Source organism: Microbacterium sp. zg.B48, assembly GCF_024623505.1.
In the GTDB taxonomy this organism is placed as follows: Bacteria; Actinomycetota; Actinomycetes; order Actinomycetales; family Microbacteriaceae; genus Microbacterium.
This window is the reverse complement of sequence record NZ_JANJFE010000002.1, coordinates 1-57,107: the sequence shown is the minus strand read 5'-3', so window position 1 is coordinate 57,107 and position 57,107 is coordinate 1. Positions and strand designations below refer to the sequence as shown.

The following is a 57,107-nucleotide window of genomic DNA, read 5'->3' as shown; positions in this document are numbered from 1 at the left end:
GTCGCCGCCGTCCACTCCGTCAGAGCCGGCGCGCCGTCGGCGGGGTCGCCGAAGAACAGGACCTCATCGCCCCGGCGAACCCGCGCCGACCCGACATCCACCACGCAGACATCCATCGCCACCCGACCGACGATCGGATGCCGCTCTCCGGCGATCACAACCGAGGCGGCATTGCCGAGGGCGCGCACGATCCCCTGCGCGTAGCCGCCGGTGACCAGCGCGACCGTGGTGTCCGCGATCGCACGATGGGTGAAGCCGTAGGAGACACCCTCGCCCGCGCGGAGGCGCTTCAGGCTCAGCACCCACCCGCTCAGGCTCAGCACCGGTGTGAAGCCGGGAGTCAGCCCGTACACCGCCTCCGGAGCGGTGGCCACGCCGCTGTCAAGCCGGCGCGCAGCGTCGATGAGGCCGTCCAGGTCCGGCGCGGCGACGTCGTCGACCAGAAGAGCGGCGGCGCCCGCTCGCAGTGCGATCGGCGCGACCACGTCCACGCCGTGGCCCCACGCATCCGCCCGCACGTCGATGACGCCGCCACGCCCACTGGCCAAGATCGCGCGCAGATTCCGCTCCACCGCGCCGCGGGATATCCGCGCCACCGGGGCGGTGCGCGCACCCGCGTCCGCGTCGGACGACGCGCGTCCAGGGATGCCGAAGGTCACGCCATCTAGACTATCCGGGGTCCTGTCCCCCACCCCGGAGCACGCATGCCCTCTCCAGGCCTCGGCCTCGCGCCCCGCCTTCGCTATCTCGCCGGCCGCGCACGCCGCATCGACGTCGGCTCCGTTCTGGACCGTGCGAAGGAGGCCTCCGCCCAGCACGGCAAATGGACCCCCGCGATCGTCGTCGACATGCTCTGGCAGGCTGGCCTGCGCAACGTGGGGTTCCAGGACTACATCGACTACGACTTCGCCGACCTCAGCCGCGCGGAGCGCGCGACATACATGACGCACCCGGTGTCCAACCAGCTCTCGCAGAAGTACGACGATCCGGCGTTCCGGCACATCTTCCAGGACAAGATCGAATTCGACCGTGTCTTCAGCGAGTACCTGCATCGGGAGTGGATGGTCGTCGAGGAGGATAACTCCGAACGGGTCCGCGCGTTCACGGAGCGTCTGGGCACCATCGTGACGAAGGAGCCGGTCGGACAGGCCGGGACCGGTGTGCACCGCTACCACGCCGCCGAGATCGAGGACTGGGCGGCTTTCCACCGTGGCCTGCTCGCGCGCGGCGAGCTGCTGGTCGAAGAGGTGATCCAGCAGCATGCCGCCCTGGCCGCGGTGTGTCCTGGGACGGTCAACACGACCCGCATCACCGCGTTCTTCGACGGCGAGAAGACGCACATCCTGGCGATGGCGCAGAAGTTCGGGCGCGGTGCCGTGAGTGATCAGATGACCTTCGGCGGCTTCTACACGATGCTCGACGACGACGGCCGCGCGGTCGGGCCGGGATACGACTCCCATGGACACGTCTACGCCGCCCACCCCGACTCCGGGTTCATCATCGATCAGTTCCAGCTGCCCATGATGGAACAGGTGCGCGCGTTCATCGACCGCGTGGCCCGCGTGGTGCCTCAGGTGCAGTACGTCGGCTGGGACGTCGTGGTCACACCCGAAGGACCCGTGCTCGTGGAGGGCAACTGGGGCGCCGGTGTCTACGAGAACAAGCCCAGTGTCACCGGCATCCGCACCGGCCACAAGCCGCGGTATCGCGCCGCGATCGGCTTCTAGGCGGCGCGGACCACACCCAGCGGCGTGGACTGGTGGCCCTGACCGAGCGGGTTGTCCTTCAGGATCTCGACCAGGCGCCGTTCGCCGGCCCTGTCCAGCGTGGAGCCGAGGATGTTGCCGCCGAGGTCGTTGATGTCCACGACCGCGACCTCGGGGACGCCGCCGAGGAGATCCTTCAGATGCTGGGCGACCGCGCGCGGACGCTCGGGACCCAGCACGACCGCCCTGTTGTACGGGGGGATGGTGCCGCTGGTGGGACCGTCGATCGCGCGGGCCTTGTCCCCGGCGATGCGGTAGAAGTCGCCCTTGCGCCCGAGCGCCTTGGTGATGGCAGAGACGGCCGCGGCGAACAGAATGCGCGGGGTTCCGCACTCGCGGAGGGCCATCTCCATCGTCTCGGGCATGCCGAGACCGATGCCGTAGGGCGTGCGCGTGACGTACTTCGACAGGAACAGCGCCAGACGCCGCGGCTGGATGTCCTCGAGCGGGTAGGAGCGTCCCTGCGTGATGGCCACGATCTTCTCCGTCACGAAGAACAGATCACCGGGCTGCACGATGTCGGCCGCGTACTCGCGGATGAAGGCGTCCAAGTCGTCTCCCGGCATGACCACGCGCGTCCGGATGGGGATGCGCGCGTAGGAGGTGCCGTCGATCTCGACGCTGAGCGCCTTTCCCGCGTTGGCCTCTGCCATCACTCGAGGTAGTCCCGCAGGGACTGAGAACGAGACGGGTGCCGCAGCTTGGCCATCGTCTTGGACTCGATCTGGCGGATCCGCTCGCGGGTCACCCCGAACGTGTCGCCGATCTGATCGAGGGTCTTGGGCTGACCATCGCCGAGCCCGAAGCGCATGCGGATCACGCCCGCCTCGCGCTCGCTCAAGGAATCCAGCAGCGACTCGAGCTGGCGCTGCAGCATCGTGAAGCCGACGGCGTCCGCCGGAACGACCGCTTCGGTGTCCTCGATCAGGTCGCCGAATTCGCTGTCGCCGTCCTCGCCGAGGGGGGTGTGCAGCGAGATCGGCTCGCGACCGTACTTCTGCACCTCGATGACCTTTTCGGGGGTCATGTCCAGTTCGCGGCTGAGCTCCTCGGGAGTGGGCTCGCGGCCCAGATCCTGCAGCATCTGGCGCTGCACACGGGCGAGCTTGTTGATGACCTCGACCATGTGCACGGGGATGCGGATCGTGCGGGCCTGGTCGGCCATGGCGCGCGTGATCGCCTGGCGGATCCACCACGTGGCATACGTGGAGAATTTGAAGCCCTTGGTGTAGTCGAACTTCTCCACCGCGCGGATCAGACCGAGGTTGCCCTCCTGGATCAGGTCCAGGAACTGCATGCCGCGGCCGGTGTAGCGCTTGGCGAGCGACACGACCAGGCGGAGGTTCGCGCCGAGCAGGTGCGACTTCGCACGCTGACCGTCGCGAGCGACCCACTGCAGGTCGAGTCCGACCTGATTGGACTTCTCGGCGGCCGTCATGTGCGACAGCTTCTCTTCGGCGAACAGACCCGCCTCGATCCGCATCGCGAGCTCGACCTCTTCGGCCGCGTTCAGCAGCGGGACCTTGCCGATCTGCTTCAGGTAGTCCTTGACCGGGTCGGCCGTGGCTCCCGTGATCATCGTCGAGTAGACGGGCACATCCTCGTCGTCCGACGAGGAGATGACGATCGCGCCGGTGGGCAGCGGCTCGGTGAAAGCCGGCTTCGTGGTCTCTTCGTCCTCGTCGTCCTCTTCCGCCTCCGCCGTCTCGGCTTCGGGCTCAGCGGCGGCTTTGGCCTTGGCCTTGCCACGCGGCGCGGCGCGAGGCTTCTCGTCCTCGTCCACGACGTCATCGAGCGCGACGACGTCGTCTTCGATGTCGACCACGTCGTCGATCTCGACGTCATCGACGAGCTCATCGACGGGCTCGTCGTCGGTCGCCTTGGCGGCGCGGGACTTCGCTGCGGTCTTGGTCGCTGCGGTCTTGGTAGCGGCCTTCGCCGGAGCCTTGGCGGCACCGGTCTTCGTGGCGGCCGTCTTGGCTGCCGCGGTCTTGGCGGCGACCGGCTTGGCCGCGGCCTTCGTGGTCGTCGTGGTGGACTCGTCCGCGGGAGCGACCGCCGCGGGGTCCTTCGCGCTGCTTGCGCGCGTTGTGGTCTTCGTGCCTGAGGTCACGGTTCGCCTTTCACCAGCGGGAACGTGTGTCGTCGGTCCCCCGGTAGATTTCGGACACTAGTAAGACCCTTGTCAAGTCCCAACTCTGCAGAGATTGCCTCACGGAGCTGGTTGACAACGGGCCAGGTCATCTATTGTCGCACATCCCTCGAACACATCCGACGATGCGACCGACACTGCGGATACAACGCGCTGGGCGCCGTGCGCATTCCGCGCGGCTCAGGCTCCGCGCTTCTCGTCGTCACCGGAAGGCCGGGTCGCGAGGAACCTCTCCAGCTCTGCCGCCAATTCGTCGGCGCTGGGCAGATCGCCGGTGTGGATCATCGGCGATGCGAGCGTCGAGCCGGCCATGTACGAGTCGTAGCGCTCCTCGAGTCCCTGCACCATGCGCGAGAGCTCATCGCTGCCGGCGACCTGCTCGTCCACCTTGGTCAGGTAGTCCCGGTTCTCTTCACGCAGGTCGTCGCCGGCGAAGACGAGCCCCGTCGCGACGGTGAGGCTGTCCAGTCCAGCGAGGGCGGCCGCCGGGTACTCGGTGTCGCCGAGATAGTGGGGCACCAGCAGCACGAAGCCGGCGACCAGGGCGCCCGCCTCCGCGAATCGGTACTCGAGGAGATGCCCCGCCGTGGCCGGCACCTGGGTGTGCGGCTGCCAGACCGAATGCGCTTCGGTGAGCTCGCTGCGGGTTCCGCTGACGGTGGTCCCGATCGGCCGGGTGTGCGGGACGGGCATGGGGATCGCGTGCACCCATGTCACGGATTTCACGTCGTACGCCGCGGCGAAGTCGAGCACGGCGTCGGTGAACGAGTCCCACGCGAAGTCGGGTTCGTAGCCGGCGAGGGTCAGGAAGGGCTGACCGAGCGAGTCGTGTGCGAACGAGAGCTCCAGCCGCGGCGGCCGGTAATCGGTGAGGTGGTCCTGGTCGAAGGAGATCAGCGGGCGTCGCGCACGGTAGTCCAGGAGCACGTCATTGGAGAAGACGGCCAACGGCGTGGGCTCCAGGTCGTCGCGGAAGTAATCGACCATGCGGCTGACCGCGCTGCCGGCGTCGGTGAAACCCGTGAGCGCGATCACGAGCGGCAGCCCTCGTGGAATCGGCGGAGCGGATGCCACGCGCTCGTAGAGCGGAGCGGATTGAGCCATGCACCCATGCTACGAGCCACGCCCCGTCGCGCGGGCCACGCGCATCCCGCTCAGAGCGAACAGAGCGACGGAGGCCGAACCTAGGATGGAGTCCATGTCGTTCCCTGACCTCGAATTCAGCACCGATCCGATCCGAGAGTCCCCGGCGGACGCCATCCTGCTGGCGCTTCCTGCCCTGGACTCCGACGCAGGCCCACAGCTGGAGGACTGGCCCGGGCTCGCAGCGGCACTGGCCGCGGTCGGCTTCACCGGCGCGGCATCCTCCTACCAGCGCGTCTACGCGCCGGAGAGCACAGCACTTCCGCTTTCCGTGGTCGGGATCGGCGCGAAGCCGGACGCGGCGGCGGTCCGGGACGCCGTGGGCACCGGCATCCGCACCCTCACCGGCTTCGACACGGTCAGCGTCGCCGTCCTCGCCGACGGTGCGGACCTCTGGCGCGCAGCGGCCGAGGGCGCCTCGCTCGGCGGCTACCGGTTCGAGGGCTACAAGTCCGAGGCGCCCAAACCGCGCGCGGCACGCGTCGTGATACACGGTGCGACAGCCGCGGCAGATGGCGAACTGGCTGCGATCGCGGCGGCCGCCGATGCGGTGGCGCTGGTGAAGGACCTCGTCTCCATCCCGGCCGAATGGCTCGGACCCGCCGACTTCGCCGAACGCGCGACCGCGGCAGTGGCGGATCTGCCGGTCAGCGTGGAGGTTCTCGACGAGACGGCGCTGCGCGACGGCGGCTACGGCGGCATTCTGGGTGTCGGACAGGGATCGGACCGCCCGCCGCGTCTGGTGCGGCTGGACTACGCGCCGGCCGGCGCGTCGCGGCATGTCGCTCTCGTCGGCAAGGGCATCACGTTCGACACCGGCGGGCTGTCGCTGAAGCCGGCGGCGTCCATGGTGGGTATGAAATACGACATGTGCGGCGCCGCCACGGCTTTGGGCGTCCTGCGGGCCGTGGCCACTCTGGGGCTGCCGGTACACGTCACCGCATGGCTGTGCATCGCGGACAACATGCCCTCCGGCCGGGCCACCCGCCCGGGCGATGTTCTGCGGATGCTGGACGGCACAACCGTCGAGGTGCTCAACACCGACGCGGAGGGCCGTCTCGTCCTCGCCGACGGGCTCGCCGCCGCCAGCCGCGAGCACCCCGACGTCATCGTCGACGTCGCCACCCTCACCGGTGCGATCACGACCGCCCTCGGCACCCGGCACACCGGCGTGATGGGCGAGGATGCCGCTGTCGCGGCCTACCTCTCGGCAGCCGAGCAGGCCGGCGAGCTGGCTTGGCAGCTGCCGCTCCCGGCGCACATGGTCGATGAGCTGGACTCCCCCATCGCGGATCTGCAGAACGCCAAGATCGGAGACCCAGCGGGCGGATCGCTGTTCGCCGGACTGTTCCTGAGACATTTCGTCGGCCGCGTCTCGGACGACGCGGATGCCGCGCGCATCCCCTGGGTGCATCTGGACATCGCCGGTGTCGGGATGAACAAGGGCAGCGGTTACGGCTTCACCGACAAGGGACCGACCGGAGCGACCGTGCGCTCGCTGATCCGCTTCATCGCCGGTGAGGAGGCGCGATGACCGAGCACCGCTTCGACATCGTCGTCCTCGGTGGCGGCAGCGGCGGCTACGCGGCTGCGCTGCGTGCCGCCGAGCTGGGCAAGTCGGTCGCGCTCGTCGAGAAGGACAAAGTGGGCGGCACCTGCCTGCATCGCGGCTGCATCCCGACGAAGGCTCTGCTTCACGCGGCTGAGGTCGCCGACGTGACCCGCGATGCCTGGAGCATGGGCATCCGCGCCACTTTGGAGGGCATCGACGCCGACGGAGTGCGGGCCTACCGGGAAGGGATCGTCGCGAAGAAGTACAAGGGGCTGCAGGGTCTGGTCACGGCGCGCGGCATCACCGTCGTGGCCGGTGAGGGGCACCTCGAGCCCGGACCCGCCGTCCGGGTCGGAGACGACCTCTACCGCGGCACCGATGTGGTGCTCGCCACCGGGTCCTACAGCCGCACGCTGCCCGGCCTGCAGATCGGCGGCCGGATCCTCGCGAGTGAGCAGGCGCTGGAGCTGCGCGAGATCCCCGAGCGCGTCATCATCCTCGGTGGTGGCGTCATCGGCGTCGAATTCGCCAGCGTCTGGCGCTCGTTCGGTGCCGAGGTGACGATCGTCGAGGCGCTGGATCACCTCGTCCCGAACGAGGACGTCGCAATGAGCAAGGCGCTGGAGCGCGCCTTCCGCAAGCGCGGCATCGCCTCCTCGCTGGGCGTGCGCTTCGCCGGCGCGATGCAGACCGAGGATGCCGTGACCGTGACGCTCGAGGACGGCACGTCCTTCGACGCGGACTATCTGCTCGTCGCCGTCGGCCGCGGGCCGGTGACGGCCGGGCTCGGCTACGAGGAAAGCGGCGTCGTGCTCGATCGCGGCTACGTCACGACCGATGAGCGACTCCGCACCGGCGCCGAGCACGTGTGGGCCGTCGGCGACATCGTCCCCGGGCTGCAACTGGCCCATCGCGGATTCCAGCAGGGCATCTTCGTGGCCGAAGAGATCGCGGGGCTGCACCCGGTCCTGGTTCCGGACACACAGATCCCCAAGGTCACCTACAGCCACCCCGAAGTCGCCTCGGTCGGCCTCACCGAGGCTCAGGCCGTGGCCGCCGACGGCGCGGAGGGGATCGTCTCCTACGAGTACAACCTGGCCGGCAACGGCAAGAGCGAGATCCTCGGCACGGCCGGGCTGGTCAAGGTGGTCCGGCGCAAGGACGGGCCCGTGATCGGCGTCCACCTGGTGGGCGACCGGGTCGGCGAGCTCATCACCGAGGGGCAGTTGGCCGTCGGCTGGGAGGCGCACCCCGAAGACATCGCGCCGTTCATCCACGCGCATCCGACCCAGAGCGAGGCCCTCGGCGAGGCGTTCCTCGCCCTGGCCGGCAAGCCCCTGCACGCGCTCTGACCGCTCGCGGCGCGAGCACACCACCGCATCACTAAGCTAGGAACGACATCGGCATTCTGAAGGAGTCCTGCACATGAGCACTTCCGTCGTCCTCCCCGCGCTCGGCGAGAGCGTCACCGAGGGAACGGTCACCCGCTGGCTCAAGAACGTCGGCGACACCGTCGAGGCGGACGAGGGACTGCTGGAGATCTCGACCGACAAGGTCGACACCGAGATCCCCTCCCCGGTCAGCGGTGTGATCGAAGAGATCCTGGTGCAGGAGGACGAGACCGTCGAGGTCGGCGCCATCCTGGCCAAGATCGGCGAGCCCGGGTCCGCGCCCGCACCGGATGCCACCCCGGCGGACGCCGAACAGCCTGCCGAGCCGGCTGCTGCACCCGCGGCCGCTCCGGCCGCCGACGCCCCCGCTCCCGCTGCCGCTGCCGCTGCCGATGCCGAAGCTCCCTCCGCGGCCCCCGCGGCCGCAGCAGCCGCGCCTGCGGCGGGAGGCAAGGACGTGGTACTGCCCGAGCTCGGCGAAAGCGTGACCGAAGGCACCGTGACGCGGTGGCTGAAGAACGTCGGTGACAGTGTCGCGGTGGACGAGGCTCTTCTGGAGATCTCCACCGACAAGGTCGACACCGAGATCCCCTCACCGTACGCCGGAGTCCTCCAGGAGATCCTGGTGCAGGAGGACGAGACGGTGGCCGTCGGTTCGCCGCTCGCTCGCATCGGCGACAGCGCACCCGCGGCCGAAGAGGTCGCGCCCGCGCCGGCTGAGACTCCTGCGCCGGCTGAGGCTCCTGCGCCGGCTGAGGCTCCTGCCCCTGCACAGGCAGCGCCTGCCCCGGCACCGGCACCGGCACCGGCAGCGCCCGCCCCTGCACCGGCAGCGCCTGCCCCGGCGGCGCCCGCAGCCGCACCGACAGCCCCTGCCCCTGAGCCGCCGGCAGCCGCACCGGCGGTATCCGCACCGGCTGCCGCGGACGACTCGGACGTGACGGCTTACGTCACGCCGCTCGTTCGCCGACTGGCCCAGCAGCAGGGCGTCGATCTTTCCACGGTCACCGGCACCGGCGTCGGCGGACGCATCCGCAAGGAAGACGTGCTCAAGGCCGCCGAGACCGCGGCTGCCCCCGCGGCTGCCGCGCCGGCGCCGTCGGCCCCGGCCCCGGCCACCGTCGAGATCTCGCCGCTCCGCGGCACGACTCAGCCGATGTCGCGTCTGCGCAAGGTGCTCGCCGAGCGCGCCGTGGCGTCGATGCAGTCCACCGCGCAGCTGACGACCGTCGTGGAGGTGGACGTCACGAAGCTCGCCTCCCTGCGTGACGCCGTCAAGGCGGACTTCCAGGCCAAGACCGGCGACAAGCTCTCGTTCCTGCCCTTCTTCGCGTTGGCTGCGGCCGAAGCGCTCCAGGCGAACCCCGTCGTCAACGCAACGGTGGACGGCGATCAGATCGTCTACCCGCCGTCCGAGAACCTCTCGATCGCGGTCGACACCGAGCGTGGACTGCTGACACCGGTCCTGCGGGATGCGGCATCCAAGAACATCGCCCAGATCGCGCACGAGATCGCCGACCTGGCCGCCCGCACGCGCAGCAACAAGCTCAAGCCCGACGAGCTCGCCGGCGGAACGTTCACGCTGACGAACACGGGCTCGCGCGGCGCGCTGTTCGACACCCCCGTGGTGTTCCTGCCGCAGTCGGCGATCCTCGGCACCGGCGTGGTCGTCAAGCGTCCCGGCCTGGTCTCCGTCGACGGCAAGGATGCGATCGCCATCCGCTCGTACGTGTACCTCGCGCTCTCGTACGACCACCGCATCATCGACGGAGCCGACGCCGCGCGATTCCTTGCTGCCGTCAAGGCGCGCCTCCAGGACGCCGCCTTCGAAGGTCCGCTCGGCATCTGAGGTCGTCACTGCTGCGCGACGTCATAGACGTCGCGCAGCAGCCAGCCCCCGTCGGAGTGCACCAGCACCACCAGCTGCGGCGGCGTGCCGGTGGCCTCGGCCCGCAGCACCGCCGCGCCGCCGAACTCATCCAGCAGCGTGACCGATCGCTCCCCGGTGGGCAGGTCCACCACGCCCGGCGGGAAGGATGCTCCTGGCGCCTCGAGCACCGTGCCCAGGCAGTCTGGCTCGCCGTTGCACGCGATGCGGGCGGTGAGCAGAGACTCCGCGATCGACGTCAGGTCGTCGCCGCCGCCGTCCACCACCGGCGGCGGCGCCGTCTCCTTGGCGGACGGGACATCCGCGCCCGACGTCGGCTGCGGAGTCGGGCCGGGCGACGGGCCGGGGACGGCCGTGCCGGCTGCCGGATCAGCGGCCGACGGACCGTCCGCTGTTCCCGGCCAGAGCACGCCGGCCACCACAACGGCGCAGGCCAGTCCCCCGGCGACCAGCCACTTCCGGCGGCCGGTCGGACGGCGAGCCCGCAGCGTGCGCCACAGTCCGGTCGTGACGCGCGAGACCAGGTCCGCCCAGTCCGCGTCGACATGCCGCGCCAGCGTGAACGGCCACGCGGAGACGGTGTCGGCGGCTTCCGGCGCCGTGGCGCCCTCCTGCGGGCGTGCCGCGACGCTGCGCGCCCGCCTCGGCCCGAAGCTCGTGGTCGCCAGCGCCGCCGGTGCGGCCACGGCGAAGAGGCGCTCCTCCGCCCGCTCGAGTTCACGACGCAGGCGGCGGGGATCGTCCGCGACGACGACCACGTCGGCGAGGGCATCGGCCACCGCTGGCACGCTGTGCGCCAGGTCGCCGAGCAGGCCTATCGTGGCCTCTGCGGCGGGACTGTCGCCGCTCCCGCACGCGAACACGGGACGCCCCGCATCGGTGAGCCACCACGAGCCGCGTGCGTCGGCCGACTCCGGCAGCTCGGCGAGGCCTCGAAGAAGACTCACGCCGAGCGTCACCGCCTCCGGCGGCGACAGCTCCTCGTCGCCCGGACCACGTCGTGCGAGGAAATCCTCGATGCGCTCCGTGCACACGGGCAGCAGGACGTCATGGCCGTCCGGCCGGCGCAGCACATCCAACGGGGCGAGCACATGACCGTCCGCCCCGGCGCTCCACCCCGGCCAGTCCGCTCCGAGCGTCTCGGCATCCACCGCGACGCCCATCTCCCCGCCCGGGCCGGACACCAGCGAGCCGGGCCACGCGGAGTCCTTCCCGCTCTGCAGGGCGCGGATCACCCGGTATCCGCGACTCAGCCGATCCTGCGCACTGTCGGTCACCACTCGAGCCTGATCCGCGCAGCGGAACCGTCTCGGCCGGCAGCGGCCGTCTGTGCAGCACCCTGCGGCCTCCGGCGCTGGGGAGGAGCCGAACACCCCCGCGCGGAAAGGTAGGCTGTGCTCATGGCAGCACGCAGTACCTCGCCCGAGAAACGGCCCGGATTCTTCTCCCAGATCCGCACTCTGTTCACGTTCACGCAGAAGGCCTATCCGTGGCTCCCCTGGCTCCTGGCGGCGATCCTGCTCGCCGGGATCGGCGTGGGTGTGCTCGTGGGCTTCCTGCTGCCTCCGGTGGCGATCTGGAGCATCATCCTGTGGAGTCTGACGGGCCTGATGCTCGGCGTGCTCGGGTCGCTGATGACGATGACCCGGCTCTCCACCAACGCCATGTACAAGCAGATCGACGGGATGCCGGGTGCCGCCGGTCACGTGCTGTCGACGTCACTGGGACGCAAGTGGCAGTCCAGCGAGATGCCGGTGGGTGTGAACCCCAAGACCCAGGACGCGGTGTACCGCGCGGTCGGCCGTGGCGGCATCGTCATCGTCGGCGAGGGCTCCCGCGGCAGACTGACGCGCCTCATCAACGATGAGCGCTCGAAGGCCCAGCGCGTGGCCACCGGAGTGCCGGTGCATGTGTTCTACGTGGGCCACGGCCAGGACGAGGTCCCCATCGCGAAACTCGCCTCCACGATCAAGTCGCTGCCCACCAAGATCGACCGGGCCACCATGGCCGCGGTCATCAAGCGACTCAGTTCGGTGTCGCAGTCGCTGGCGTCCCTGCCGATCCCGAAGGGCATCGACCCCACCAAGGCGCGCGCTCCCCGCCCACGCTGACGCCTCCTGAGCGCTACGCGCGAATGAGGACGGTACCGGCGACCTTGTCGTGCAGTCCGCGCTGATCGGCGTCCCAGATGACCGCGGGGATCACCACGATCAGCAGCGCGGTCCGGATGATCGGACGCCACAGCCCGACCCACGATCCGTCCACCCGGACCACCCTCATCCCGAGGATCCGGTGCCCCGGGCTGCCTTGGATCGTCGGGATGAAGACGATCTGGATCGCCGCGAAGATGGCCAGGATCGCGAGCGGGTCCCACCCGAAGAACCCGGAGATCAGGTAGGCCGCGCCGTAATCGATGAACAGCGCGCCGACGCGGCGTCCGAGGCGTGCGATCGAGCCGCTTCCGGCCGGTGGACGGCCCAGCCGTTCGCCGGGATAGCTCTGCGCTTCGTGAGTCACTCCCCCAGCGTAACCAGCCGTTCGTAACATGCCGGAAACATAGGTGGAACTGGCGGGCAATGCCCCCCGGGTACGGTGCCAATGACGCCCGCGCTGCGGGCGGCAGTCCCGATGCCCTACCTCTGGAGTCTCCATGTTCAGTGATTCATCCGAGGTGCTGAAGTTCATCAAGGACGAGGACATCAAGTTCCTCGACATCCGTTTCACGGACCTTCCTGGCGTCCAGCAGCACTTCAACATCCCCGCATCCACGGTCGATGAAGAGTTCTTCACCGTGGGTCAGCTGTTCGACGGCTCCTCCATCCGCGGGTTCGCGAGCATTCACGAGTCCGACATGCAGCTCATCCCGGACGTGTCGACGGCGTACGTCGACCAGTTCCGTGAGGCGAAGACCCTGATCATGATCTTCGACATCTACAACCCGCGCACCGGCGAGATCTACTCGAAGGATCCCCGCCAGGTCGCCAAAAAGGCGGAGAAGTACCTCGCCTCGACCGGTATCGCCGACACCGCGTTCTTCGCGCCCGAGGCGGAGTTCTACATCTTCGACGACGTGCGCTACGAGGTGAAGCAGAACTCGAGCTTCTACAGCGTCGACTCCGAGGAGGGCGCCTGGAACACCGGACGCGAGGAAGAGGGCGGAAACCTCGCCAACAAGACCCCCTACAAGGGCGGCTACTTCCCGGTCTCCCCCGTCGACAAGCAGGCCGATCTGCGTGACGACATCAGCCTGAAGCTGATCGAGGCGGGACTCATCCTGGAGCGCGCTCACCACGAGGTGGGCACCGGCGGCCAGGCCGAGATCAACTACCGCTTCGACACCATGGTGCACGCGGCGGATGACATCCTGAAGTTCAAGTACATCGTCAAGAACACCGCCGAGCAGTGGGGCAAGACGGCGACGTTCATGCCGAAGCCCCTGTTCGGCGACAACGGTTCGGGAATGCACACCCACCAGTCGCTGTGGCTCGACGGCAAGCCGCTGTTCTACGACGAGGCCGGCTACGGCGGACTGTCGGATCTGGCGCGCTGGTACATCGGCGGCCTGCTCGCCCACGCCCCGGCCGTGCTCGCCTTCACGAACCCGACGATGAACAGCTACAAGCGTCTCGTCAAGGGCTACGAGGCGCCGGTCAACCTCGTGTACTCGGCGGGCAACCGCTCGGCGGCGATCCGCATTCCGATCACCGGATCCAACCCGAAGGCCAAGCGCATCGAGTTCCGCGCGCCGGACGCGTCGAGCAACCCGTATCTGGCCTTCGCCGCGCAGATGATGGCGGGCCTGGACGGCATCAAGAACCGCATCGAGCCGCACGAGCCCGTGGACAAGGACCTGTACGAGCTTCCCCCCGAGGAGGCGAAGAACATCCCGCAGGTGCCCAACTCGCTGCTGGACTCGCTGGATGCTCTGGCGGCGGACCACGAGTTCCTGCTCGCCGGAGGCGTGTTCACGCCGGAACTGATCGAGACGTGGATCGAGTACAAGATCGAGAACGAGATCAAGCCACTCTCGGCTCGCCCGCACCCGTTCGAGTTCGAGCTGTACTACGGGGTGTAGCGAGAATCCGCGGATTACGGGGCAGAATCGGCATCCAGTCCGCGTCTAGTCCGCAGAATCTGAGAGAGAGCCCTCCGAGTTCGCGCTCGGGGGGCTCTCTTGTTTCTTCTACCGGCGCTAGTCTCCGAGCTGTGACCCCATGAGATGAAGTCGACAGCAGTTCGAAGAAGCCAACCGTGAGATCGCGAGGCGCTCACCCCGACCGGGTGTGATGAGGGCAGACAGCGATCCTGTCGCCCGGTTCGTGACCATCAACGAGAACTTCGCAGCCGTCGTGAGGTCACTTCAACTCATCGCCGATCGCATCGACTCGCTTGACGCTGATCGCCGGGGCTATCGCGCTCGAAGTACGGCGGCAACCGCGGCACGCGAGGTGTCGTCTGAGTCCGGCCACAGGTGCCCGTAGGTGTTGAGGGTCACGGTCGCTGAGGCGTCCCGCATCCGAGTTTGCACGACCTTGACGAGCTCGCAGAGCGGGATCGAGATCCGAGCGCGCACCCGAACTACCTCGCTGGGGCGTCGGCCAGCGGCCAGTTCACGAACCGACCGATGCCGACGAACGGACTCGCCTACACGTACCCCCGAGCGCGAGCCTAGGCGGCCGGGCGTCAACCTCACCGCTCCGCGTTCCAGTCCGCGGAGACGGAATGGATGGGCGACAAGCACCGGCTCCCTTTCGAGCCAGCAGAGACTCCCCCGCGCCCGAATCGAGTGCCCCGTCCGTACGCGGGCGGGGCACTCGCGTATCTACTCCCAGTCGACCTTGATTTGGGCGTAGTCGATCACGTGCACATCGGTCGTCGTCGGGCTAACATCGCCCTTCCACTTCACCTTTCGCGGCGTGATCTCCTGCGGCCACCCACCATCACGCTGCGTGACCACGACGCGCAGCATCTGGTAATCCGGGTTGATTCCGGTCGGAGCCTCGACAAGCTCAGCCTCCGCTCCCGGGTTCGGCACGTCCACCTCACCCTCAACTTTCAGCCGCGCCGGTGAGTCCTCTCCGCGCCGCTTTCCCTTAGCATTCCAGTCGCGACCTTCAGACATCTTTGTCCCCCAATCTCTCGCCATTGCCCGCGATATTCCAGGACAGGAAACACCGCGTCAAGAGCACGGGCCGGATCCCGAGATGACTCGTCCTGTGCGGTCGCCATTTGCAGGCGGGACTCGGACCTACTGTCGGGCGCTGCGCGACGATAGTCTCCTCGCGAGGGGGACCATGAACTACATCTTCGTGGGCGGCGAAAGCTGGGGGCAGCGTCGGGAGCGGAAGCGTCGCGAGGCTGCCGCGATGGAGGCAGAGATCCGGCGCGTTTCGGAGCCGATCGTGGTCCTGTACCGCCGCGGAGACGGTAGCGAGGCGAGCGTGACGTGTTTCGAGGACAGCTACGCTGACCAGCTCGACCGCATCACGGCACGCGGGTACACGGTTCTCAACGTCATCCGCTGAACACCTCGGCGCCGAAAATCTCGCGACCCGGCTCTGGGGGGACCACCGCTGGGGGGTACGGTCCTCTCCCGCCGGGGATCTGGGCCCCCATCGCGCGGGATATGCGCCGATCTGATGCGTGTTTCGGCTCTGGGGTGCCGGATGGTGCAGGTGCGCGTCGTGCGCATCCCCATCGGCCGCTTGTGTCTCCGCAAGTGTGCGGCACACGCAGGATCGCCAAGTTCATAGCGCGATCGACTCAGCCGATGCCATCGTGGGTATGTGATCCGCCTCTCTCAGCCCTCAGCGATGTCAGCTCATCTCGAGACATCCCGACGTCTCGCCGACTCGACCGATCGACGGCCGCTTGGCTACGGGACGGGATTTCTCGTCCAGACCGGCGAGGACTTCGACCTGGTCACGAACTGGCACGTCCTTACCGGTCGTGACCCGATTACGGACGACCCCAAGGCGTCAGCGGCGAAGCCCGATCGGATCGAGGTCACCATGTACGCGGTGCACCCCGATGAAACACTCACCCGCGGTGCGGTGTCGGTTGCACTGTATGACTCGGCCGGCCAAGCCCTGTGGAGAATCAGCCCATCTCATGGCCGCCATATCGATGTGGTCGCGCTCCGACTGCCACCGATTCAGATGGGTCCTTCCGGGGCTCTGTTGCCCTACTCGCTGGAAGACGTTGAGAATCCCGCGGTGGTCTCGCCGACGTCGGATGTCAGCATCGTCGGGTATCCAGACGTCGTCCGGGGTCGCTCAGAAACGGCGGTCTGGACGCGAGCGACAATCGCTTCCGAACCAGATCTGAACTTCGACGACTTGCCCTGCTTTCTCGTCGACGCACGTGCGCGCGAAGGTCAATCTGGTTCTCCGGTCGTCGGCTACTGGACGGGCAACAAGCCGACCATGCAAGCGTTCCAGGTCGGTGGTGGTGAGTCCTGGGAGCTGTATGGGGTCTATTCAGGTCGCATCCGGGACGGCTCCGATCTGGGGCGAGTTTGGAAGCGGTCCGCGATCGCCGACATAGTGACGTACGGCATGCGCGATCAGTACGAGTGGGACTGAGAGGACAGCCGCCGTGGATGTCGCGGATGACGACTCGAGAGGTGTGACGCCGCCTATCGGCTCATCACGCCGCTTGCGTAGGAGCTCGGATCGCCCGGCGTCACTTTACGTCGCCCGAATAGCTCGACCGCGGTCGTGAAGGCGAGGAACGCCGCCTCGATTGAGTACTTTCCCTTGGCGGTGTTGCTGGTGAAAATCGCGCCGAACGTGCCGTCGACGTGGTCGACGAGTTCCTCGACGTTCATCGCGAGGACGGCTCGCATCATCGATGGATGCGAGAGCCCGCTTATTTCCCGCCAGACCATCTCCCCGAATGCGGGGTGGACACCTGTCGCGACCGACGCGTCGCGCACTATCTCGGCGAACCCGACTGTGCGATCGGACTGCGTCGGGTCGGCGACTCCGATCACCTTTGCGCAGGCGCGGATCTGCGCGACGTGCTTGCTCTTCCAAGCTTTCGTCTCTTTGCGCCCCCGGTCGATTTTGGGGGTGAGACCCAGCGAGGGATCTGCTGCGATCGCGTTCATGGCTACGGCCTTCAGCTCAGCGTCGGCGCTTACCTCCCGCCATGCGTTGCGGATATGCCGGTCGACGCGCAGCCGCGGGTCATCGGGCGCAAGGACCCACAATGCGAGGGACGCGGCCTCGAGCGCGGATCGCGCGACAGGGTAGTGCGCGACATACGGAATCGTGAGCGGACCCTCCGGTGGGATCAAGACGGTGAGCGCCGTGAGCGTGTCGGCTGCGTGGTGTAGTTGCTGGGTGAGCGCGTGACTGACACGTCGCCACCCGCTCGCGATGTCGTCCAGCGCCATCTGTGATCCGGGCTTCGGCGGGATCTTCGCGACCCGATCCCATCGCTCGAGCGCTGCCGGGACGAGCCCCAGCCTTGCACGCATGGCCGCGACCGCCGCGAGCTCTTGCTCGCCCTCGACCGGCACCTGGCGAAACCCGGCGTAGTCGCGTTCCCCCTGGGTCATCCTCGAACCGTACCCGGCAGCGGCGACAGCGAACTGTCGCGGGTGGTCACACGCGCCTCGTGAAGCGTTATGGGGGCGGTTCCTGGTGTCGTCGCCTGCGGAGTGCTCGGACGGCGTTTCTGGGCCGTGTGACGCGTCGTCCCGATCGCCGACAGCCGTCGCCCTGGACGGCTACAGTCGGCCCATGACCGATCTCTCGAACGTGCTGACCGTCGCCCGCGGATTGTCCCTCTCCGAGCCAACCGTCGGCACGCCAGGAGCCCCAAAATCACTCGCAAGACTCAGGACCGCGATGAGCGCTTCCTTCGATGGCGACGAGGCGATCCGCAACTGGCTGAGCCAGGAGCACATGGCCGGCGTGGTGCTTTCGACGGCGGCAACCATGAACAAGTTTGCTGAGGTGTCAGGTAAAGGCGATCCCTTCAACGCTGATTCACGGTCGACGCTGATCAGTCGTTACAACGCTTGGGCGGCGCAGCTCGTGGACCGTATCGAGGCCGTTGAAGCCGGCCGCGGTGACCTGCCGGCCTACACCCGGCAGCTCGCCGAGTTCCACGCTGACCGGCTGCGGAACGAGCCCTAGACCGGGCTCAATCTTTCGAGGCCTCGAGGTTCTGATTGAGGCGCCGCATCTGACGAGCGATCACGTCTATGGGTTTCGCGGTCATTATCGAATGCGCCCACGGCGTCAGGTCGAGGATGTGGGGCTCGGAGTAGTGATGCTCGCGGGTGGCGTCCCAGTAGGAGGCGGTGACGTCATAGTGCTGGGGCCCGCCGGTTGTGCTGTCGAGCGCTTCTTTGGCGAAGTCGAGCATATAGTCCAGCGACTGCCCGGCGCTGAGCATGCCGATCACCGGTTTGCCGGAGAACATCGCGGTGAGGGTGTCTGCAACGGGGTCCGTACCGTCGGCGGGCTTGCCCCGTCCGCTGGTCACGAATGCCGGCGAGACGGTGAAACTGATCTCGCGAGCTGGTGTGCGGCCGACGCTCTCGACGACGATGAAGACCAATCCCTCCCCGCCGCCGCTGGTCTTCGGATCGGCCGGCGGGAGCGATCGCAGATCTAGCCTGATGCTCACGTACGGTCTGGCCTCGGCTTCGGCGGCTTCTGCAGCGCGCACGTTCGCTTCGGCCGCGAGCTTGAGTTGATGACTGCCCTGCCGAAGCTGACGCAGGGCGAAGAAGACGCCGGCGATTGCGACGGCGAGGGTGAGCATGGAAGCGATCGCTTGCCACTCGTCGGCGGTTGGTGCCGACTCGACGTGCCACCATTGGATCAGGGTCATGGTCGGGAGCCTACTTCCGGTGCGCGCGGTCACACGCGGTCGCTGAAGTGTTGTATCGGCCTCCTCGGGTGTCAGCGCAGCGTGCGGGCCCGTGTTGCGTTCTCGGGGCGTCTGGCGGATGAAGTCTCGCTGACCGGTACCGTCTGCGGCCGCGCGGGGAGTTGTCCGGCGCGACGGGTGTGGCATTCTGCTGTCACGGCGCAGGGATGAGGACGGGTGATCGACGAATCGATCGGCGGGACTTGGCTGACCTATCGCGAGTCCGGGGACCGGGTGGGCCGGAAGGTGCGCGAGATCAACCGGTGGCGTGCAGCCGGCATGCCAATGAGCTCCGGCATTCGGGACGGCCAACGTGTGCGGCTCGTCGACGAAGTGGTGCTCCTGGCATGGTGGCGCGATCGGATGCAGGCGGATCCAATCCATCAGGCGGATGCGTGCGCTCGCTCGAGAGGAGGGCTGGCCGGAACCTGAACGGCCGGCGCGGAAGCCGCGATCCAAGTCACCGCTGCTCGAGGATCCGGTTGCGGTCACCGAGACGGATACCGAGCATGAGACCGCTCAATCTGAGCGGTCGGTCGATTGGGCCTCGATCGGCACGCTCCGTCGCGGTGCCGACGAGTGGGGGGCTCTCCCTGACGCGCTCGTGAAGGTGCGTCCGGTGTGCGCCGGTCGCCCGGAGTACGTCGCCGACAAGATCGACCCTCAGCAGTCGCCGGGCATGGCTGAGGAGTGCGCCTTCTGCCCGGTGCTCGCGCTCTGTCAGGCGTTCGCTGATGCGTCACGGCCGACGTCGGGCTTCTGGGGCGGGAAGGCTTGGGGTGGTCCGCAGAAAGTCCGCGGAACTCTCACCACCGGTCTCGAATCGCCTGTGAAGGCCTGAGTTGAATCCGCGGAATTCCGGAGCACACTGGGTTCTCCAATGCTCCCCCATGACCATGGATTACTACGAGCTATACTACGCGGTCTGATCACCCGGGCACCAGACGCCCCTCCGCACTTCCGTTGAATCAGGGAGTGCGGAGGGGCTTTGTCCTGCCCCGTCCTCGCCGGCGGGCGCGGCTTGCGGTGCGGGACCTAAGCCCTTAGCAGGGTTCACCCGGCCCGAGTAGCTTTCGGGCATGACGCCCGCGATCGGTGTTGACGGTCCGGCTTCCGATGCGCTACTGAGCGTCGCACGGTTCTTCACCAGACGTGAGCAGACCTCCGATCATCGGGCGGAGTTCCTGCAGGGCGGCCGTGAGGGCGATTCCTTCTACCGCGATCGGTGGAGCCACGACAAGGTCGTCCGCTCCACGCACGGCGTGAACTGCACCGGATCCTGCTCGTGGAAGGTGTACGTCAAGGACGGCATCATCACGTGGGAGGCGCAGCAGACCGACTATCCCAGTGTTGGACCGGACCGACCCGAGTACGAGCCCCGCGGCTGCCCGCGCGGCGCCGCGTTCTCGTGGTACACCTACTCCCCCACCCGGGTGCGCTACCCCTACGTCCGCGGCGTGCTCCTGGAGGAGTACCGCAAGGCGAAGGCGGAGACCGGCGACCCCGTCCTGGCTTTCGGGCGGATCACCACCGATCCGGACATCCGCCGCCGCTATCAGCAGGCTCGCGGCAAGGGGGGACTGGTGCGAGCGACGTGGGCGGAGGCCGTCGAGCTCGTCGCCGCCGGCTACGTGCACACGATCAAGGAGTACGGACCCGACCGGGTCGCCGGCTTCTCGCCCATCCCCGGGATGTCGATGGTGTCGCACTGCATCGGCACGCGGTTCACCCAGTTGCTCGGCGGCGTGATGACGTCCTTCTACGACTGGTACGCCGACCTTCCGGTCGCGAGCCCCCAGGTGTTCGGCGACCAGACCGACGTGCCCGAATCCGGGGACTGGTGGGATGCCACCTACCTGATGATGTGGGGTTCGAACGTTCCGGTGACCCGCACCCCGGACGCGCACTGGATGGCCGAGGTCCGCTATCGCGGAACGAAGGTCGTGACGGTGTCCCCGGACTACGCCGACAACACCAAGTTCGCCGATGAATGGCTGCCCTGCCAGGCCGGCACCGATGCCGCGCTGGCGATGGCGATGGGTCACGTCATCCTGACGGAGCACTACGTGCGACGGCGCGCACCCTTCTTCGCCGATTTCGCCCGCACGTACACAGACCTGCCGCACCTGATCACCCTGGTCCCGCACGCGGACGGTTCACTCGTGCCCGGCAAGTTCCTCACCGCCGCGGATCTCGGCCGCACCAACCCCGAGGACGCGTGGAAGACCGTCGTGCTGGATGCCGCGTCCGGTGCGGCACGGGTGCCGAACGGCTCCCTCGGCTTCCGGCACGCCGAATCCGGCGTCGGGCGCTGGAACCTGGATCTCGAGGGCGTCGATCCGGCGATGTCGGTGCGCGACCTGCCCGGGGCGGAGGAGGCGGTCGAAGTGCTCTTCCCCCGGTTCGACGCGCCGGACGGCTCCGGAGCGGTGCTGCGCCGCGGGGTCCCGGCGACGCGGGTGAACGGCATCCTGGTGACCACCGTGCTGGACTTGATGCTCGCCCAGTACGGCGTGCACCGGGACGGGCTGCCCGGCGAATGGCCCACCGGCTACGAGGACGCCGCCACCCCGTACACCCCGGCCTGGCAGGAGGACATCACCGGCGTGCCGGCCGAGGCATGCACGCGCATCGCCCGCGAACTGGCCACGAATTCGATCGATTCGCACGGCCGCTCGATGATCATCATGGGCGCCGGGATCTGCCAATGGTTCCACGGGGATGCCACCTACCGGGCGATCCTGGCGCTGCTGATCCTCACTGGGGCGATGGGCCGCAACGGCGGCGGATGGGCGCACTATGTGGGGCAGGAGAAGTGCCGCCCCATCACCGGATGGCTCTCCCTGGCGAACGCGCTGGACTGGGCACGTCCGCCGCGGACCATGATCGGCACCGCCTACTGGTACATGCACACCGATCAATGGCGTTTCGACGGGTACAGCGCCGACGCACTGGCCTCGCCGCTGGCGGAGGGGAACCTCACCGGCATGCACACCGCGGACACCATCGCGCAGGCGGCACGGCTGGGGTGGATGCCGTTCTATCCGCAGTGGGACGCGAACCCGCTGGACCTTGCCGATGACGCGGCGGCGGCGGTGCAGGCCGGGGAGGCGAAGGACGAAACCTCCTACGTCACATCCCGTCTCGTCGACGGAACACTGCAGACGGCCATCTCGGACATCGACGCGCCGCGGTCGTGGCCGCGACTGCTGATGCTGTGGCGTTCCAACCTGATGGGCTCCTCAGCCAAGGGCAACGAGTACTTCCTCACGCACCTGCTGGGAACTCAGAGCAACCTGATGGCCTCGGACGAGGGATCCGCTCGGTCGACGGAGATCGCGTGGCGCGATGAGATTCCGCAGGGCAAGCTCGACCTGCTGGTGTCCGCGGACTTTCGGATGACCTCCACCACCCTGCTCTCGGACGTGGTCTTCCCTGCGGCGACCTGGTACGAGAAGCACGATCTGTCCTCCACGGACATGCATCCGTTCGTGCACGCCTTCACGCCCGCCATCGATCCGCCGTGGGAATCGCGCAGCGACTTCGACATGTTCTCGGCCATCGCCCGCCAGTTCTCCGAGATGGCGCGCGTCCACCTCGGCGTGCGCAGGGACATCGTCTCGGTGCCCATGCAGCACGACACCCCCGGCGAGGTCAGCCAGCCCGGCGGCGTGGTGCGGGACTGGGCGCGCGGCGACGTCGCCCCCGTACCGGGCAAGACCATGCCGGCGCTGGCCGTGGTGGAGCGGGACTACACCGCGATCGCCGACAAGCTCGCCACCGTCGGGCCCCTCGCCGACCGGCTCGGCTTCGCCACGAAGAACGTCACGTACGACGTGACCGCGGAGGTGGCGCGCCTGGCGAACGGCAACGGGGTGAAGCTGGGCGGCGCAGGGGACGGTCGACCGGCGATCGACACCGACGCGAAGATGGCCGAGGCGATCCTCGCCTTCTCCGGCACGACCAACGGAAACCTGGCAGTGCAGGGGTTCGCGACGTTGGAGAAGCGGGTCGGAAGGCCGCTCGTCGACCTCGCCGAAGGCTCGGCCGACAAGCACATCACCTTCGCCATGACGCAGGCGGCACCCGTACCGGTGGTCACGTCCCCGGAATGGTCCGGGTCCGAGACCGGCGGGCGCCGGTACGCCCCGTTCACGATCAACATCGAACGGTTGAAGCCCTTCCACACCCTGACCGGCCGCATGCATTTCTACCTCGATCACGACTGGATGCGCGACCTGGGCGAGGCACTGCCCATCTACCGGCCCCCGTTGGACATGCACCGGCTCTTCGGCGAAGCCAAGCTCGGTCCCGACGGCCGCCAGCAGGTGGTGGTGCGGTACCTCACCCCGCACAACAAGTGGTCGATCCACTCCGAATACCAGGACAACCTCCTCATGCTCTCGCTCTCCCGCGGCGGCCCCACGGTGTGGATGGCGCCCGCGGATGCCGGTGCCATCGGGGTCAGCGACAACGACTGGGTCGAGTGCGTCAACTCGAACGGCGTCTTCGTCGGCCGCGCGATCGTCTCGCATCGGATGCCGGAGGGCGTGGTCTACGTCCACCACGCCCAGGAACGCACGATCGACGTCCCGAAATCCGAGGCGACCGGGCGGCGCGGAGGCATCCACAACTCCCCCACCCGACTCCTGGTCAAACCCACCCATCTGATCGGCGGCTACGGGCAGCTCTCCTACGCGTTCAACTATCTCGGCCCCACCGGCAACCAGCGCGACATGGTCGCCACCATCCGCCGTCGTTCCCAGGAGGTGACCTACTGATGCGCGTGATGGCTCAGATGGGCATGGTGATGAATCTGGACAAGTGCATCGGGTGCCACACCTGCTCGGTGACCTGCAAACAGGCGTGGACGAACCGCGCCGGCACCGAGTACGTCTGGTTCAACAACGTCGAGACCCGACCCGGGCAGGGGTATCCGCGGCGATACGAGGATCAGGAGAAGTGGCGCGGGGGCTGGACGGTGAGCCGGCGCGGGCGGCTCAAGCTGCGCACCGGCGGCCGCGTCCGACGCCTGCTGTCGATCTTCTCCTCGCCGGTGCAGCCGGAGCTGAAGGACTACTACGAGCCGTGGACGTACGACTACCGCACGCTGATCGACGCCCCGCTCGGGGACGATTTCCCGGTCGCGCGGCCGAAGTCGCTGATCACCGGCGAGGACACCAAGATCACCTGGTCGGCCAACTGGGACGACAACCTGGGCGGGATCAGCGAGCTGGGACACCTCGATCCGATGGTGGAGAAGGTGCGACGCGAGTCCGAGGACGCGATCAAGTTCCAGTTCGAGCAGACCTTCATGTTCTACCTGCCGCGCATCTGCGAGCACTGCCTGAATCCGTCGTGCATGGCATCCTGCCCCTCCGGCGCGATCTACAAGCGGGCCGAAGACGGCATCGTCCTGGTCGACCAGGACCGCTGCCGCGGCTGGCGTCAGTGCATCACCGGCTGCCCGTACAAGAAGATGTACTTCAACCACAAGACCGGCAAGGCGGAGAAGTGCACGCTCTGCTACCCGCGCCTGGAGGTGGGGCTGCCCACCATCTGCTCGGAGACGTGCGTCGGACGACTGCGCTACCTCGGACTGTTCCTCTACGACGCGGACGGCGTGACCGCCGCCGCCTCGACCCCGAACGAGCGGGATCTGTACGAGGCACAGCTCGAGCTGATGCTCGATCCGAATGACCCGGCCGTGATCCGGGCCGCCCAGGAGCAGGACATCCCGGAGGACTGGCTGGATGCCGCGCGCCGCTCACCGGTGTACGCACTGGCCAAGACCTACCGCGTGGCACTGCCGCTGCACCCGGAGTACCGCACGATGCCGATGGTCTGGTACATCCCGCCGCTGTCGCCCATCGTCGACCTGCTGCGCGACCAGGGGCACGATGCGGAGGCGGCCGGCACGCTCTTCGGCGCGATCGAGGCGCTGCGCATCCCGGTGGAGTATCTGGCGGAGCTGTTCACGGCAGGGGATGCGACGATCATCACCACGGTTCTGCGCCGCCTCGCGGCGATGCGGGCGTACCTGCGCGACATCACGCTGGGTCGGGAACGGGACGAGTCCATCCCGGCGTCGGTCGGCATCGACGGCGAGACCCTCTACGCGATGTACCGGCTGCTGGCGATCGCGAAGTACGAGGACCGGTACGTCATCCCGACGGCTCACTACGAGCAGGCGCACGATCTGGAAGAGCTCGGCTGCTCGCTCGATTTCGACGGCGGTCCGTACGCGAACGCGTCGGCGCCGTTCGGAGAAGCCAGCGGAACGCCGACGCCGGTCGCGGTGGAGACCTTCCAGGCGCTGCAGGACCGCCAGAGCTCCGATTCACGAGCCGGCGATGAGACGATGCGGGGTCGGGTGAACCTTCTCAACTGGGACGGCAACGGGGCCCCCAACGGCCTGTTCCCGCCCCGCGGCGGGACGGCGGAGCGGAAGGCGGAGGGCGGATGAACCGCGCCGTGATCTATCAGGCCGCCTCGGTGGCGCTCAGTTACCCCACCGCAGAGGTGCTCGGGATGCGTGGGGTGATCCGTCGGGCCGTCTCCGAGACGGCGCCGGCAGCCGGCACGCACTTCGCGCCGCTGCTGGAGTGGTGGGAGACCACGCCGGCCGAAACGGTGCAGCAGACCTACGTGGACGTGTTCGACATGTCCAAGCGTCACGCGCTGTACCTGTCGTACTGGACCGATGGCGACACCCGCCGCCGCGGCCAGGTGCTCGCGGAGCTGAAACAGCGGTACCGGGAGCACGGGCTGGAGCTGGCGACCACCGGCGAACTGCCGGACCATCTGCCTCTCGTTCTCGAGTTCGCCCGGCACGCGCCCGACGCCGGCGCCGCCCTGCTTCAGGAGTACCGCGCCAGCCTCGAGTTGATCCGGATCGCGCTCGCCGAGCGGGAGTCACCCTATGCCGGCGTGCTGGCCGGCGTCTGCCAGACCCTCCCCGGGCGCTCACCGCACGATCGGCAGCAGGCGATGGCCATGGCCGCCGCCGGACCGCCGGCCGAGTACGTGGGGCTGGACGCGTACGACCCGCGCCTGCTGCCGCTGGCCGGATCGGGGGGCGGACGCTGATGGACGTCTTCCTGTGGGCGGTGCTGCCGTACCTGACGATCGCGCTGCTGGTGGGCGGGCTGATCTGGCGATATCGCTATGACCAGTTCGGCTGGACCACCCGGTCCTCCCAGCTGTACGAGTCGCGACTCCTGCGGATCGGGTCACCGCTGTTCCACTTCGGCATCCTGGTGGTGCTCATCGGACACTTCATGGGACTGGTGATCCCGCAGTCCTGGACCGACGCGATCGGCGTGACCGAGGACAGCTACCACGCCGTCGCGCTGGGTCTGGGCGGCATCGCCGGGTTCGCCACGCTCGTGGGCATCGGCATCCTGATCTTCCGTCGTCGCACCACCGGCCCGGTGTTCATGGCGACGACCAAGAACGACAAGACGATGTACGTCGTCCTGGTCGCGGCGATCGTCACGGGTCTGGCCACGACGATCATCAGCGCCGTGGATCCGTCTCCAGACCAGAACTACCGTGAAACCGTCGCCCCGTGGTTCCGGTCGCTGTTCATCCTCCAGCCCGACATCGCAGCGATGACACAGGCCCCCTTCTCGTTCCACCTGCACACGGTGTGCGGCATGGCGCTGTTCATCCTGTGGCCTTTCACCCGGCTCGTGCACGCCTTCACGGCACCTGTGCAGTACCTGTTCCGGCCCTACATCGTCTATCGCAGCCGCGATCACCGCCCCACGACGGTCGGCGCGACGCGGCGCGGCTGGGCGCCGGTGGGCACACCGGACCGTGCCCCTGATCCCACGGCCCGACGGGCACGCCGGTGACCACCCACAGCTCCGAGCGGGTCACGACCGGCGCACTGCCCGGTCGTGGGGTGAATCTCGCTCTGGCGCTGCTGTCCTTCACCGTCACATTCTGGGCGTGGAACATCATCGGGCCGATCGGGGTCAGCTATGCCGAGGACCTGGATCTGTCCCCCACGCAGCTGTCCATGGCGATCGCCACGCCCGTTCTGGTCGGTTCCGCGGGCCGCATCCTCACCGGCGCACTGACCGACCGTTTCGGCGGGCGGATCATGTTCACCATCCTGACTGCGGTGTCGGCGATCCCGGTCCTCCTGGTGATGTGGGCCGGCGAGGCCGGCTCGTACCCCCTGCTGCTGCTCTTCGGCTTCATCCTCGGGATCGCCGGAACGACCTTCGCCGTCGGCATCCCCTTCGTCAACGCCTGGTACGAGCCCGGCAAGCGCGGCTTCGCGACCGGCCTGTTCGGTGCCGGGATGGGCGGTACCGCGCTCTCGGCGTTCTTCACGCCCCGCCTGGTGACATCGGTGGGGTACGTCTGGGCCCATCTGATCATCGCCGCCGGTCTGCTGGTGGTCGCCGTCATCGTCTGGCTCGGGATGCGCGACTCTCCCGCGTGGCGACCCAATCGCGACCGGGTCCTGCCGAAACTCGAGGACGCCGCGCGTCTGACCGTGACGTGGCAGATGGCGTTCCTGTACGCCGTGACCTTCGGCGGGTTCGTCGCCTTCTCCACGTACCTGCCGACGTATCTGCGGGAGGTGTACGGCTTCGATCTGACCGGGGCCGGGGCACGCACCGCCGGCTTCGCCATCGCCGCGGTCATCGCGCGCCCCGTGGGCGGCTGGCTCTCGGATCGGTTCGGTCCGGCTCTGATCACCGGCATCTCGCTCGCCGGCGCGGCGGTAATGGCCGTGGTGATCTCGCTCAAGCCGCCTCCGGAACTTCTGGCCGGAGCGTCCTTCATAGCCATGGCGATCTCGCTCGGACTGGGCACCGGAGCGGTCTTCGCCTGGGTGGCACAACGCGCACCCGCCCGGAGTGTGGGCTCGGTGACGGGGATCGTCGGCGCCGCCGGAGGCTTCGGGGGCTTCTTCCCCCCGCTGGTGATGGGCGCCACGTACGACGCCGAGACGCACAGCTACACCGTCGGGCTGCTGCTGCTGTGCGCGACAGCGGTGATCGCCCTGATCTTCACGATCTACCTGAGCCGAGGCCGGGCTCCCGAGGCGGTCGAATCGGGGCCGCGCTGACCGCATCCCACCGTCGCTCTGATCGATCGGCACAGCCACGGCCCATGCGGCGGCAAGCATATCTGTCCCCCATAAGGGGGACAGACACGGCCGTGGACGCAGTCTAGGTTGAGAATGCAACCCCCGCCGACGACGATGTGAACACGGACGATTCGGGTTCGTGTGTTCCCGGTCGGTTGGAAGAGAGACCCTTGGCCCCCAGAGCCGAGGGTCTCTCGCGTTTCGCGGCGGGCGCCGGCGCGTATACGGCGCGGCGGATCTCAGCCGTAGAACAGGTGCTCGAAGACGCGGCGAGCACGACGGGTCGCGCCGAGGTAGTCCTCCTCGACCTGAGTGGCCGAGCGCGGCGGGTAGCCCAGGAGCCGGCCGATGCCGTCCAGTTTCTTGCGATCCGTGGGAAGGACATCGCTGGTCTGGCCGGACAGCAGGGTGTTGGCCGACCGCAGTCTGCTGGCCAGCCGCCACGCCTCGGCGAGGCGGTCGGCGGATGCCTCGGGAACGATGCCGGCGGCTTGGGCCGCTCGCAGCGCGGCGATGGTGGACGTCGTCCTCATCGCGGGAATGCGGTGCGCGTGCTCCATCTGCAGCAGCTGCACCAGCCATTCCACATCGCTGAGCGAACCGGGTCCGAGCTTGAGATGGCGCGCCGGGTCCACGCCCTGGGGCAGCCGTTCCTTCTCGACACGGGCTTTGATCCTCTTGATCTCCCGCAGCGCCTGCGGGTCGACGGATGCCGGGTAGCGCACGTCATCGGCCAGGTCGGTGAAAGCGCTGATCAGCTTTGCGCTGCCTGCGACGCCCCTGGCCCGCAGCAGCGCCTGCGCCTCCCAGGACAGGGACCAGCGGCGGTAGTACTCGGTGTACGCCTCCAGAGACCGGGCGACCGGTCCGTTACGTCCCTCGGGGCGCAGGTCCGCGTCCAGATCCAGCGGCACCCGCTGATCCTCCGAGTGCGTCCGCAGGCCGGAGACGAGCTGGATCGACAGCTCGTGCGCGCGCTGCGGATCCACACCGTTCGGACGGTACACGTACATCACGTCGGCATCCGAGCCGAACCCCAGTTCGCTGCCGCCGAAGCGGCCCATCGCGATGACCGAGAAATCCAGCGCAGCGTCCTCCGGGGGCACGATCTCGCGGCGTACCGCGCGCAGCGTCGCCTGGATCGTCACCTCGGTCACCGTGGTCAACGCGGCGGCGATCTCCTCGATCGTCGAGGTCCCCAGAATCGCGGACATCGCGATGCGCAGCAGTTCACGGCGACGCAGCGCCCGGATCGCGCGCGCGGCGTCCGCGATCGTGGCGTGCCGTGCCTGGATCGCACGCGCCTCCTGCTGCAGAGCGACGCCGGATCGAGGCTGAAGCAGCTCGGGGTCATCGAGCCAGGCCGCGGACTCGGGGATCCACTCCATCAGCTCCCCGACATAGCGGGAGCTGGACAGGACGCGTGTGAGCCGCTCAGCAGCGCCGGAGGAGTCCCGCAGCATGCGCAGGAACCAGGGGCTGCCGCCGAGCCGCTCGCTGATCCGCCGGAACGCGATCAGCCCGTAGTCGGGGTCGACTCCGTCGGCGAACCAGCGGATCATGACCGGCATCAGGTGCCGCTGGATGGTCGCGCCGCGGCTGAGCCCGCTGGTCAGCGCGGCGATGTGCCGCAGGGCGCCCACCGGATCGGTGAAGCCGATGGCCGCCAGCCGATCGTGGGCCTGCGCAAGCGACAGCGTCCGCTCCTGCTCGGGAAGTGATGCGACCGCCGTCAGCAGGGGGCGGTAGAACAGGCGCACGTGGATGTCGCGCACCTCGCGCTTGATCGTCTCCCAGGTCTGCCAGATCTTTTCGCCGGAGTCCGCGATGCCGGACGAGCGGGCCAGCACTCGGAGATCCTCGGGACGCGACGGCATCAGGTGCGTGCGCCGCAGGTTGCGCAGCTGAACCCGATGCTCGAGCAGGCGGAGCACCCGGTAGTCGTTCGAGAACGTCGCCGCCTCCGCGCGGCCGATGTAGCCCTGTTCGACCAGTGCGTCCAGTGCGTCCAGCGTGCCGCGCTGGCGGATCCGATCATCGGAGAGTCCGTGCACGAGCTGGAGCAGCTGAACGGTGAACTCGATGTCCCGGATACCCCCGGGGCCCAGCTTGATCTGGAACGGGACCTCTGCGGCCGGGATGTTGTCGGTGACGCGTTCGCGCATGCGCTGAACGCTGTCCACGAAATTCTCGCGCGCCGCGCTGGTCCAGATCTTCGGCTGCACTGCTGCAACGTATGCGGCGCCGAGTTCGGGGTCGCCGGCCAGGGGTCGCGCCTTCAGCAGCGCTTGGAACTCCCAGCTCTTGGCCCAGCGATCGTAGTAGGACAAGTGCGAATCGAGGGTGCGCACCAGCGCCCCCTGTTTGCCCTCCGGGCGGAGGTTGGCGTCCACTTCCCACAGCGGCGGTTCGATCTCCACTCCCGAGATGCCGCGCATCGTCTGTACTGCGAGCCGCGTCGCGATGTCCACGATGCGACTCTCTCCGACCTCGGCGATGAGCGCGTCGTCCCCGCCGGCGACGAAGATCACATCCACGTCACTGACGTAGTTCAGCTCTCGCGCCCCTGCCTTACCCATCCCGATGATGGCCAGACGGGTGCCCGCGACCTGATCGCGGGAGAACGCACCCGTGCCCGCTCCCCCGCCGGCGACGCGGGTGCGTGCCACGCACAGCGACGCCTCCAGCGCCGCGGCGGCGGCATCCGCCAGTCGTGCCGCGACGATGCCCACCTCGTCCACCGGGGACGCGCTCAGCAGGTCGAACGCGGCGATGTCGGCCAGCAGTTGGCGATAGCGGACCCGGAGCGCGACCCACGACGCGTCGCTCCCGTCCGCGGCGAAGCCGTCCTGCGCACCCACGGACTCCAGCAGAGCCGTCCGCATGCCCTCGGCCGACGGCAGCGTCGAGCCCGCCCCGACCAGGTGGGCGAGCTCGTCTGGATGCCGCAGATAGAAGTCGGCGAAGCCGGTCGATGCTCCCAGCAGCGCCCACAGCGCCCGCCGCCCGCCGAGGTCGGCGTGCAGTGTCCGCACGCAGCCGGCGTCCCGCCGCGCGATCTGCGTCAGTCCCGATACGGCCGCATCGGGATCGGCGGCATGCACAGCCGACGCGGTGAGGACATCCCGTTCGAGTCCGAGCAGCTCCTCGAGCTCGACGAGCTGGGCCTCCGCCTCGCCCAGCCGGCTGAAACCGAGCCGGGCCAGGTGGGTGAGTGACTGCGACCGTTCGCTCGTGGACATCGTCTCGCGGCAGGCTCAGAGCATCTCGAGGTTGTTCTTCAGCTCGTAGTGCGTCACCTGCGAGCGATACTCCTGCCACTCCTTGCGCTTGTTGAGCAGGACGTAGTTGAACACCTGTTCGCCGAGTGTCTCGGCGACCAATTCCGATTCCTCCATGTACTCCAGGGCATGATCCAGGCTCGCCGGCAGCGGCGCGTATCCCAGCGCGCGCCGCTCCGCGTCGGTGAGCGACCAGACGTTGTCTTCGGCCTCGGGAGGCAGCTCGTAGCCTTCCTCGATGCCCTTGAGACCGGCTGCGAGCATGAGCGCGTATGCCAGGTACGGGTTGGCGGCCGAATCCAGAGCCCGGTACTCCACGCGCGAGGACTGGCCCTTGTTCGGCTTGTACATCGGGACACGGACCAACGCGGACCTGTTGTTGTGGCCCCACGTGATGAAGCTGGGCGCCTCGTCCCCGCCCCAGAGCCGCTTGTAGGAGTTGACGAACTGGTTCGTGACGGCGGAGATCTCGCCGGCGTGGCGCAGCAGCCCCGCGATGAACTGCCGGCCCGTTCTGGAGAGCTGGTAGGTGGCGCCCTCCTCGTAGAAGGCGTTCACATCGCCCTCGAACAGAGACATGTGGGTGTGCATCCCACTGCCCGGCTTTCCCCCGAGCGGCTTGGGCATGAACGTCGCGTAGACGCCCTGCTCGATCGCCACCTCCTTGACGACCGTGCGGAACGTCATGATGTTGTCCGCGGTGGCCAGCGCGTCCGCGTACCGCAGATCGATCTCGTTCTGCCCGGGTCCGCCCTCGTGGTGGCTGTACTCGACCGAGATGCCCAGGTCCTCGAGCATCCGCACCGAGCGTCGACGGAAATCGTGGGCGGTCCCGCCGGGGACGTTGTCGAAGTAGCCGGCGGAGTCCACCGGCTCCGGGCCGTCCGGTCCGAAGGAGGACGACTTGAGCAGGTAGAACTCGATCTCGGGGTGCGTGTAGAACGTGAACCCCGCATCAGCGGCTTTTGCCAGCGAGCGTTTCAGGACGTGCCGCGGGTCGGCGACGGCCGGCTGCCCGTCCGGCGTGGTGATGTCGCAGAACATCCGCGCGGTCGGATCTATCTCGCCCCGCCACGGCAGGATCTGGAAGGTGGTCGGATCGGGATGGGCCAGGAGGTCCGACTCGTACGACCGGGTCAGACCCTCGATCGCGGAACCGTCGAATCCGAGCCCTTCGCTGAACGCTCCTTCTACCTCGGCCGGCGCGATCGCCACCGACTTGAGGGTCCCGATGACGTCGGTGAACCAGAGCCGGACGAATTTGACGCCCCGCTCTTCAATCGTCCGCAGAACGAAGTCACGCTGCTTGTCCATCCAATTCCCTTCGATGCCCGGCGGTTATGGCCAGGGTTATTTCTGGTCGTTCTCGAGCATGTTGTCGAAGGGGGCGTCCGCCGTGGGCGCGGTCCGGGATTCGTCCTCGCGCTGCTCCTCTTCAGCCCAGGCCCGCGAACGTTCCCGGATGATCTCCGGCGCTCTCGCGGCTTCCTCGGCGGTGTCGAAGGGGCCCGCACGGTTGACGGACGGGGACACGTAGCCGTGCTCCACCTCGCCGGTCGTGAGGTTGTACCAGTACCGCTTGTCGTCGCTGGACACTTCCCGCTCCTCTCGCAGCCCCCGAGTCATGGGGAGCCGCCTGCTCGATCCTACTGACCGCGGGTGCGGTCCTGGATAGGCTGGCCCCATGGCATCGGACATGGCGCGCGCAGTGGGCGTGGACATCGGCGGAACGGGCATCAAAGCGGCGATCGTCGATCTGAATGCGGGAACGCTGGTCAGCGACCGCATCAAGGTCGCCACGCCGAGCGGCGCGGAGCCCGAGGACGTGCTCGGCGCGGTCCGCCAGGTGCTCGCACAGCTGGACGTGCTCGATGACGCCATCCCGCTCGGCGTGGCCTTTCCCGCGATCGTGAAGTCGGGGCGCACCCTCTCGGCGGCGAACGTGTCCAAGGAGTGGATCGGCTTCGAGGCGGAGACCTTCTTCGAAGACGGCCTCGGCCGCGAGATCCACTTCGCCAACGACGCCGACGTCGCGGGCGTCGCAGAGATGCGCTTCGGCGCCGCACGCGACGCGAAGGGTCTGACCATCCTGACGACCCTCGGCACGGGCATCGGCTCGGCCATGATCTACAACGGCGTGCTGATCCCGAACTCCGAACTCGGCCACCTGCAGCGGGCCAAGCACAGCAAGGATGCCGAGGCGTACGCCGCCTACTCGGCGATGGAGCGCGAAGACCTCAGCTGGGAGCAGTGGGCGCAACGGCTGCAGTGGTACTACGAGCACGTGGAGTTCCTGTTCACCCCCGACCTGTTCATCGTCGGTGGCGGCGTCTCCAAGCACGCGGACTCGTTCCTGCCGCTGCTGAAGCTGAACACCCCGATCGTTCCCGCGGTGCACCGCAACAACGCGGGGATCGTCGGGGCTGCTGCGCTGGCGCTGGGCTGATCACGCTGTCCAGCCCGCCGTCCTGACGTCTGCGAGAGGGCGAATGGGCCGGCCTGTACGCCGGGTTCTGTCCGGGAGCCGAAGCCCCGTGGACGGTCATCTCTCTCGGCGACACGTTGCCGTGCCGCTCCTGCGGCCTACCCGAGGACTCGGCGAGCCGCGTCAACATCCTCTGTCTGGCCTTGCTCCGGGCGAGGTTTACCTTGCGGGTCGTGTCACCACGACCCCGGTGGTCTCTTACACCACCGTTTCACCCTTACCGCGGCCGAAGCCGTGGCGGTCTGTTCTCTGTGGCACTGTCTCGCGGATCACTCCGGGTGGGTGTTACCCACCGCCCTGCCCTGTGGAGCCCGGACGTTCCTCGGCGCTGCGGCGAACCGCAGCGACGCGACCGTCCAGCCGACCCATTCGCGGAGCCGAGTCTAGCCCGCGTCGCTGTGTGCGCCCGCCGCGGGGCACATCGCCGGGGCTCACTCGCCGTGTGCCGTCTCGGCGATGCGCAGGTCCAGGGGGAAATCGATCGGGAAATCGCCGAACAGAAGCCGCCCTGCGGATTCTGCCGCCTCGCTGATCGCCCGCGCCGCCGCGTCCGCGTGCTCCCTCGGGGCGTGCACCACGACCTCGTCGTGCAGGAAGAACGCCAGATGCGGACGCGTCGCGAACACCCGTCCGGAACGGGACGCGGCATCCGACTCCGGGACGGCGTCGAGGGCGGCGAGCCGGCCGCGCACGTCCGCCATCCACGCCAGCGCCCATTCCGCTGCCGTTCCCTGCACCACGAAGTTCCGCGTGAACCGGCCACGATCGCGTGCCCAGCGACGTGCGCGCGTCTCGTCCCCGCCGGACGCGTCGACGTCGCTCGCCAACGACTGCGCCGCGTGCCAGCCCGCTGACGGTTCCGGACAGCTGCGTCCCAGCCAGGTGCTGACCACACCGCCGTTCTCCCCCTCGCGCGCGGCGGCGTCCACGAGCGCCATCGCCCGGGGGAACGTGCGGCGCAGCCGCGGCACGAGACGACCGCTGTCGCCTGTGGTCGCGCCGTACATCGCGCCGAGCATCGCGATCTTCGCCTCCGCGCGCGTGGGGACCGCTCCGGCATCCACGATTCCCGCGTACAGATCCTTCCCGCGCGCCGCATCTGCGAGTGCGCGATCACCGGCCATCGCGGCCAGCACCCGTGGTTCGAGCTGAGCGACGTCGGCGATCACCAGACGCCACCCCGGGTCGGCACGCACCGCGCCGCGCAGCTGCCGCGGCAGCTGCAGAGCGCCACCCCCCGACGACGCCCACCGTCCGGTCACGACGCCGCCGGGAACGTACACCGGCCGGAACCGTCCGTCGTGGACCCACTCGTCCAGCCACGCCCATCCATTCGCCGACAGCAGACGCGAGAGCTTCTTGTACTCCAGCAGCGGTTCGATGACCGGATGCCGGTACTGCGCCAGCTCCCACCGGCTGGTGGATTCGACCAGGATGCCGGCGCGGTGCAGCGATCGCAGCAGCTTGGGCTGCGAGTCCAGGTTCGCGGCGGGGTCCCCGAGGGCTTCGCGGACCCGCCTCCCGGCATCCTCCAGCTTCGCCGGTGTCCGGCCGGCGGCGGGACGCGCTCCGAGCACCTCCGCGAGGATCCGGTCGTGCGCCTGCGGATCCCACGGCAGCCCTGCGGCGCGCAGTTCCACCGCGACGAGGGCACCGGCGGACTCGGCAGCCGTCAGCAGACGGAGCCGCCCGGGATCGCTCGCGCCGTCCACGGCGGCGCGCTGCCGGGCGAACTCCTGCAGCGCCTCGTCGAGGGACTCCGGCAGCGCGGGCGCGGCATCCGGTGCAGCACCCAGCTCGAACAGGGCCGGCGCGGCGGCGGCGGAGTCGGTGTTCGCGGGCGCGTCCCAGTCGGGATGGCCGCGGAGATCCGCGTCCGCGCGTACGAGTGCGGAGTCGCGCAGGATGGCATGGCACAGGCGCAGGTCGTGACAGCGCGCGACCCGAGTTCCACCCGTCAGCAGCCCTGAGTACCAGCCGGGGGTGTCATTCCACACCCAGCGGACCGGTTCGCCCGCTTCGCGCTCCGCCACCCACCCCGGCAGCGCGTCCGCGGCGACCGTGCCGCGTCCCTGTTCGACGCCTGCGGCGTCCAGGAAGGCGACGGTGCAGTCGGTGCCCGATCTGCCCAGGACGATCCAGGTCGATCGATCAGGCCTGCGCACCGTCGAAGTCCCGACGGAAGCTCTCCCGGCGATCCATCGACTCGTTCGCCGCGGCATCCGCCCGCTTGTTCGAGAGCCGGGGAACCCATTCGAACGACACATCCCGTCCCTGCAGCAGGCGCTGGGCGGTGGCGGCCAGGGTGCGCATATCGGGATGCTTGATCTTCCACCGGCCCGTCATCTGCTCGACGACGAGCTTGGAGTCCAGCCGGACGTGCACCGCCGCGTCCGGATCGTGCTCGAGCGCGCTTTCCAGACCGGCGATCAGTCCGCGGTATTCGGCGACGTTGTTGCTGGCGATTCCGACGTAGACGCCGACCTCGCTGAGCACCGCACCGGTGGCCTCATCGAGCACGACCGCCCCGCCGGCGGCGATGCCGGGGTTGCCGCGCGAACCGCCGTCAGCCTCGACGATCAATCGACGCGTCACAGACCGGACTCCTCCGTGCGCACCAGGATGCACCCGCATTCCGGACAGGTCACGACCGCGTCCTCCGGTGCCTGACGCAGTGCCTGCAGGTCGGTGCCGGCCAGGACCATGCGGCAGCCCTCGCAGGTGCCGCGGCGCAGCAGAGCGGCGCCGGAGCTGCGCACCGCCGTGCGCTCGTACAACGCGAGGAGGTCTGCCGCAATGCTCCCGGCGACGGCGGCCCGATCACGGGTGGCCGCGTCGAACGCGGCGCTCGACTCTGCGACGACCCGTTTGGCCTCGGCGCTCAAAGTCGCGCCTTCGGCGTTGGTCTCGGCGATCAGCGCTTCCTGCGTCGCGACAGCGGCGTCGGCCATCTCCAGGCGTTCCATCAGCTCGAGCTGGGCATCCTCGAGGTCGCCCTTGCGACGAGCCAGGGAGCCCAGTTCGCTCTCCAGGCCCTGCGCCTCCTTCATGTTGCTCGTCGAGGCGAGCCGGTCGGCGTCGCGAGCGCGGCGCGCGTCGACCACGGCGACGTCGGACTCGATCCGAGCCAGATCGGCGCGCAGGTCGTCCCGCACGCCCAGGCGCGTGGCCAGCTCCTGAGCCAACTCCTGGCGACGGGCGATCAACTCCTGAACGCGGGTCGCCTGCGGCGGGTTCCGGCGCACGGCATCGACCTGGCGGATACGGGTGTCGAGTTCGGCGACTTCCAGAAGGCGGCGCTGATCCGCGGGGCTTGCATTCACCTCTCCAACCTACCCCGCGGGCTTCGTGGGACGCCCATCCGAGCGTGTCGTCAGGGAACGCGCACCACGGCGAAGGTCGTGCGCGAGCGCAGCGCGAATCCCAGACGCTCGTACGCCGCGATCGCTCCGACGTTGGTCGCGGCGGCGTGCATGAGTGCGCGGTCGCCGCGCTGCCGGATGTGGAACGCGGCATCCAGGACGAGCCGTGAGGCGAGTCCCTGCCGGCGGTACGCGTCGTCGGTGGAGACCGCGCTGATCTCGGTCCAGCCATCCGGCTGCAGGCGCTCGCCCGCCATCGCCACCAGCCGGCCTTCGCGCCGGAAGCCGATGTATCGCCCCAGCTCGTGCGTGCGCGGCAGGAAGGGGCCGGGCTGATTGCGTCCGACGAGGGCGAGCATCTCCGCAACGTCGTCCTCGCCGAGCAGCACGGCTTCCGGGTCTGGAACCGGGCGGAGTGCAGCGGTCTCGACCAGCTGCACTCCCTCTCCGCGACCCACTTCCACCCAGCCATCGGGGAAGTCGGGCAGGGCGCCGGACACCCCGATCTCCGCGCCGTGTCCGACCAGGCCGATCAGCGCGTCCCAGATCCCCGGGTCATCCCATGTCCGCACCGCGACGAACGGTGCGACATCGGACCGGTAGCGGCGCACCAGGCCGTTTCCCTCGGCGAAGCGCGCGTGCGGACCGGACAACGCGTGCCAGGCGGCGTTGTCCAGCACGATGGCATCGTGGTGAGGGGAAAGGACGTCTGTCATCTGGCCTGCTCCGATTGCGCTGCGGCCCGGCGGTGGCGCATGGATTCGGCGACCGCTCACAGGGGCCACATGGGCAACGACGGCGAGGGATGCTTCATTCCGCGTACCGCGATACGGAATCGGATCGGGCCGCCGACCTCGGCTCGGGATCAGCCGGACGGGTTGTCCAGCGGGCGGCCCTTCTCGTCGGTCGTGTCCGGCTTCTCCGGTGCGCCACCTGACGCGGTGTCCGCCTCTTCGTCGTCCCCTGGCGTGCCCTGTGTATTCGCTTTGTCCTGAGTCATGGCACCATTCCACGCTCTCGCGCCGATTTCCGCCATGGGTTGACAACAGCCAGCCGGTCGCCGTCCACGAGCGCCGACGGGACGGACCACAGCACTCCACGGGGCTCGCCGACGCTCGACAGCGGTCAGGAGATGCCCTACTCGGTAGGCCCGTTGCCTGGGTGTTGACGAAAGCCCGACGAGTGAGCCGTCGACAGGTCGCCGTTCTCGAGCATTGTGCGTGTCAGTGCGCGCCGTACCTTTCCGGTTGAGGTCCGCGGCAGTGAACCTTCCGTGACGAACGCGACCCCCAAAGACGGAAGGGAGATGTTCTTGACCAGCGCGTCGCGCACCCGGCCGGCGAGCTTGTCGATCGAGTGGCCCGACTGGGCAAGCGTCTCTTCGTTGTACTCGAGCACGGTTCCCACTGCTGAGGGATGACCGTCGAGTTCGAAGGCGGCGCCGAACCCGACGGCGGGTGAGACCAGGCGCGCCGCGGCCTCGATGTCTTGCGGATAGAGGTTACGGCCGCGCACGTTGATCACCTCTTTGAGACGACCCGTGACGAACAGCTCGCCGTCGAGGATCGCGGCAAGGTCCCCTGTGCGCATGAACGCCTCCTCGGAGCCGGGGAGCTGCTGTCCGAACGTCTCGGCCGTCGCATCCGGGCGGCGGAAATACCCGGGTGACACCATCGGCGACGCGACCCAGATCTCGCCTATGGTCCCGTCGGGTACGGGCATCAGCGTATGGGGATCGACGATGACAACCGTCGTGTCCTTGATGGGGCGTCCGCAGGACACCGCCTCGACGCTTCCCGGACCCTCGGCGGGGATGAGTTCTCCCGACTCGATAGCGGCGCGGTCGAAGCGGCGCACGACCATGGCCTCTCCGGGGTATTTCCCGGCGTAGGCGGTGGCCTCGGTCATCCCCATGGTCGGTGCGATCATGTCGCCGCGGATGCCGGCGGGCGCGAACCGGTCGAGGAAGGCTCGCACGGTGTCCGCGCGTACCGGCTCGCTGCCCGTGAACATCACTTTGAGGCTGGACAGATCAAGTTCGGCGAGCTGCTGGTCAGTGACCATCTGCGTGACGAGGGCGAAGGCGAAGTTCCCCGCGGCCGTCGCTGTGCCTTGATGTCGGCTGATCATCTGCAGCCAGACGACGGGCCGGCGCTGGAACTGCTCGATCGAGGTGACCACCGCTTTCGTGCCGTTCGCCCCAGGGATGATCACCTGCGCCAAGAGCCCCATGATGTGGTGCATCGGTGCCCACCCGACCAGCGTCCCCTCACGGTCGAGCCCCCAGAGTTCGGCCACCGCGTCGGCGAAGCCGCTCACCGTGCCATGGGTGGAGATGACGCCCTTCGGCTCGCCCGTGGACCCCGAGGTGAATACCAGATACGCGATCGAGTCCGCGTTGATCGCGGGTGGCGTCCACTGTTCCGGGTCGCCGTCGGCGAGCAGATCAGCGAGCAGCACGGCGGGCACCCCGAGGCTGTCGTCTCCGTCGCCGAGGCGATCGATGACGCCGCCGTCGCTGAGGAAGACCGATGCCCCGGCCGCGCGGGCGATATCGCCGATCCGCTGCCCGAGCTCTGATCCGGTGCCGAATCCGGCGACCGGTGCGGGAACGAATGCGAGACCGGCGTAAAGCACACCCCATGCGGCATCCGCCCAGTCGATCCCGCTGGTCAGGCCGATCGTGACGGTTTGACCCACGCGGTAGCCGCGCTTCACGAGGGCGTCGGCAATCGCACGAGCGCGGAGATCAAGGTCCGCATAACCCCGGTACGTGGACGATTGCGGGGTGTCGTAGTACAGGATCCCGTTCGCGTTCCCGAGCTCGCGAGCATTGATCCGCAGGCTGTCGATCAGAGTGGTGCGTTCTTCCGGCATGTCATACGTCCTTCGTGTCATCTTGCCCGGCGCACAGGCGCACAGGCGCACAGGCGAACGGCCCCTGGCCCGCCCCTCCTGCCGATGACTGGCCACGGCGTGTTCTCATAGGTGGCTGTTCGAACTCAAGCGGTCCCGGCAGACCGTCCCGCACGGCGGCACGAAATCTGGCGGTTCAGAAATCATGCGAGGAACGCATGCGGACCGTAACACAAGCGACTTCTTCCACGCCACCGCCGATACCGCCCGACCGCTTTCCACAGCAGGCAGTGCAACCCGGGCTGTGCGATGGCGCGACGCTCAGGGGCGGCTTGGCGCCCGGTGATCCCGAAGCCATGCGGCACTACCCCGCGCCGAAGAGCCGCGAACAGGCAGCGGCATGGATCGTGACGCTTGCCACGATGAAGCCGGAACGTAATGGACGAAGTCGCGATCAGCACGGGGGTGTCCCTCTTGACACTGTCCCCGCCACATAGTGTCCACTAGCTGAGCTAGCTTCTCGCTCGGCATTACGACCTGCGGCACCGCAGAGAATGGAATCTTGTGATTCACGCTCAGTCCCTGACCAAACGCTACGGACCGAAGACCGCCGTCGATGGCATCGACTTCTCGGTCGCTCCGGGACGAGTAACCGGTTTCCTCGGCCCGAACGGGGCGGGCAAGTCGACGACGATGCGCATGATCGTCGGGCTCGATCGCCCCACCTCCGGCACGGTAACGATCAACGGGCGGCCCTACGAAGACCACCGGTCGCCGCTGCACGAGGTGGGAGTGCTCCTCGACGCGCGGGCCGTGCACCCAGGGCGCACCGCCCGCGACCATCTGCTCGCCATGGCGGCGACGCACCGCATCGGAACGAAGCGCGTCGACGAGGTCATCCGCCTCGCCGGTCTCGACTCGGTGGCGCGGAAGCGCGTACGCGGCTTCTCGCTCGGAATGGGACAGCGCCTCGGGCTCGCCACCGCACTGCTCGGCGACCCCGCCACGCTTATCCTCGACGAACCGGTCAACGGGCTCGACCCCGAGGGCGTCATCTGGGTGCGCCGACTCGCCCGCACCCTCGCCGCGGAAGGGAGGACGGTCTTGCTCTCGTCGCACCTGATGAGCGAGATGGCGCAGACCGCGGAGCATCTGATCGTGCTCGGGCGCGGAAGGGTGCTCGCTGATGCACCCGTCAGCGAGATCCTCGCGAAGGCGTCGAGGGACTCCGTGCTGGTGCGTGCGAGCGATGCCGACCGTCTCAGCGCGCTGCTCGTCGCGCAGGGCGCCGGCGTCACCAGCGCGGAGACGGACCTCCTCTCGGTCACCCGGGTCGCCGCGGCGCGCATCGCGGAGATCGCGGCCGGAGCGGGCGTCATCGTCTACGAGCTCACGCCCGTGACGAGGTCTCTCGAAGAGGCGTACATGGAACTCACTCGCGATGAGGTCGAGTACACGACCCCCCAGACCCCTTCGGAGGGCACCCGATGAGCGCGACCACCACTCCGGTCTTCGCGGCCACAGGGCAGAACCTCAGCATCGGCGGGATCATCCACTCCGAGTGGATCAAGCTCCGCAGCATCCGATCGACCTGGTGGATTTACGCCGCCATCGTCGCGATCACCGTCGGTGTGGGAGCTCAGATGTCCTCCTCGACGAGTTTCGCCTGGTTCGACGGAGAGGTCGCACAGACAGGCCAGCAGTACGCCGGCGTGAATGTCATCAATCTCAGCACCGATATCAACGTTCTTATCGTGGGCGTGTTGGGCGTGCTGGTGATTGCCGGCGAATACAGCAGCGGGATGATCCGGTCCACCCTCACGGCTGTACCGCGTCGGGTTCCCGCGTTGCTTGCCAAAGCGTTGGTGTTCGCCGTCGTCACCTTCCTTATCGGTGCAATGGCGGTGGCCGTCACGATCCCGATCTCCATCCCGCTGCTCGCCGGGAACGGCATCGACATCCGCCTCGACGACCCGCACTACTGGCGTGCCATGATCGGCAGCGTCGGCTACCTCGTGATGGTCGGGCTCATGGCCTTCGCGATCGGCGCGTTCCTGCGCAACATCGCGAGCGGCATCGCCACGGCACTCGGACTCGTGTTCGTCGTACCGCTCGGGCTCGGCCTCGTGGCCGGTGGTGCCGCGTCGCAGGTCTGGTTGCACAACCTCGTAGCGCTGCTCCCGTTCAACCTGGGCCGAGCCCTCACCAGCCACCCCGGTTACGCCGAGTTCATTGCACCGGGCTCACCGCTCAACCGAGCCGAGGGTCTCTGGGTCCTCGAACCGTGGCAGGGGGCTCTCGGCCTCGTGGTCTGGGTCGTCGTACTGTTCAGCGTGGCGATCGTGACGCTCAAGCGTCGCGATGCGTGAGCGATTGCATGACGAGTCCGAGGATGAGGACCGTTGCTGAATCAGCGCACGTACCCGCTGCCGGTCATGCGCAGCCTACCTGTGCAGAACTAGAGCAGAGCCAGCCGTAGGTCCCGACCGAAAGGGCATTCCAGCTCCGTCTGCGGCGGCCCCAGGCCGATGAGCGGTCAGTCGTCAGAAACGATCGTTATTTAGACAAAGCAACCGTACCGGCGCGAAAAAACACGGACTCACGGGCGGACGAGTAACCGGGACCGTGAGAATCCTCCGCGGCACCCGATCAGTTTGATCCGCAATTGACGATCCTCCTGCGTGCGGCCTCGAGAGGTCAGCGACGGACGTGAACTCCCTGCCATCAAACAAGGTCGGCGCCGATGCATGATCGTTTGGTCGGCGAATCGTGGATGAATGCGGTCGGCCAACCCGCTCCCGAAGGGCACGGATGGGTGGTGCTGGTCGGCGTGGATTCGTGGCGCGCCGTACTATTCGCGCGTACCGATCTCGGGAGGATGCTTCCGCTGCCTGCACTGCTCGGGCGGTCCCTTCCACCGATGGGTCGGGGGACGTACGGTGTGCGCATGGGATTCGAGGGCGCAGCGGTCGATTACGACCGCTTCATGGGTCGCTATTCCGAGCTGTTGAGCTCCCCATTTTCGGATTTTGCGGGTGTCCAGCAGGGTCAGCGCGTGCTCGATGTGGGGTGCGGGCCCGGGGCGCTGACAGCGGAGCTCGTCGCTCGACTGGGAGCGGCGGCCGTCACCGGAGTCGAGCCCTCAGTCTCGTACTCAGCGGCGGCGCGGGAGCGCTTTCCGGGAGCACGGATCGAGATGGCGGCTGCGGGCGATCTTCCCTTCGAAGATGCCGAGTTCGACGTCGCGTTGGCGCAACTGGTGGTCCACTTCATGAGCGACCCGGTGCACGACCTTCGGGAAGTGGCGCGGGTGGTCCGCCCCGGCGGCGTGGTTGCAGCGTGCGTATGGGACCACGCCGGGGGTACCAGTCCGCTTAGTCAATTCTGGGAGGTGCTCAGCACGGTCGATCCGGACGCGCCGTCCGAATCCGAGCGCCCGGGTACTCGACGGGGACAGCTCGGCCGCTACCTGGCTGCGGCCGGGCTCCGTGAGATCGCCGAGACCGTGTTGACGGTGCGCGTGCTTCATCCGACCTTCGAAGACTGGTGGCAACCCTACGAGCGCGGCGTGGGTCCGGTCGGGGCGTACATCGCGTCGCTTGACGACGCGGGACGGCTGCGATTGCAACACACGCTTCGGTCCGAGATGCCGCCCGCCCCGTTCGAAGTCACGGGGTCAGCGTGGACAGCGCGGGGGACTGTGCCCGCGTAGCCGTAGAGGCGCAACTCAGGATGCCCTGCAGGCGGGACCCTGGATTCTCTGGAGAGCGCAGATCCCGTCCTCCCGAGGGTCAACGGCGTAACCACGGAGGTGCAATTGCCGATCCGCTCGTGCGACAGGCGGTGATTCGCAGCCGTTGCTGCGGTCGCGTCAGAACTCTTCGTTGAGGACCTTGTCTGAGGCCATCACTGCGTATGCGTCGAGGTTCTGATCTGCGAGGATTCTCTGCGCTGTACTCTCGGAGCAGCCGACGAAGAGGCTTCGCGCGTAGATGTCGCGTCGACGAGCCAGCGAAGATCCGAGGGCCACCAGTACATCGGCACGCGGCCAGTCGCCGTGGTCGGCAGGAGCGGAGCGTGGTCCTCATCGACCAGGTTGCCTGTGTAGAGCACCATTTCACGGTGATACGGGGAGAACTCGACGGTTGGTTCTTGTATCTCCGTGGCGTACCCGGCCCATGAGGCGAAGTAGTGCGTGCTCCGATCCGGTTGCAGTGCCTCGATGAGGTGCTGAACGAGACTGACTGCCGGGTTTCCCATTTCGGGTTCCTTCCAGAACTCAATTTGGTTGCTGGCTTCGAATTCGGGCCACTGCATCCAGGCGTGAGGCTTGAACCCGTTTCTGCTCACGGTCTCGGTCCAGGAGATGGTGGACCCGTCTCTGAGTTCAATCGGGTTGAGAATGCCAACATACGATTCGTAGCCGGGTGGGATCACCGATGCGACCCTGTCTCCCCGCGGGTCGAGCAAGTTGGCGACGGCCTCAGCAGGACGCATGTCGACTTCGTGACGCAATGGGGGCATGTACGGAGACCACGCAGACAGGTGCGTCCGAAGGGCGGTCCCTCAGAACGACGCTCACCGCTCGCGCCGGTCATGCATCCGCCGGCGTGGGTATCGTGCAGTTCATGGAGCAGATTCCGCCGCACCGACGGGTGATCCGGTTGTTCCCGGAATACTCCCGCGACTACCCGCTCTGGGAGGACTCAACGCCCACGTGGGACGTCGGTTACACGACGACGCCGGCCACGTACGGACTGAGTCAGGAACTCGGCGAGGATCTAGCCGGCTGGCAAGCGTTCTTCGAGGAACACGCCAACCCGTTCCAAGGGTGGGACACCGACGCGAACCTGCAGAAGTGGCTGCGCGACGGAGAGTGGATAGCGCTTCGCCTACAGGACGAGGTTCAATCGTTCGCCGACGTACAACGCGAGTTCGGACCCTGGCGTGACAGATTGTGATCTGACGAAGTAGTGGCCCGGTTGCCGGTCGACCAACGCGACAACTCGATCCGCACAAAACCGCGTGATGGCAAGGAGAAAAGCGGGATGTGCGGGAGATTCGCCCTGAACGCCAAGACCGACGAACTCATTCGCGACTTCGTCGTCGAGGGCGGCGACTTCCGCGAATGGACGCCCAGGTACTCGGTCGCGCCCACCCAGACTGAGCGGCAGCCACGCGAAGACGCCTGGGGCCTGGCGGCGGATGTAGCCGGCACGCACGAGCCATCGGTGCGAGGCGACCTCGGCGTCAGGCGGGTCTTCGCGCAGGGTGCGGAGGAAGTGATGCGAGAGACGGGTGACCACGAGGGACGAGTCTAGATGGGAGGAGTGCTGCCCCCGCCTCGACCGGTTACATCGCAGCGAGCACGGCGGCGGCGATCGGCGAGCCGGCCGTACTGTCGTCGAGCATGCTGATTCCCACGATGACAAGGTTGACGCCGTCGGTGGCGACCGTTTTCGCGTAATGCCCTTCCCACAGGTCGTCGTCGCGGACCTCGGCAGCCTCGACCGCTCCCTCCACCTCGACGGTCGTCGCGCCCTCGGACGCGGCGATCTGCGAGAAGTACTTCCCGCCACCCGGGATGACCCGAATCGAGATGCCGACCCCGTGGAGCCCACTCCCAGGCGGGTTTCCTGTGAACTGGCACCAGCTGACTCCACCCACTCGCTCCGGCAGAGACCAAGGCGTCCGCGAGTTGGCGTCATGCAGCGGGGTGTAACTGATCGACTGCCACCCGGTCACCGCGAGCAGATCCACATTTTGCTCGAGCTGCTCGCACGATGTCGTCGGCCACCAATCGGCCGTGCGGGGTTCCGATCGCGGTGCGGCGAACTTGCCGGCGCGTGACACAGCGGTCTCCCACAGATCTCGGCCGACGGTCTCTTCGACTGCAGGGCTGATGCTCATGTACAGCCAGGTGTCCCCCGAAGCGCCGCTGATCGTGCAAATGTTTTCCTCGCCCCCGCAGAGGGCCGGCGCCGCTTGGATGTCAACGGGCACGAGTGACGCGGGATAAGAGATCAGCCGGACCGTCGGGCTCGCGTATCCATTCGGGTCGGTCCAGGTGCAGACCAGCCCTCCCAATAGGCCCTCCGCTCCGGATCGCCACGCAGGCTCGTGGAGGACCATGTCTACGCCGATGGCGGCTGCGACCTCCTCGGGTCTTAGAGAGTTGGCGCAATCGCCGCCGAACGCTGTGCCGGCCTCGGCGGGCACCGGCGGCGGCGTAGCCGTCGGCGTCGGAGTTGCGGTAGGCGTCGGGGTCACCGTCACCGTCACCGTCGGCGAAGGAGTCGGCGTGGTCGCGGTCGTGTCGGTTCCGAAGATCGCCGCGGTCGTGATCGCGGCGCCCGTCACGGCGCCGACCAGCACCAGCGCGAGCGTGGCTGCGACGAACTGATTGCGGTGTGCACCCGCAGGCTTGATTCGCTGGGTGCCGGCGAGGACCAGGTCCCGCATCTCCGCGTGCTCCCGCGGGGAGAGACCGTCGTCGTTCATGCCCATGATGCCTCCATCGCCTTCATCTCGTCGCGCAGCTTCGCCTTCGCCCGCGCGAGTCGTGATTTGACCGTCCCCACGGGGATGCCGAGGGTTTCCGCGGTCGCCCGCTCCGGATATCCCTCCAGCACAGTGAGGACGATGACGCTCTGCTCCCGTGCCGGGAGCCTCTTCAACGCCGCCAGAACGCCGCTCTCATCGGAAGCGCGTGGTGCCGCTGCGTGATCGCCGACCGGCGAGTGGGCGATCAGTGCCCGGTAGCGACGACCGGACCGCTCGAGGTTGCGCGCCGAATGCGACACGGTGTTCAGCAGCCACGGCAGCGGCGACCCATCGACCAAGCGCACGGAGGCGCGTTTGCGCCACAGCTCGAAGAAGGCGATGGTGACGGCATCCTTCGCGTCTTCTCGCGTGGTGAGCAGACGGCAAGCGTGGCGGAACAGTCGGGCCTCGTGTCGATCGAAGAGGGCACCGAGCGCGGATTCATCGCCCGCGCGCACCCGCACCCACAACTCCGCATCAGCATCGCTCATACCCTGTAGTGTCCGTGATCGCACGGATGGTTCATAACTGGCAGCAGAATCTCCCCGACTGCTCTCGCGAGAAGGCAGAAGTGTCGGGAGACACGCCGCGGAAGCCATACAGACCCGCCTTCTCACGCAGAGTGGAGTGGGCATGGCGGAGACTGGGAACACCGACCGCCGACCCGAGGACGACGTGCCATGAAGCTTGCCGAGTTCCCCGCTACCCGCTCACGTTCGGACCGAGTCCGCTCCAGCACCTGAAACGAACTACCCAGCACCTGAGGGCGCGCAGGTCTAGGCCAAGCGCGATGACGTCTCGAGTGGTCTCGCGTACGGCGGAAACAAGGTGCGCAAGCTCGGGTACATCGTCCCCGATGTGCTCGCATCGGGCGCCGACACCCTCGTCTCGATCGGCGGGTACCAGTCCAACCACACGCGCCGGGTCCGGCGGTCGCGGCACACCCTGGGCCTGAAGGCGCGTCTCGTGCAGGAGAAGTGGGTGCCGTGGGACGACCCGAGCAACGACAGGGTCGGCAACATCCTCCTCTCCCGCATGATGGGCGCCGACTCCCGGCTGGATGACGCGGGGTTCGACATCGGCGTCGCGACTCGTCGAAGTCCGCGCTCGCAGAGGTCGAGGCATCCGGCGGCACGCCTTACCCGATACCCACCGGCGCGTCCGAGCACCCGCTCGGCGGGCTGGGGTTCGCGAACTGGGCCTTCGAGCTCGCCGAGTAGGAGAAGGCGCTCGGCATCACGTTCGACACGACCATCGTGTGCACTGTCACCGGGTCGACGCATGCGGGGATGCTCGCGGGTTTCGCCGCGCTCGAGGACCTCACGGGCATCAGGCGGCGGGTGCTGGGCATCGACGCATCCGCCACTCTGGACAAGACCACTGCCCAGATCACCCGCATCGCCCGTCACACCGCCGCGCTCATCGAGCTGGGGCCGCGACCTGCGCGATGACGAGCTCCCAGGTGCTCGAGGGCTGGGCGGGCGAGTTGTACGGCCTGCCCATCGAGTCGACCATGGAGGCGATGGCGCTCGGCGCGCAGCTCGAGATCTACGGTCCGTCGCGCTCGCACGTACCCGATCACCGGTCGGTCACTGCGACAGCTATGTCTGATTGTCGCCGCGACACGCGTGCGCTTGCGGCTGTCGTTGAAAGGTGTCCGAAAGACCCGCCCGCATGGATTGTCGCAGTCGGGTGCGTCAAACGGACGCCCGAACGTCCGACTCGCGGACATACGACTCCCCGGTAGTGGAACTGAGGATGCACTCTGATGCATTCGCAGCAACGAGTGCCGTGCGTGCGACGTTGCGCAGTGACGGCGAGTGGCCTGTCTTGATCGCTCCGCGGACGACCGGAGGATGAACGCACTGCGAACGCAACTCACCATTCGCGGGGGCCGCTGGGGGGCCGCGTCCGGTTTCCTGAGAGCGGGGCACAGCTCGCGTCCCCAGTGTTTTCTGGGTGGGCCCTGCCGGGATCGAACCGACGACATCCACGGTGTAAACGTGGCGCTCTACCAGCTGAGCTAAAGGCCCTCGCGGCAAGTCTAGAACGTGGCGACCAGGACGCCTGCGCCCACACAGGACTCGCTAGGCTGACAGTCGGTGCGTTTGTGTCTGCTGAACAAAGCCTGCGCCGCATCACCTGCGATTACCTGGCACGATCTGCCAGACGACGAAAGGTCTTCCGTGACTGTTCACGACCAGGATCCCTACTCCCAAGGCGCCCTCGACAGCGATCCCGACGAGACCGCCGAATGGCAGGAGTCGCTCGAGCAGCTCGTCGCCGCGAAAGGCCACGGCCGGGCGCGCGAGATCATGCTCAGCCTGCTGAAGCGCTCGAAGGATCTGCATCTGGGTGTGCCGATGGTCCCCACCACGGACTACATCAATACGATCGCTCCCGAGAACGAGCCCGACTTCCCCGGTGACGAGGAGATCGAGCGTCGCTACCGGGCCTGGATCCGCTGGAACGCCGCGGTCACGGTCCACCGCGCCCAGCGACCGGGGATCGGCGTCGGCGGACACATCTCGACGTACGCGTCTTCGGCCGCGCTCTACGAGGTGGGCTTCAACCACTTCTTCCGCGGCGCCGACCATCCCTCCGGTGGCGATCAGATCTTCGTTCAGGGCCACGCGTCCCCGGGCACCTACGCGCGCGCATTCCTGGAGGGACGCCTCACCGAGGCGCAGCTGGACGGCTTCCGCCAGGAGAAGTCGGCGGCCCCCAATGGCATCCCGTCCTATCCTCACCCCCGGCTCATGCCGGAGTTCTGGCAATTCCCGACCGTGTCGATGGGCCTGGGCCCCATCAACGCGATCTACCAGGCGATGACGAACAAGTACCTCACGAACCGGGGCATCAAAGACGTCGGGGAATCCCACGTCTGGGCGTTCCTCGGCGACGGCGAAATGGACGAGGTCGAAAGCCGCGGGCAGCTGCAGGTCGCCGCAAACGAGGGCCTGGACAATCTGACCTTCGTCATCAACGCCAACCTGCAGCGCCTGGACGGCCCGGTGCGCGGCAACGGAAAGATCATCCAGGAGCTGGAGAGCTTCTTCCGCGGCGCCGGGTGGAATGTCATCAAGGTCGTGTGGGGCCGCGAATGGGACGATCTCCTGGCCCGCGACACCGATGGCGCGCTGCTGAACCTGATGAACATCACCCCGGACGGCGATTACCAGACCTTCAAGAGCGAGAACGGCGCGTACGTGCGCGAGAACTTCTTCGGCCGGGATGAGCGGGCGCTCGCGCTGGTCAAGGACTACACCGACGACCAGGTCTGGGGACTCAAGCGCGGCGGTCACGACTACCGCAAGGTGTACGCGGCGTACAAGGCTGCCGTTGAGCACAAGGGGCAGCCCACCGTGATCATCGCCAAGACGATCAAGGGCTATGGGCTCGGGCCCCACTTCGAAGGGCGCAACGCGACGCACCAGATGAAGAAGATGACACTCGACGATCTGAAGCACTTCCGGGACGGCATGCACATCCCGATCTCGGATGCTCAGCTCGAGGAGAACCCGTATCTGCCGCCGTACTACAACCCCGGTCAGCAGGACGAGACGATCCAGTACCTCATGGAGCGTCGGCGCGCGCTGGGCGGCTTCGTGCCCGAGCGCCGTTCGACCCATGTCGGGCTGACGCTTCCCGGCGATTCCGCGTACGCACAGCCGAAGAAGGGCTCCGGCACCCAGGAGATCGCCACGACCATGGCGTTCGTCCGCCTGCTGAAGGACCTGCTGCGGGCCAAGGACTTCGGCCACCGCATCGTGCCGATCATTCCCGACGAGGCGCGCACGTTCGGCATGGATGCGTTCTTCCCGACGGCGAAGATCTACAACCCGAACGGGCAGAACTACACCTCCGTCGACCGTGAGCTGCTGCTCGCGTACAAGGAGAGCCCGCAGGGGCAGATCCTGCACGTCGGCATCAACGAGGCCGGTGCGGTTGCCGCGTTCACGGGAGTGGGAACCTCCTACTCCACTCACGGCGAACCCCTGATCCCGGTTTACATCTTCTATTCGATGTTCGGATTCCAGCGCACCGGCGACGCCCAGTGGGCTGCCGGCGACCAGATGGCACGCGGCTTCGTCATCGGCGCGACGGCCGGTCGGACCACGCTGACCGGTGAGGGGCTGCAGCACGCCGACGGTCACTCGCACCTGCTCGCCTCGACGAACCCGGCGACCGTGTCGTACGACCCCGCCTACGGCTACGAGATCGCCCATATCGTCCGCGCGGGCCTGGACCGCATGTACGGCGGCGCACACCCCGACCCGAACGTGATGTACTACCTGACCGTCTACAACGAGCCGCTTCTGCAGCCCGCCGAGCCGGCGGATGTGGACGTGGACGGCATCGTCCGCGGCATCCACCGAATCTCCGTGGGCGAGGGTGACGGCCCGCGCGCGCAGCTTCTGGCGTCCGGCGTCGGAGTCCCGTGGGCCCTGGAGGCGCAGCAGTTGCTCAAGAACGACTGGGGCGTGATCGCCGACGTCTGGTCCGTCACCTCGTGGACCGAGTTGCGCCGAGACGGCCTGGCCGCCGACGAGCACAACTTCCTGCACCCGCAAGAGGAGCCGCGCACCGCGTACATCACCGAGAAGCTGCGCGACACGCCGGGTCCCGTCGTGGCCGTGAGCGACTACATGCACGCCGTGCAGGACCAGATCCGTCCGTGGGTTCAGCACCGGTTCGCAACGCTCGGCGCCGACGGTTTCGGGTTCTCGGACACGCGTGCGGCGGCTCGCCGGTTCTTCAAGATCGACGGACCGTCCGTGGTGGTGCGGACCCTGCAGTCGCTGGCGCAGGACGGCGCGGTCGACGCGTCGCTCGCCGCCCAGGCGATCGAGAAGTACCGGCTGCACGACGTGACCGCCGGCACCAGCGGCAACGCGGGCGGCGAGAGCTGACCCAGGGATGGCATCTCGTCCGGCACAGATGGACAAGACCGAGACGCTCGCATGGCTGCGTCGCATCTCGGGCGATCTGGCGACGGCGACGAACCGGCGGCTGGAGGAGACCCTCCCCTGGTACGCGGAGATGCCGCCGGCGCGCCGATCGGCCGTCGGGCTGGTCGCGCAGGCGGGCATCTCGTCATTCATCCAGTGGTACGACGACCCGGACTCGACACCCTGGATCGCCGCGGACATCTTCGCTGCCGCCCCCCGCGAACTGCTGCGCAGTGTGAGCCTCACCCAGACTCTGCAGCTCATCCGCGTCACCGTCGAGGTCACCGAGCAGCGTGTCGCGGGCAAGGGCAACGACCTTCGCGAAGGCATCCTCCTGTACTCGCGTGAGGTGGCGTTCGCCGCGGCAGACGTCTACGCCCGCGCTGCAGAGGCTCGAGGGCTGTGGGATGCGCGCCTGGAGGCGCTGGTCGTCGATTCGATCCTGACCGGCGAGGCGGACGAGGAGCTGCCGAGCCGCATCGCCGCACTGGGCTGGCACGGCCATGGGGAGGTTGCGGTGCTGGTGGGCACCACTCCCCCGCAGTTCGACGTCGACCAGCTGCGCCGGACCGCGCGCAAGCTCGGAGTCGACGTGCTCATCGGCGTGCAGGGATCGCGCCTCGTGCTGGTCCTGGGCCGCGCCGAGCTGCCCGGGCGCCCGGAGGACGAACCCGAATTGCCCTTCCCCGAGATCGCCAAGCGGCTCGAGCCCGGCTTCGGGCCGGGATACCTGGTCCTCGGGCCGGCGGTGCCCGCCCTCGTCGATGCGAGCCAGAGCGCACGGGCCGCACTCGCCGGTTTCGCAGTCGCGCGGGCGTGGCGCAATGCGCCACGCCCGGTCGAGGCGGATGACCTGCTGCCGGAGCGGGCGCTGGCCGGCGACCCGCTGGCCAAGCAGACGCTGGTCGAGCGCATCTACCGCCCGCTGCAGGCGCACAGCGCCGACCTGGTCACCACGCTGTGGAGCTACCTGGACAACGGGCGTTCGCTGGAAGCCACCGCCCGCGAGCTGTTCGTCCACCCCAACACGGTCCGCTACCGTCTCAAGCGCGTATCGGATGTCATCGGCTGGGACGCGACCGGGCCGCGCGAGGCGCTCATCCTGCAGACGGCCCTCATCCTGGGCTCCATCGGAACGGACACCACCCGCCGACGCGTCCCCTCCCTCCGACGAGTAACCGGATGAGGCTGTACGCCACTCACAAAGGTCGCGTCGATTCTTGTGACGAGATCGCCAGAGGCGTCTGTTCGATCCTTGGCAGGATGGAACAGTGATCATCGCCGTCTTTCCCGGGCAGGGCTCCCAGACACCGGGGTTCCTCACACCGTGGCTTCAGCTCGACGGCGCTGCCGATCGTCTGGCCGAGTACTCCGAGTGGGCCGGGGTGGATCTGACCGCCGCCGGGACGGAGTGGGACGCTGAGCGCATCCGCGACACCCAGGTCGCGCAGCCTCTCATCGTCGCCGCCAGCCTGCTGTCGTGGGGTGCGGTGGCAGACCGCGACGCCTTCGCAGGCGTCGCCGGTCACTCCGTGGGCGAGTTCGCCGCCGCAGCGGCCGCCGGGGTGTTGAGCGAAGAGGATGCGCTGCGCCTCGTAGGGATCCGCGGCCGGGCGATGGCCGAGGCCGCCTCGGCCGAGCAGACCGGAATGAGCGCGATCATCGGCGGCGACCAGGATGCCATCGTCGCGCGACTGGACGAGCTGGACCTGACTCCCGCGAACTACAACGGCGCCGGCCAGCTCGTCGCCGCGGGGTCACTGCCCGCCCTGCAGGCTCTGGCCGCCGACCCGCCGGCCGGGACCCGGGTCATTCCGCTGCAGGTCGCGGGCGCCTTCCACACCCGCTATATGGCCCCCGCCGTGGACGCACTCCGTCAGGCCGCCGGCGCGATCACCCCCGCGGACCCTGACCGGAGGATCTGGTCGAACCGGGACGGGGCGAGCATCGGCTCCGGCGCAGAGTTCGTCGACCTGCTGGTCGACCAGGTCGCCTCGCCGGTGCGGTGGGATCTGTGCATGGCGGCCTTCGCCGCCGACGATGTCACCGGAATCGTGGAGCTCTCCCCGGCCGGAACCCTCATCGGCCTGGCCAAGCGTGCGCTGCGAGGCGTGCCGGGTGTCGCCGTCAAGACGCCCGACGACCTTTCCGCCGCACAGGCGCTGCTCCGCAGCGTCGCAGCATGAACGGCACCGACGCATGACCGGAGACTCCGCATGACACGCACGCTCACCCAGCCGACCGGGCCGGCGCACACGCGCATCTACTCCTACGGCGCCGCCCGCGGGGAGCTCTCGGTGCCCAACGACGACCTGATCGGGCCGATCGATTCCAGCGATGAGTGGATCCGTCAGCGCACCGGCATCATCACGCGCACCCGCGCCGTGCCCGAGACGACCGCCATCGAGCTTGCGACGGATGCCGCGGCCGAAGCCGTCGCCCGCTCCGGCGTGGATCCGCAGCAGATCGACGCGGTGATCGTCGCCACGGTCAGCAACCCGAAGCAGACCCCCTCCGTCTCGGCGATCGTGGCCGACCGGATCGGAGCGAACCCGGCCGCCGCCTACGACATCAATGCCGCCTGCGCGGGATTCGCGTACGGCGTCACCCAGGCCGACGCGCTGATCCGCGGCGGCGCGGCGAACTACGTGGTCGTGGTCGGCGCCGAGAAGCTGAGCGACATCGTGGACCCGGCCGATCGCAGCATCTCCTTCCTGCTCGGCGACGGCGCCGGCGCCGTCGTGATCGGGCCCAGTGAGACCCCGGGCATCGGCCCCACCGTGTGGGGCTCGGACGGCTCACGCGCCGATGCGGTCGGAATGAACCACACGCTCAACGAGTTCCGCTACGGCCAAGCACCGTGGCCGACCCTCCGCCAAGAGGGTCCTGCGGTCTTCCGCTGGGCCGTGTGGGACATGGTGAAGGTCGCGCGTCAGGCTCTCGCCGCGGCCGGGGTCGAAGCATCCGATCTGGCTGCGTTCGTGCCCCACCAGGCCAACATGCGCATCATCGACGAGTTCGCCAAGCAGCTCAAGCTGCCCGAAGGCGTCGTCATCGGTCGCGACATCGAGACGACCGGCAACACCTCGGCCGCCTCCATCCCCCTCGCCACGCACCGCCTGCTCGAAGAGCACCCCGAACTGAGCGGGGGTCTCGTTCTGCAGATCGGGTTCGGTGCCGGACTCGTCTTCGGCGCGCAGGTCGTCGTCCTGCCCTGAGGCAGACGGGACCCGACCCTAGACTGAACAGGCCCCGACGGGGCACCGCCGAAGAACAGGAGAAACAATGGCATTCAGCAACGACGAAGTCCTCGCCGGACTCGCCGAGCTCATCACCGACGAGACGGGGATCTCGACAGACGAGGTAGCCCTCGAGAAGTCCTTCACGGATGACCTCGACATCGACTCGATCTCGATGATGACGATCGTCGTCAATGCCGAGGAGAAGTTCGGCGTCACGATCCCCGACGACGAGGTAAAGAACCTCAAGACCGTCGGCGACGCCGTCACCTTCATCACGTCGAACCAGGCGTGAGCGCAACCGGTGGGGGCCGCGTGCCCCCACCGGCACATCAGCCGTGGGCTGTCGGCCCTGACTGCAAGGAACAAGGACTCACCTACATGACCACGTCACGCATCGTCGTCACCGGGATCGGAGCGTCGTCTCCGATCGGAGGGACCGCTCCGGAGAGCTGGTCCGCCCTGATGAGCGGCGCCTCGGGTGCGCGCACCCTCGACTACGAATGGGTGTCTCAGTACGAGCTGCCCGTGACCTTCGCCGCAGAGGCGCTGGTTCGTCCCGAGACGGTGCTCGAACGCCCAGAAGCCAAGCGCCTGGATCCCGCCGCGCAGTTCGCGCTCGTCGCGGCACGTGAGGCCTGGGCGGACGCCGGCAGTCCGGATGTCGAGCCGGAACGGTTCGGAGTCGACTTCGCCACCGGCATCGGCGGCGTCTGGACACTGCTGGATGCGTGGGACACTCTGCGCGAGAAGGGCCCTCGGCGCGTGATGCCGATGACCGTCCCGATGCTGATGCCGAATGCGGCGGCGGCGGCGGTGTCGATGCATCTGAACGCCCGAGCGTATGCACGCACCGTCGCGTCAGCCTGCGCGTCGAGCACGGAGTCGATCGTCAATGCTCTCGAGCATCTGCGGCTCGGTCTGGCCGACATCGTGATCGCAGGAGGCACGGAGTCCGCGATCCACCCGATCACCGTTGCCTCCTTCGCGTCCATGCAGGCGCTGTCCCGGCGCAACGACGATCCTGGGCACGCCTCACGCCCGTACAGCGTCGACCGTGACGGCTTCGTCATGGGCGAAGGTGCCGCCGCCGTCGTCCTGGAGACCGAGGAGCACGCACGAGCGCGCGGGGCGAAGATCTACGCCGTCGTGGCGGGCGGCGGCATCACCGCCGACTCGTACCACATCACCGCGCCGGAGCCGGAGGGTCTGGGGGCATCCCGGGCGGTCCGCCTCGCGCTCGAGGCGGCCGGTGCGTCGGTGGACGACGTCACGCACATCAACGCGCACGCCACCTCGACCCCGACCGGCGACATCGCGGAGTACCGGGCGCTGCTGAGCGTCTTCGGCGATCGGGTACACGAGATCCCGGTGTCGGCGACCAAGGCCTCGACCGGCCACCTGCTCGGTGGAACGGGTGCGCTGGAGGCGATCTTCACGATCCTGGCGCTTCGCGACGGGCAAGCCCCCCCGACGATCAACCTGACCACGCAGGACCCCGACATCCCGCTGCGCGTCTCCGGCTCGGCGATCCCGCTCGGTGACGGTCCCCAGCTGGCCATCAGCAATTCGTTCGGCTTCGGCGGGCACAACGCCGTCGTGGCTTTCGCATCGGTCTGATCCGCCGCACGAAGACGCCCCCGCGAACGACGCGGGGGCGTCTGTCGTATCAGGCGGCGATTCGCGGTCTCGGCATCCGGGATTGTCGGCCTCCGACTGCCGGTAGTGGCGCCTCGATCCGCCTGAAGCCTCTTCGGGTCTAGCTCACCTTGTGCAGCCAGACCACGGATGCGTCATCGCTCGCGTGGCGGAACGGCTCCAGCTCCGCGTCCCACGCCGCACCGAGGGCGACCTGCAGCTCCTGGTGCAGCTCAACGGGGTCGCCGGCGGCCAGCTCCATGGCGTAGCGGATGCGGTCCTCGCCGACCACCACATTGCCGGCAGTGTCGGTCTGCGCGTAGTGGATGCCGAGGCCGGGAGTGTGCAGCCACCTGCCGCCGTCGCTGCGCGGGGTGGGATCCTCGCTCACCTCGAACCGCAGATGCTCCCATCCCCGGATCGCCGTCGCCAGGGCGGCACCGGTTCCGGCCGGCCCCTCCCAGTAGAACTCCGCGCGGCGGCTGCCCGAGAGCACAGGCTGTTCCGCCCAGTCGAAACTGACCGGATGGCCGAGGGCGCGACCGACGGCCCACTCGAGGTGGGGGCACAATGCACGTGGCGCGGAGTGAATGAAGATCACTCCACGCGCCTTGGTCGTCGCCATGATCTCTCCGTTTCGTCAGGTGCGTCTTCCCCTACGACCTGATCCGGAGCGTTCGTGGCTGTGCGGTTGTGCTTGCCATTATCGCCTACCGCCAGCGCGAATGACAAGACTGTCATTCAGCGATTCGCGATGTGGTGACCGCACCTATCGAGAAGGCCGTGGCCCCGACCGATCGGTCGGGGCCACCGCCCCAGCGCGTCCGGCGCTGCCGCCGCGGAGCTCGCAGTCCGATA

The 57,107-nt window shown here is 68.1% G+C and carries 49 protein-coding genes, 1 tRNA gene, 1 other RNA gene and 1 pseudogene (1 of these 52 running past the window's edge); 28 read left to right on the top strand and 24 right to left on the bottom strand.

Going from position 1 to position 57,107, the window contains the following annotated elements; all coding sequences use genetic code 11:
- On the bottom strand, window positions 1–659 hold the 5' portion of the coding sequence (locus NQ152_RS00270) for an alanine racemase (protein ID WP_257522617.1). 67 nt of this gene lie to the left of the window's left edge; only the first 659 of its 726 coding nucleotides appear in the window; its start codon is at window positions 657–659; the stop codon falls past the left edge of the window.
- A gap of 45 nt (window positions 660–704) precedes the next feature.
- Between NQ152_RS00270 and NQ152_RS00265 the strand changes: the two genes are divergently transcribed.
- Complete coding sequence (locus tag NQ152_RS00265) at window positions 705–1,727, top strand: sugar-transfer associated ATP-grasp domain-containing protein (RefSeq protein WP_257522616.1); 1,023 nt, start codon at window positions 705–707, stop codon at window positions 1,725–1,727.
- On the opposite strand, the gene NQ152_RS00260 is transcribed toward NQ152_RS00265, so the two are convergent.
- From NQ152_RS00260 to NQ152_RS00250, 3 genes are all read right to left on the bottom strand, one after another.
- The gene (locus NQ152_RS00260; RefSeq protein ID WP_257503788.1) at window positions 1,724–2,419 is read right to left on the bottom strand and encodes a coenzyme F420-0:L-glutamate ligase; all 696 of its coding nucleotides are present in this window, start codon (window positions 2,417–2,419) and stop codon (window positions 1,724–1,726) included. The two genes, NQ152_RS00265 and NQ152_RS00260, sit on opposite strands and share 4 nt — an antisense overlap.
- Window positions 2,419–3,879 carry an RNA polymerase sigma factor gene (locus NQ152_RS00255; RefSeq protein ID WP_257522615.1) on the bottom strand — a complete coding sequence of 487 codons (1,461 nt, stop codon included), beginning with the start codon at window positions 3,877–3,879 and terminating at the stop codon, window positions 2,419–2,421. Before NQ152_RS00255 ends, NQ152_RS00260 begins: the two co-directional genes overlap by 1 nt.
- A 219-nt stretch (window positions 3,880–4,098) precedes the next feature.
- A complete protein-coding gene (locus NQ152_RS00250; RefSeq protein WP_257522614.1) occupies window positions 4,099–5,022 on the bottom strand; it encodes a proteasome assembly chaperone family protein in 924 nt (307 codons plus the stop codon).
- Window positions 5,023–5,116: 94 nt separating this feature from the next.
- On the opposite strand from NQ152_RS00250, the gene NQ152_RS00245 reads away from it, so the two are divergent.
- From NQ152_RS00245 to sucB, 3 genes are all read left to right on the top strand, one after another.
- The gene (locus tag NQ152_RS00245) at window positions 5,117–6,595 is read left to right on the top strand and encodes a leucyl aminopeptidase (RefSeq protein ID WP_257522613.1); all 1,479 of its coding nucleotides are present in this window, start codon (window positions 5,117–5,119) and stop codon (window positions 6,593–6,595) included.
- Window positions 6,592–7,965 (top strand): dihydrolipoyl dehydrogenase, encoded by a 1,374-nt coding sequence (lpdA, locus tag NQ152_RS00240; RefSeq protein WP_257522612.1) that lies wholly within the window; start codon window positions 6,592–6,594, stop codon window positions 7,963–7,965. Before NQ152_RS00245 ends, lpdA begins: the two co-directional genes overlap by 4 nt.
- A 73-nt stretch (window positions 7,966–8,038) precedes the next feature.
- Window positions 8,039–9,853, top strand: a complete 1,815-nt coding sequence (gene sucB, locus NQ152_RS00235; protein ID WP_257522611.1) for a 2-oxoglutarate dehydrogenase, E2 component, dihydrolipoamide succinyltransferase — start codon at window positions 8,039–8,041, stop codon at window positions 9,851–9,853.
- A gap of 5 nt (window positions 9,854–9,858) precedes the next feature.
- Here the strand turns inward: sucB and NQ152_RS00230 are convergent, their stop codons facing one another.
- Complete coding sequence (locus tag NQ152_RS00230) at window positions 9,859–11,169, bottom strand: hypothetical protein (RefSeq protein ID WP_257522610.1); 1,311 nt, start codon at window positions 11,167–11,169, stop codon at window positions 9,859–9,861.
- A 123-nt stretch (window positions 11,170–11,292) separates the two neighbouring features.
- On the opposite strand from NQ152_RS00230, the gene NQ152_RS00225 reads away from it, so the two are divergent.
- The gene (locus tag NQ152_RS00225; RefSeq protein WP_257522609.1) at window positions 11,293–12,003 is read left to right on the top strand and encodes a DUF4191 domain-containing protein; all 711 of its coding nucleotides are present in this window, start codon (window positions 11,293–11,295) and stop codon (window positions 12,001–12,003) included.
- Window positions 12,004–12,016: 13 nt separating this feature from the next.
- Here the strand turns inward: NQ152_RS00225 and NQ152_RS00220 are convergent, their stop codons facing one another.
- Entirely contained in the window at window positions 12,017–12,439 is a 423-nt protein-coding gene (locus NQ152_RS00220) for an RDD family protein (protein ID WP_257522608.1), read from the bottom strand.
- 103 nt (window positions 12,440–12,542) lie between these two features.
- On the opposite strand from NQ152_RS00220, the gene glnA (NQ152_RS00215) reads away from it, so the two are divergent.
- The gene (glnA, locus tag NQ152_RS00215) at window positions 12,543–13,967 is read left to right on the top strand and encodes a type I glutamate--ammonia ligase (protein WP_257522607.1); all 1,425 of its coding nucleotides are present in this window, start codon (window positions 12,543–12,545) and stop codon (window positions 13,965–13,967) included.
- 747 nt (window positions 13,968–14,714) lie between these two features.
- On the opposite strand, the gene NQ152_RS00210 is transcribed toward glnA (NQ152_RS00215), so the two are convergent.
- Window positions 14,715–15,014: a hypothetical protein gene (locus tag NQ152_RS00210; protein ID WP_257522606.1), complete on the bottom strand. Its 300-nt coding sequence runs from the start codon at window positions 15,012–15,014 to the stop codon at window positions 14,715–14,717.
- Window positions 15,015–15,186: 172 nt separating this feature from the next.
- Between NQ152_RS00210 and NQ152_RS00205 the strand changes: the two genes are divergently transcribed.
- Window positions 15,187–15,417 (top strand): hypothetical protein, encoded by a 231-nt coding sequence (locus tag NQ152_RS00205; RefSeq protein WP_257522605.1) that lies wholly within the window; start codon window positions 15,187–15,189, stop codon window positions 15,415–15,417.
- Window positions 15,418–15,678: 261 nt separating this feature from the next.
- Window positions 15,679–16,476 carry a serine protease gene (locus tag NQ152_RS00200; RefSeq protein ID WP_257522604.1) on the top strand — a complete coding sequence of 266 codons (798 nt, stop codon included), beginning with the start codon at window positions 15,679–15,681 and terminating at the stop codon, window positions 16,474–16,476.
- Window positions 16,477–16,529: 53 nt separating this feature from the next.
- Here NQ152_RS00200 and NQ152_RS00195 read toward each other — a convergent pair whose 3' ends face one another.
- Window positions 16,530–17,417, bottom strand: coding sequence for a hypothetical protein (locus NQ152_RS00195; RefSeq protein WP_257522603.1), 888 nt, complete (start codon window positions 17,415–17,417; stop codon window positions 16,530–16,532).
- 223 nt (window positions 17,418–17,640) lie between these two features.
- On the opposite strand from NQ152_RS00195, the gene NQ152_RS00190 reads away from it, so the two are divergent.
- Entirely contained in the window at window positions 17,641–18,039 is a 399-nt protein-coding gene (locus NQ152_RS00190; RefSeq protein WP_257522602.1) for a hypothetical protein, read from the top strand.
- Window positions 18,040–18,046: 7 nt separating this feature from the next.
- Here NQ152_RS00190 and NQ152_RS00185 read toward each other — a convergent pair whose 3' ends face one another.
- Window positions 18,047–18,742 (bottom strand): hypothetical protein, encoded by a 696-nt coding sequence (locus NQ152_RS00185; RefSeq protein WP_257522601.1) that lies wholly within the window; start codon window positions 18,740–18,742, stop codon window positions 18,047–18,049.
- 216 nt (window positions 18,743–18,958) lie between these two features.
- On the opposite strand from NQ152_RS00185, the gene NQ152_RS00180 reads away from it, so the two are divergent.
- The 6 genes from NQ152_RS00180 to NQ152_RS00155 all read left to right on the top strand — a co-directional run bounded on the left by NQ152_RS00180 (window position 18,959) and on the right by NQ152_RS00155 (window position 27,872).
- Window positions 18,959–19,213 (top strand): hypothetical protein, encoded by a 255-nt coding sequence (locus NQ152_RS00180; RefSeq protein WP_257522600.1) that lies wholly within the window; start codon window positions 18,959–18,961, stop codon window positions 19,211–19,213.
- A 647-nt stretch (window positions 19,214–19,860) separates the two neighbouring features.
- A complete protein-coding gene (locus NQ152_RS00175) occupies window positions 19,861–23,562 on the top strand; it encodes a nitrate reductase subunit alpha (RefSeq protein ID WP_257522599.1) in 3,702 nt (1,233 codons plus the stop codon).
- Window positions 23,562–25,247: a nitrate reductase subunit beta gene (gene narH / locus NQ152_RS00170; protein ID WP_257522598.1), complete on the top strand. Its 1,686-nt coding sequence runs from the start codon at window positions 23,562–23,564 to the stop codon at window positions 25,245–25,247. The genes NQ152_RS00175 and narH overlap by 1 nt, the downstream gene beginning before the upstream one ends.
- The gene (narJ, locus tag NQ152_RS00165; RefSeq protein ID WP_257522597.1) at window positions 25,244–25,870 is read left to right on the top strand and encodes a nitrate reductase molybdenum cofactor assembly chaperone; all 627 of its coding nucleotides are present in this window, start codon (window positions 25,244–25,246) and stop codon (window positions 25,868–25,870) included. Before narH ends, narJ begins: the two co-directional genes overlap by 4 nt.
- Window positions 25,870–26,640, top strand: a complete 771-nt coding sequence (narI, locus tag NQ152_RS00160) for a respiratory nitrate reductase subunit gamma (RefSeq protein ID WP_257522596.1) — start codon at window positions 25,870–25,872, stop codon at window positions 26,638–26,640. The genes narJ and narI overlap by 1 nt, the downstream gene beginning before the upstream one ends.
- Complete coding sequence (locus NQ152_RS00155; protein WP_308209078.1) at window positions 26,637–27,872, top strand: MFS transporter; 1,236 nt, start codon at window positions 26,637–26,639, stop codon at window positions 27,870–27,872. The genes narI and NQ152_RS00155 overlap by 4 nt, the downstream gene beginning before the upstream one ends.
- Window positions 27,873–28,132: 260 nt before the next feature.
- On the opposite strand, the gene NQ152_RS00150 is transcribed toward NQ152_RS00155, so the two are convergent.
- The 3 genes from NQ152_RS00150 to NQ152_RS00140 are packed head-to-tail and all read right to left on the bottom strand — an operon-like array spanning window position 28,133 to window position 32,770.
- Window positions 28,133–31,135: a bifunctional [glutamine synthetase] adenylyltransferase/[glutamine synthetase]-adenylyl-L-tyrosine phosphorylase gene (locus NQ152_RS00150; RefSeq protein WP_257522595.1), complete on the bottom strand. Its 3,003-nt coding sequence runs from the start codon at window positions 31,133–31,135 to the stop codon at window positions 28,133–28,135.
- Window positions 31,136–31,150: 15 nt separating this feature from the next.
- The gene (gene glnA, locus NQ152_RS00145) at window positions 31,151–32,488 is read right to left on the bottom strand and encodes a type I glutamate--ammonia ligase (RefSeq protein ID WP_257503851.1); all 1,338 of its coding nucleotides are present in this window, start codon (window positions 32,486–32,488) and stop codon (window positions 31,151–31,153) included.
- A gap of 36 nt (window positions 32,489–32,524) precedes the next feature.
- Window positions 32,525–32,770, bottom strand: coding sequence for an SPOR domain-containing protein (locus NQ152_RS00140; RefSeq protein ID WP_257503852.1), 246 nt, complete (start codon window positions 32,768–32,770; stop codon window positions 32,525–32,527).
- An 88-nt stretch (window positions 32,771–32,858) separates the two neighbouring features.
- Here NQ152_RS00140 and ppgK point away from each other — a divergent pair, with 88 nt between their 5' ends.
- Window positions 32,859–33,620 (top strand): polyphosphate--glucose phosphotransferase, encoded by a 762-nt coding sequence (gene ppgK / locus NQ152_RS00135; RefSeq protein ID WP_257503853.1) that lies wholly within the window; start codon window positions 32,859–32,861, stop codon window positions 33,618–33,620.
- A gap of 40 nt (window positions 33,621–33,660) precedes the next feature.
- On the opposite strand, the gene rnpB is transcribed toward ppgK, so the two are convergent.
- The 7 genes from rnpB to NQ152_RS00100 form a co-directional block, all read right to left on the bottom strand.
- Window positions 33,661–34,027: RNase P RNA component class A (gene rnpB, locus NQ152_RS00130), an RNA gene on the bottom strand.
- Window positions 34,028–34,090: 63 nt separating this feature from the next.
- Entirely contained in the window at window positions 34,091–35,881 is a 1,791-nt protein-coding gene (locus NQ152_RS00125) for a bifunctional 3'-5' exonuclease/DNA polymerase (protein WP_257522594.1), read from the bottom strand.
- The gene (locus NQ152_RS00120) at window positions 35,811–36,254 is read right to left on the bottom strand and encodes a reverse transcriptase-like protein (RefSeq protein WP_308209077.1); all 444 of its coding nucleotides are present in this window, start codon (window positions 36,252–36,254) and stop codon (window positions 35,811–35,813) included. Before NQ152_RS00120 ends, NQ152_RS00125 begins: the two co-directional genes overlap by 71 nt.
- On the bottom strand, window positions 36,251–36,982 hold the full coding sequence (locus NQ152_RS00115; RefSeq protein ID WP_257503856.1) for a zinc ribbon domain-containing protein: 732 nt from the start codon (window positions 36,980–36,982) through the stop codon (window positions 36,251–36,253). The genes NQ152_RS00120 and NQ152_RS00115 overlap by 4 nt, the downstream gene beginning before the upstream one ends.
- 50 nt (window positions 36,983–37,032) lie before the next feature.
- Window positions 37,033–37,737 (bottom strand): GNAT family N-acetyltransferase, encoded by a 705-nt coding sequence (locus NQ152_RS00110; RefSeq protein WP_257503857.1) that lies wholly within the window; start codon window positions 37,735–37,737, stop codon window positions 37,033–37,035.
- A 149-nt stretch (window positions 37,738–37,886) separates the two neighbouring features.
- Window positions 37,887–38,021: a hypothetical protein gene (locus NQ152_RS00105; RefSeq protein ID WP_257522593.1), complete on the bottom strand. Its 135-nt coding sequence runs from the start codon at window positions 38,019–38,021 to the stop codon at window positions 37,887–37,889.
- A 137-nt stretch (window positions 38,022–38,158) separates the two neighbouring features.
- Window positions 38,159–39,898: an AMP-binding protein gene (locus NQ152_RS00100; protein WP_257522592.1), complete on the bottom strand. Its 1,740-nt coding sequence runs from the start codon at window positions 39,896–39,898 to the stop codon at window positions 38,159–38,161.
- Window positions 39,899–40,441: 543 nt separating this feature from the next.
- Here NQ152_RS00100 and NQ152_RS00095 point away from each other — a divergent pair.
- The 3 genes from NQ152_RS00095 to NQ152_RS00085 all read left to right on the top strand — a co-directional run bounded on the left by NQ152_RS00095 (window position 40,442) and on the right by NQ152_RS00085 (window position 43,589).
- Window positions 40,442–41,368: an ABC transporter ATP-binding protein gene (locus NQ152_RS00095; RefSeq protein WP_257522591.1), complete on the top strand. Its 927-nt coding sequence runs from the start codon at window positions 40,442–40,444 to the stop codon at window positions 41,366–41,368.
- On the top strand, window positions 41,365–42,246 hold the full coding sequence (locus tag NQ152_RS00090) for an ABC transporter permease (RefSeq protein ID WP_257522590.1): 882 nt from the start codon (window positions 41,365–41,367) through the stop codon (window positions 42,244–42,246). The genes NQ152_RS00095 and NQ152_RS00090 overlap by 4 nt, the downstream gene beginning before the upstream one ends.
- A 578-nt stretch (window positions 42,247–42,824) precedes the next feature.
- A complete protein-coding gene (locus NQ152_RS00085) occupies window positions 42,825–43,589 on the top strand; it encodes a class I SAM-dependent methyltransferase (RefSeq protein ID WP_257508168.1) in 765 nt (254 codons plus the stop codon).
- 194 nt (window positions 43,590–43,783) lie between these two features.
- Here NQ152_RS00085 and NQ152_RS00080 read toward each other — a convergent pair whose 3' ends face one another.
- Window positions 43,784–44,374, bottom strand: coding sequence for a hypothetical protein (locus tag NQ152_RS00080; RefSeq protein ID WP_257522589.1), 591 nt, complete (start codon window positions 44,372–44,374; stop codon window positions 43,784–43,786).
- A gap of 131 nt (window positions 44,375–44,505) precedes the next feature.
- On the opposite strand from NQ152_RS00080, the gene NQ152_RS00075 reads away from it, so the two are divergent.
- Together NQ152_RS00075 and NQ152_RS17195 are read left to right on the top strand one after the other, a co-directional pair.
- On the top strand, window positions 44,506–44,838 hold the full coding sequence (locus NQ152_RS00075) for a hypothetical protein (protein WP_257503864.1): 333 nt from the start codon (window positions 44,506–44,508) through the stop codon (window positions 44,836–44,838).
- Between the two features lie 87 nt (window positions 44,839–44,925).
- Window positions 44,926–45,198 carry an SOS response-associated peptidase gene (locus NQ152_RS17195; protein WP_257503881.1) on the top strand — a complete coding sequence of 91 codons (273 nt, stop codon included), beginning with the start codon at window positions 44,926–44,928 and terminating at the stop codon, window positions 45,196–45,198.
- A gap of 31 nt (window positions 45,199–45,229) precedes the next feature.
- Here the strand turns inward: NQ152_RS17195 and NQ152_RS00065 are convergent, their stop codons facing one another.
- Together NQ152_RS00065 and NQ152_RS00060 are read right to left on the bottom strand one after the other, a co-directional pair.
- Window positions 45,230–46,378 (bottom strand): hypothetical protein, encoded by a 1,149-nt coding sequence (locus NQ152_RS00065; RefSeq protein WP_257522588.1) that lies wholly within the window; start codon window positions 46,376–46,378, stop codon window positions 45,230–45,232.
- Window positions 46,375–46,911, bottom strand: a complete 537-nt coding sequence (locus NQ152_RS00060) for an RNA polymerase sigma factor (RefSeq protein WP_257522587.1) — start codon at window positions 46,909–46,911, stop codon at window positions 46,375–46,377. Before NQ152_RS00060 ends, NQ152_RS00065 begins: the two co-directional genes overlap by 4 nt.
- Window positions 46,912–47,063: 152 nt before the next feature.
- On the opposite strand from NQ152_RS00060, the pseudogene NQ152_RS00055 reads away from it, so the two are divergent.
- Window positions 47,064–47,966 (top strand): annotated as a pseudogene (locus NQ152_RS00055) (pyridoxal-phosphate dependent enzyme); the annotation flags it as partial.
- A 414-nt stretch (window positions 47,967–48,380) separates the two neighbouring features.
- On the opposite strand, the gene NQ152_RS00050 reads toward NQ152_RS00055, so the two are convergent.
- Window positions 48,381–48,453: transfer RNA gene (locus NQ152_RS00050), tRNA-Val, on the bottom strand.
- Window positions 48,454–48,606: 153 nt separating this feature from the next.
- On the opposite strand from NQ152_RS00050, the gene aceE reads away from it, so the two are divergent.
- The 6 genes from aceE (at window position 48,607) to NQ152_RS00020 (ending at window position 56,231) form a co-directional block, all read left to right on the top strand.
- On the top strand, window positions 48,607–51,333 hold the full coding sequence (gene aceE / locus NQ152_RS00045) for a pyruvate dehydrogenase (acetyl-transferring), homodimeric type (RefSeq protein ID WP_257503867.1): 2,727 nt from the start codon (window positions 48,607–48,609) through the stop codon (window positions 51,331–51,333).
- A gap of 7 nt (window positions 51,334–51,340) precedes the next feature.
- On the top strand, window positions 51,341–52,558 hold the full coding sequence (locus tag NQ152_RS00040; protein ID WP_257503868.1) for a CdaR family transcriptional regulator: 1,218 nt from the start codon (window positions 51,341–51,343) through the stop codon (window positions 52,556–52,558).
- Window positions 52,559–52,643: 85 nt separating this feature from the next.
- A complete protein-coding gene (locus NQ152_RS00035; protein ID WP_257522586.1) occupies window positions 52,644–53,558 on the top strand; it encodes an ACP S-malonyltransferase in 915 nt (304 codons plus the stop codon).
- A gap of 30 nt (window positions 53,559–53,588) precedes the next feature.
- Complete coding sequence (locus NQ152_RS00030; protein WP_257503870.1) at window positions 53,589–54,590, top strand: beta-ketoacyl-ACP synthase III; 1,002 nt, start codon at window positions 53,589–53,591, stop codon at window positions 54,588–54,590.
- Between the two features lie 67 nt (window positions 54,591–54,657).
- Entirely contained in the window at window positions 54,658–54,906 is a 249-nt protein-coding gene (locus NQ152_RS00025; RefSeq protein WP_257503871.1) for an acyl carrier protein, read from the top strand.
- Window positions 54,907–54,992: 86 nt separating this feature from the next.
- Complete coding sequence (locus tag NQ152_RS00020) at window positions 54,993–56,231, top strand: beta-ketoacyl synthase (RefSeq protein ID WP_257522585.1); 1,239 nt, start codon at window positions 54,993–54,995, stop codon at window positions 56,229–56,231.
- Between the two features lie 139 nt (window positions 56,232–56,370).
- Here NQ152_RS00020 and NQ152_RS00015 read toward each other — a convergent pair whose 3' ends face one another.
- On the bottom strand, window positions 56,371–56,874 hold the full coding sequence (locus tag NQ152_RS00015; RefSeq protein ID WP_257503873.1) for a DUF3145 domain-containing protein: 504 nt from the start codon (window positions 56,872–56,874) through the stop codon (window positions 56,371–56,373).
- Window positions 56,875–57,107 lie beyond the last annotated feature (233 nt).

Bases quoted from the DNA above. Each gene is read 5' to 3' on its own strand.
- lpdA (WP_257522612.1), top strand. From the start codon at position 6,592: ATGACCGAGCACCGCTTCGACATCGTCGTCCTCGGTGGCGGCAGCGGC.
- NQ152_RS00205 (WP_257522605.1), top strand. From the start codon at position 15,187: ATGAACTACATCTTCGTGGGCGGCGAAAGCTGGGGGCAGCGTCGGGAG.
- NQ152_RS00225 (WP_257522609.1), top strand. From the start codon at position 11,293: ATGGCAGCACGCAGTACCTCGCCCGAGAAACGGCCCGGATTCTTCTCC.
- narH (WP_257522598.1), top strand. From the start codon at position 23,562: ATGCGCGTGATGGCTCAGATGGGCATGGTGATGAATCTGGACAAGTGC.
- NQ152_RS00025 (WP_257503871.1), top strand. From the start codon at position 54,658: ATGGCATTCAGCAACGACGAAGTCCTCGCCGGACTCGCCGAGCTCATC.
- glnA (WP_257522607.1), top strand. From the start codon at position 12,543: ATGTTCAGTGATTCATCCGAGGTGCTGAAGTTCATCAAGGACGAGGAC.
- NQ152_RS00085 (WP_257508168.1), top strand. From the start codon at position 42,825: ATGGGATTCGAGGGCGCAGCGGTCGATTACGACCGCTTCATGGGTCGC.
- NQ152_RS00125 (WP_257522594.1), bottom strand. From the start codon at position 35,881: ATGCCGCGGCGAACGAGTCGATGGATCGCCGGGAGAGCTTCCGTCGGG.
- narJ (WP_257522597.1), top strand. From the start codon at position 25,244: ATGAACCGCGCCGTGATCTATCAGGCCGCCTCGGTGGCGCTCAGTTAC.
- NQ152_RS00175 (WP_257522599.1), top strand. From the start codon at position 19,861: ATGACGCCCGCGATCGGTGTTGACGGTCCGGCTTCCGATGCGCTACTG.
- NQ152_RS00080 (WP_257522589.1), bottom strand. From the start codon at position 44,374: ATGCGTCCTGCTGAGGCCGTCGCCAACTTGCTCGACCCGCGGGGAGAC.
- NQ152_RS00150 (WP_257522595.1), bottom strand. From the start codon at position 31,135: ATGTCCACGAGCGAACGGTCGCAGTCACTCACCCACCTGGCCCGGCTC.
- NQ152_RS00105 (WP_257522593.1), bottom strand. From the start codon at position 38,021: ATGACTCAGGACAAAGCGAATACACAGGGCACGCCAGGGGACGACGAA.
- narI (WP_257522596.1), top strand. From the start codon at position 25,870: ATGGACGTCTTCCTGTGGGCGGTGCTGCCGTACCTGACGATCGCGCTG.
- NQ152_RS00185 (WP_257522601.1), bottom strand. From the start codon at position 18,742: ATGACCCTGATCCAATGGTGGCACGTCGAGTCGGCACCAACCGCCGAC.
- NQ152_RS00250 (WP_257522614.1), bottom strand. From the start codon at position 5,022: ATGGCTCAATCCGCTCCGCTCTACGAGCGCGTGGCATCCGCTCCGCCG.
- NQ152_RS00210 (WP_257522606.1), bottom strand. From the start codon at position 15,014: ATGTCTGAAGGTCGCGACTGGAATGCTAAGGGAAAGCGGCGCGGAGAG.
- ppgK (WP_257503853.1), top strand. From the start codon at position 32,859: ATGGCATCGGACATGGCGCGCGCAGTGGGCGTGGACATCGGCGGAACG.
- NQ152_RS00260 (WP_257503788.1), bottom strand. From the start codon at position 2,419: ATGGCAGAGGCCAACGCGGGAAAGGCGCTCAGCGTCGAGATCGACGGC.
- NQ152_RS00040 (WP_257503868.1), top strand. From the start codon at position 51,341: ATGGCATCTCGTCCGGCACAGATGGACAAGACCGAGACGCTCGCATGG.
- NQ152_RS00090 (WP_257522590.1), top strand. From the start codon at position 41,365: ATGAGCGCGACCACCACTCCGGTCTTCGCGGCCACAGGGCAGAACCTC.
- NQ152_RS00190 (WP_257522602.1), top strand. From the start codon at position 17,641: ATGACCGATCTCTCGAACGTGCTGACCGTCGCCCGCGGATTGTCCCTC.
- NQ152_RS00030 (WP_257503870.1), top strand. From the start codon at position 53,589: ATGACACGCACGCTCACCCAGCCGACCGGGCCGGCGCACACGCGCATC.
- NQ152_RS00265 (WP_257522616.1), top strand. From the start codon at position 705: ATGCCCTCTCCAGGCCTCGGCCTCGCGCCCCGCCTTCGCTATCTCGCC.
- NQ152_RS00020 (WP_257522585.1), top strand. From the start codon at position 54,993: ATGACCACGTCACGCATCGTCGTCACCGGGATCGGAGCGTCGTCTCCG.
- NQ152_RS00075 (WP_257503864.1), top strand. From the start codon at position 44,506: ATGGAGCAGATTCCGCCGCACCGACGGGTGATCCGGTTGTTCCCGGAA.
- NQ152_RS00015 (WP_257503873.1), bottom strand. From the start codon at position 56,874: ATGGCGACGACCAAGGCGCGTGGAGTGATCTTCATTCACTCCGCGCCA.
- NQ152_RS00065 (WP_257522588.1), bottom strand. From the start codon at position 46,378: ATGAACGACGACGGTCTCTCCCCGCGGGAGCACGCGGAGATGCGGGAC.
- NQ152_RS00245 (WP_257522613.1), top strand. From the start codon at position 5,117: ATGTCGTTCCCTGACCTCGAATTCAGCACCGATCCGATCCGAGAGTCC.
- NQ152_RS17195 (WP_257503881.1), top strand. From the start codon at position 44,926: ATGTGCGGGAGATTCGCCCTGAACGCCAAGACCGACGAACTCATTCGC.
- NQ152_RS00100 (WP_257522592.1), bottom strand. From the start codon at position 39,898: ATGCCGGAAGAACGCACCACTCTGATCGACAGCCTGCGGATCAATGCT.
- NQ152_RS00220 (WP_257522608.1), bottom strand. From the start codon at position 12,439: ATGTTACGAACGGCTGGTTACGCTGGGGGAGTGACTCACGAAGCGCAG.
- sucB (WP_257522611.1), top strand. From the start codon at position 8,039: ATGAGCACTTCCGTCGTCCTCCCCGCGCTCGGCGAGAGCGTCACCGAG.
- NQ152_RS00110 (WP_257503857.1), bottom strand. From the start codon at position 37,737: ATGACAGACGTCCTTTCCCCTCACCACGATGCCATCGTGCTGGACAAC.
- glnA (WP_257503851.1), bottom strand. From the start codon at position 32,488: ATGGACAAGCAGCGTGACTTCGTTCTGCGGACGATTGAAGAGCGGGGC.
- NQ152_RS00060 (WP_257522587.1), bottom strand. From the start codon at position 46,911: ATGAGCGATGCTGATGCGGAGTTGTGGGTGCGGGTGCGCGCGGGCGAT.